At 74.6% G+C, this 43,242-nt stretch carries 39 protein-coding genes and 1 pseudogene (1 of these 40 only partly in view); 16 read left to right on the top strand and 24 right to left on the bottom strand.

Translation table 11 applies throughout. From position 1 onward, the window contains the following. Window positions 1–1,093: DUF445 domain-containing protein (locus tag AB2L28_RS08820; RefSeq protein WP_370718367.1), on the top strand; the 1,093-nt coding region annotated here is incomplete at its 5' end. Between the two features lie 94 nt (window positions 1,094–1,187). Here AB2L28_RS08820 and mnmA read toward each other — a convergent pair. Then, window positions 1,188–2,276, bottom strand: coding sequence for a tRNA 2-thiouridine(34) synthase MnmA (gene mnmA, locus AB2L28_RS08815; RefSeq protein WP_370718366.1), 1,089 nt, complete (start codon window positions 2,274–2,276; stop codon window positions 1,188–1,190). Continuing rightward, window positions 2,276–3,505 (bottom strand): cysteine desulfurase family protein, encoded by a 1,230-nt coding sequence (locus AB2L28_RS08810; protein WP_370718365.1) that lies wholly within the window; start codon window positions 3,503–3,505, stop codon window positions 2,276–2,278. The genes mnmA and AB2L28_RS08810 overlap by 1 nt, the downstream gene beginning before the upstream one ends. A 34-nt stretch (window positions 3,506–3,539) precedes the next feature. Between AB2L28_RS08810 and glgX the strand changes: the two genes are divergently transcribed. Both glgX and AB2L28_RS08800 read left to right on the top strand, forming a co-directional pair. Next, window positions 3,540–5,711: a glycogen debranching protein GlgX gene (glgX, locus tag AB2L28_RS08805; protein ID WP_370718364.1), complete on the top strand. Its 2,172-nt coding sequence runs from the start codon at window positions 3,540–3,542 to the stop codon at window positions 5,709–5,711. Window positions 5,712–5,724: 13 nt separating this feature from the next. Further along, a complete protein-coding gene (locus tag AB2L28_RS08800) occupies window positions 5,725–6,402 on the top strand; it encodes an alpha/beta fold hydrolase (RefSeq protein ID WP_370718363.1) in 678 nt (225 codons plus the stop codon). 6 nt (window positions 6,403–6,408) lie between these two features. Here AB2L28_RS08800 and glgP read toward each other — a convergent pair whose 3' ends face one another. Continuing rightward, window positions 6,409–8,973, bottom strand: coding sequence for an alpha-glucan family phosphorylase (gene glgP, locus AB2L28_RS08795; RefSeq protein ID WP_370718362.1), 2,565 nt, complete (start codon window positions 8,971–8,973; stop codon window positions 6,409–6,411). A gap of 113 nt (window positions 8,974–9,086) precedes the next feature. On the opposite strand from glgP, the gene AB2L28_RS08790 reads away from it, so the two are divergent. From AB2L28_RS08790 to glgB, 4 genes are read left to right on the top strand one after another with little or no spacing between them, the layout of a single operon-like run. Beyond that, entirely contained in the window at window positions 9,087–11,162 is a 2,076-nt protein-coding gene (locus AB2L28_RS08790; protein ID WP_370718361.1) for an alpha-1,4-glucan--maltose-1-phosphate maltosyltransferase, read from the top strand. Window positions 11,163–11,185: 23 nt separating this feature from the next. Next, window positions 11,186–12,880 (top strand): maltose alpha-D-glucosyltransferase, encoded by a 1,695-nt coding sequence (gene treS / locus AB2L28_RS08785; RefSeq protein ID WP_370718360.1) that lies wholly within the window; start codon window positions 11,186–11,188, stop codon window positions 12,878–12,880. Then, window positions 12,880–14,274, top strand: a complete 1,395-nt coding sequence (locus AB2L28_RS08780) for a maltokinase N-terminal cap-like domain-containing protein (protein WP_370718359.1) — start codon at window positions 12,880–12,882, stop codon at window positions 14,272–14,274. The genes treS and AB2L28_RS08780 overlap by 1 nt, the downstream gene beginning before the upstream one ends. Window positions 14,275–14,311: 37 nt before the next feature. Then, window positions 14,312–16,498: a 1,4-alpha-glucan branching protein GlgB gene (gene glgB, locus AB2L28_RS08775; protein ID WP_370718358.1), complete on the top strand. Its 2,187-nt coding sequence runs from the start codon at window positions 14,312–14,314 to the stop codon at window positions 16,496–16,498. A 253-nt stretch (window positions 16,499–16,751) separates the two neighbouring features. Here glgB and AB2L28_RS08770 read toward each other — a convergent pair whose 3' ends face one another. From AB2L28_RS08770 to AB2L28_RS08755, 4 genes are all read right to left on the bottom strand, one after another. Then, complete coding sequence (locus AB2L28_RS08770) at window positions 16,752–17,690, bottom strand: ABC transporter substrate-binding protein (RefSeq protein WP_370718357.1); 939 nt, start codon at window positions 17,688–17,690, stop codon at window positions 16,752–16,754. Window positions 17,691–17,765: 75 nt separating this feature from the next. Continuing rightward, complete coding sequence (locus AB2L28_RS08765; protein ID WP_370718356.1) at window positions 17,766–18,500, bottom strand: ABC transporter permease; 735 nt, start codon at window positions 18,498–18,500, stop codon at window positions 17,766–17,768. 1 nt (window position 18,501) lies between these two features. Next, window positions 18,502–19,158: an ABC transporter permease gene (locus tag AB2L28_RS08760; protein WP_370718355.1), complete on the bottom strand. Its 657-nt coding sequence runs from the start codon at window positions 19,156–19,158 to the stop codon at window positions 18,502–18,504. After that, a complete protein-coding gene (locus tag AB2L28_RS08755; protein WP_370718354.1) occupies window positions 19,155–20,123 on the bottom strand; it encodes an ABC transporter ATP-binding protein in 969 nt (322 codons plus the stop codon). Before AB2L28_RS08755 ends, AB2L28_RS08760 begins: the two co-directional genes overlap by 4 nt. A 136-nt stretch (window positions 20,124–20,259) precedes the next feature. On the opposite strand from AB2L28_RS08755, the gene AB2L28_RS08750 reads away from it, so the two are divergent. Then, window positions 20,260–21,765 carry an aromatic amino acid lyase gene (locus AB2L28_RS08750; RefSeq protein ID WP_370718353.1) on the top strand — a complete coding sequence of 502 codons (1,506 nt, stop codon included), beginning with the start codon at window positions 20,260–20,262 and terminating at the stop codon, window positions 21,763–21,765. Here AB2L28_RS08750 and AB2L28_RS08745 read toward each other — a convergent pair. Together AB2L28_RS08745 and AB2L28_RS08740 are read right to left on the bottom strand one after the other, a co-directional pair. Further along, a complete protein-coding gene (locus AB2L28_RS08745) occupies window positions 21,745–22,269 on the bottom strand; it encodes a cysteine dioxygenase (protein ID WP_370718352.1) in 525 nt (174 codons plus the stop codon). The two genes, AB2L28_RS08750 and AB2L28_RS08745, sit on opposite strands and share 21 nt — an antisense overlap. Continuing rightward, the gene (locus AB2L28_RS08740) at window positions 22,266–23,171 is read right to left on the bottom strand and encodes an amidohydrolase family protein (protein ID WP_370718351.1); all 906 of its coding nucleotides are present in this window, start codon (window positions 23,169–23,171) and stop codon (window positions 22,266–22,268) included. Before AB2L28_RS08740 ends, AB2L28_RS08745 begins: the two co-directional genes overlap by 4 nt. A gap of 166 nt (window positions 23,172–23,337) precedes the next feature. Between AB2L28_RS08740 and AB2L28_RS08735 the strand changes: the two genes are divergently transcribed. Next, window positions 23,338–24,009 (top strand): GNAT family N-acetyltransferase, encoded by a 672-nt coding sequence (locus tag AB2L28_RS08735; protein ID WP_370718350.1) that lies wholly within the window; start codon window positions 23,338–23,340, stop codon window positions 24,007–24,009. A 66-nt stretch (window positions 24,010–24,075) separates the two neighbouring features. After that, window positions 24,076–25,065, top strand: coding sequence for a LacI family DNA-binding transcriptional regulator (locus tag AB2L28_RS08730; RefSeq protein WP_370718349.1), 990 nt, complete (start codon window positions 24,076–24,078; stop codon window positions 25,063–25,065). A gap of 21 nt (window positions 25,066–25,086) precedes the next feature. Here the strand turns inward: AB2L28_RS08730 and AB2L28_RS08725 are convergent, their stop codons facing one another. Next, the gene (locus tag AB2L28_RS08725) at window positions 25,087–26,529 is read right to left on the bottom strand and encodes an aromatic amino acid lyase (RefSeq protein WP_370718348.1); all 1,443 of its coding nucleotides are present in this window, start codon (window positions 26,527–26,529) and stop codon (window positions 25,087–25,089) included. Between the two features lie 10 nt (window positions 26,530–26,539). Next, on the bottom strand, window positions 26,540–27,925 hold the full coding sequence (locus AB2L28_RS08720) for a serine hydrolase domain-containing protein (protein WP_370718347.1): 1,386 nt from the start codon (window positions 27,923–27,925) through the stop codon (window positions 26,540–26,542). Between the two features lie 279 nt (window positions 27,926–28,204). On the opposite strand from AB2L28_RS08720, the gene AB2L28_RS08715 reads away from it, so the two are divergent. Both AB2L28_RS08715 and AB2L28_RS08710 read left to right on the top strand, forming a co-directional pair. Then, window positions 28,205–29,791 (top strand): ABC-F family ATP-binding cassette domain-containing protein, encoded by a 1,587-nt coding sequence (locus AB2L28_RS08715; RefSeq protein WP_370718395.1) that lies wholly within the window; start codon window positions 28,205–28,207, stop codon window positions 29,789–29,791. Between the two features lie 89 nt (window positions 29,792–29,880). Continuing rightward, window positions 29,881–30,018: a hypothetical protein gene (locus tag AB2L28_RS08710; protein ID WP_370718346.1), complete on the top strand. Its 138-nt coding sequence runs from the start codon at window positions 29,881–29,883 to the stop codon at window positions 30,016–30,018. On the opposite strand, the gene AB2L28_RS08705 is transcribed toward AB2L28_RS08710, so the two are convergent. Genes AB2L28_RS08705 through AB2L28_RS08695 form a run of 3 tightly spaced genes read right to left on the bottom strand, consistent with a single transcriptional unit; the run spans window position 29,999 to window position 32,685 of the window. Further along, a complete protein-coding gene (locus AB2L28_RS08705) occupies window positions 29,999–30,961 on the bottom strand; it encodes a co-chaperone YbbN (RefSeq protein ID WP_370718345.1) in 963 nt (320 codons plus the stop codon). The two genes, AB2L28_RS08710 and AB2L28_RS08705, sit on opposite strands and share 20 nt — an antisense overlap. Window positions 30,962–30,985: 24 nt before the next feature. Further along, window positions 30,986–32,029 (bottom strand): DUF8094 domain-containing protein, encoded by a 1,044-nt coding sequence (locus AB2L28_RS08700; protein WP_370718344.1) that lies wholly within the window; start codon window positions 32,027–32,029, stop codon window positions 30,986–30,988. Further along, window positions 32,026–32,685, bottom strand: coding sequence for a hypothetical protein (locus tag AB2L28_RS08695; protein ID WP_370718343.1), 660 nt, complete (start codon window positions 32,683–32,685; stop codon window positions 32,026–32,028). The genes AB2L28_RS08700 and AB2L28_RS08695 overlap by 4 nt, the downstream gene beginning before the upstream one ends. A 303-nt stretch (window positions 32,686–32,988) precedes the next feature. On the opposite strand from AB2L28_RS08695, the gene AB2L28_RS08690 reads away from it, so the two are divergent. Beyond that, a complete protein-coding gene (locus AB2L28_RS08690; RefSeq protein ID WP_370718342.1) occupies window positions 32,989–33,444 on the top strand; it encodes a DoxX family protein in 456 nt (151 codons plus the stop codon). A gap of 34 nt (window positions 33,445–33,478) precedes the next feature. Here the strand turns inward: AB2L28_RS08690 and AB2L28_RS08685 are convergent, their stop codons facing one another. Then, window positions 33,479–33,820, bottom strand: coding sequence for a thiamine-binding protein (locus tag AB2L28_RS08685; protein ID WP_370718341.1), 342 nt, complete (start codon window positions 33,818–33,820; stop codon window positions 33,479–33,481). Between the two features lie 109 nt (window positions 33,821–33,929). Between AB2L28_RS08685 and AB2L28_RS08680 the strand changes: the two genes are divergently transcribed. Continuing rightward, complete coding sequence (locus AB2L28_RS08680; RefSeq protein WP_370718340.1) at window positions 33,930–35,057, top strand: coiled-coil domain-containing protein; 1,128 nt, start codon at window positions 33,930–33,932, stop codon at window positions 35,055–35,057. A gap of 5 nt (window positions 35,058–35,062) precedes the next feature. On the opposite strand, the gene AB2L28_RS08675 is transcribed toward AB2L28_RS08680, so the two are convergent. Genes AB2L28_RS08675 through AB2L28_RS08665 form a run of 3 tightly spaced genes read right to left on the bottom strand, consistent with a single transcriptional unit; the run spans window position 35,063 to window position 37,182 of the window. Beyond that, the gene (locus AB2L28_RS08675) at window positions 35,063–35,782 is read right to left on the bottom strand and encodes an alpha/beta hydrolase (RefSeq protein WP_370718339.1); all 720 of its coding nucleotides are present in this window, start codon (window positions 35,780–35,782) and stop codon (window positions 35,063–35,065) included. Further along, the gene (locus AB2L28_RS08670) at window positions 35,775–36,872 is read right to left on the bottom strand and encodes a threonine aldolase family protein (RefSeq protein ID WP_370718338.1); all 1,098 of its coding nucleotides are present in this window, start codon (window positions 36,870–36,872) and stop codon (window positions 35,775–35,777) included. Before AB2L28_RS08670 ends, AB2L28_RS08675 begins: the two co-directional genes overlap by 8 nt. 22 nt (window positions 36,873–36,894) lie before the next feature. After that, the gene (locus AB2L28_RS08665) at window positions 36,895–37,182 is read right to left on the bottom strand and encodes an Rv1322 family protein (protein WP_370718337.1); all 288 of its coding nucleotides are present in this window, start codon (window positions 37,180–37,182) and stop codon (window positions 36,895–36,897) included. Between the two features lie 184 nt (window positions 37,183–37,366). Here AB2L28_RS08665 and nucS point away from each other — a divergent pair, with 184 nt between their 5' ends. Continuing rightward, a complete protein-coding gene (gene nucS / locus AB2L28_RS08660; RefSeq protein ID WP_370718336.1) occupies window positions 37,367–38,062 on the top strand; it encodes an endonuclease NucS in 696 nt (231 codons plus the stop codon). Between the two features lie 71 nt (window positions 38,063–38,133). Here nucS and AB2L28_RS08655 read toward each other — a convergent pair. After that, window positions 38,134–38,439: pseudogene (locus tag AB2L28_RS08655) on the bottom strand (STAS domain-containing protein); the annotation flags it as partial. Window positions 38,440–38,803: 364 nt separating this feature from the next. Between AB2L28_RS08655 and AB2L28_RS08650 the strand changes: the two are divergent. Beyond that, the gene (locus AB2L28_RS08650) at window positions 38,804–39,133 is read left to right on the top strand and encodes a hypothetical protein (protein WP_370718335.1); all 330 of its coding nucleotides are present in this window, start codon (window positions 38,804–38,806) and stop codon (window positions 39,131–39,133) included. Here AB2L28_RS08650 and AB2L28_RS08645 read toward each other — a convergent pair. From AB2L28_RS08645 to atpA, 5 genes are all read right to left on the bottom strand, one after another. After that, window positions 39,130–39,582 (bottom strand): DUF2550 domain-containing protein, encoded by a 453-nt coding sequence (locus tag AB2L28_RS08645; protein WP_370718334.1) that lies wholly within the window; start codon window positions 39,580–39,582, stop codon window positions 39,130–39,132. The genes AB2L28_RS08650 and AB2L28_RS08645 overlap by 4 nt on opposite strands. A gap of 15 nt (window positions 39,583–39,597) precedes the next feature. After that, on the bottom strand, window positions 39,598–39,873 hold the full coding sequence (locus AB2L28_RS08640; RefSeq protein WP_370718333.1) for a F0F1 ATP synthase subunit epsilon: 276 nt from the start codon (window positions 39,871–39,873) through the stop codon (window positions 39,598–39,600). After that, on the bottom strand, window positions 39,873–41,333 hold the full coding sequence (gene atpD, locus AB2L28_RS08635; protein ID WP_370718332.1) for a F0F1 ATP synthase subunit beta: 1,461 nt from the start codon (window positions 41,331–41,333) through the stop codon (window positions 39,873–39,875). The genes AB2L28_RS08640 and atpD overlap by 1 nt, the downstream gene beginning before the upstream one ends. 65 nt (window positions 41,334–41,398) lie before the next feature. Then, window positions 41,399–42,307 carry a F0F1 ATP synthase subunit gamma gene (locus AB2L28_RS08630; protein WP_370718331.1) on the bottom strand — a complete coding sequence of 303 codons (909 nt, stop codon included), beginning with the start codon at window positions 42,305–42,307 and terminating at the stop codon, window positions 41,399–41,401. A gap of 49 nt (window positions 42,308–42,356) precedes the next feature. Beyond that, window positions 42,357–43,242 carry the 3' portion of a F0F1 ATP synthase subunit alpha gene (gene atpA / locus AB2L28_RS08625; RefSeq protein WP_370718330.1) on the bottom strand. The gene runs 752 nt beyond the window's last position, so 886 of the gene's 1,638 nt are visible here — the last part of the coding sequence; the start codon falls outside the window, past its right edge; it ends in the stop codon at window positions 42,357–42,359.

Below are 43,242 nucleotides of genomic sequence, written 5' to 3'. Positions count from 1 at the left end.
GGCCGCCATGGTCGGCGCCGTCGCGGACTGGTTCGCCGTGACGGCGATCTTCCGCCACCCGCTGCGGCTGCCCATCCCGCACACCGCGCTCATCCCGCGCCGCAAGGAGGCGCTCGGCAAGAGCCTGGAGCAGTTCGTCGCCGAGAACTTCCTCGCCGAGGACGTCGTGCGCGACAAGGTGCAGCGGGCCGGCATCCCCCGGCGCGCGGGGTCGTGGTTGTGCGACCGGGGCGGTTCGCGGCGCGTGGTGGAGGAGGCCTCGACGATCCTCACCGGCGCGCTCGGGATCCTGCGCGACGAGGAGGTCACCGCCGTCATCGACCAGGTGCTCGTCCGGCGCCTGGCCGCGCAGCCGTGGAGCCCGACCCTGGGCCGGCTGCTCGAGGAGGTCGTGCGCGACGGGACCCACCACCCCGTCGTGGACCTCACCCTCGTCGAGGTGCAGACGTGGCTGCGCCGCAACGAGACCCTCGTGCGCCGCCTGGTCACCGACCGGGCCCCGCTGTGGGTGCCGGACTGGCTCAACGACCGGCTCGGCAAGCGGGTCCACACCGAGGCGCAGCGGTGGGTCGACGAGATGGTCGACGACCGCGGGCACGCCGGCCGCAAGGCCGTCGACGACCTGCTGGCCCGGTACGCCGACGCCCTGCAGCACGACCCGGACACCCGCGCCAAGGCCGACGAGTTCCAGCAGCGGCTCCTCAGCTCCCCCGGTCTGGCGGACACGGTGGCCGGTCTGTGGTCCAGCGTGCGGGGTTTCCTGGCCGACGCCCTGGCCGACCCGGGCAGTTCGCTGCGCACCCGCAGCGAGGAGGCCCTGGTCGACGTGGGGCACCGGCTCGTCGAGGACGCCGCCTTCGCGACCCGCGTCGAGGGTCACCTCACCGACGCCGCCGGGCACGTCGTGCGCCGCTTCGCCCCCGAGCTCGCGACCGTCATCTCCGACACCGTGGCGCGCTGGGACGGCGACGACGCCGCCCGCCGCATCGAACTGCACGTCGGCCGGGACCTGCAGTTCATCCGGATCAACGGGACCGTCGTCGGCGGGCTCGTGGGGTTGTCCATCCACACCGTGACGGTGCTGGTGAGCTGAGCCGGACCCACCTCACCGACGGTCGCCGCCCCGCGCTGCACGGACCCAGCAGCACCCGTGCCCGGGGGCACCTCCGGACCGGGCCGCCGCCGGCTCAGGAGGTCTCGGCGGTCGTCCCCGCGATCGTCGCCGAACCCAGCACCCTCGTCCCGCGGTAGACCGCGACCGTCTGGCCGGGGGCGACCCCGGTCAGCGACGTCCGCAGGGTGATGCCGAGCCCGTCGGCGCGGGGTTCGACGACGGCCGGCACGGCCTCGCCGTGCGCGCGCACCTGCACGTGCACCTCGACCGGACCCTGCGGCGCCGGGCCGTTCCAGACCGGGTCGACGGCGTGCACCCCCGTCACGGCGAGCCGTTCGGCGGGGCCGACGGTCACGGTGCGGCGGACGGGTTCGATGCTCAGCACGTACCGGGGCCGGCCGTCGGGCGCGGGTCGGGCGATCCCCAGGCCCTTGCGCTGCCCCACCGTGAACCCGTACGTGCCGGTGTGGGCGCCGAGGACCTCCCCGGACTCGTCGACGATCTCGCCCGGCACCTCCCCCAGCTTGTCGGCCAGGAACCCGCGGGTGTCGCCGTCGGGGATGAAGCAGATGTCGTGGCTGTCCGGCTTGTCCGCGACGGGGAGCCCGCGGCGGCGCGCCTCCTCGCGGACCTGCGCCTTCGTCGGGGCGTCGCCGAGGGGGAACATCGCGTGCGCGACCTGGTCGGCGTCGAGGACGGCGAGCACGTAGGACTGGTCCTTCGCCTCGTCGGCGGCGCGGTGCAGCTCGGCGGCACCGTCCGGGCCCGGGCGCACCTGCGCGTAGTGGCCGGTGGCGACGGCGTCGAAGCCGAGCGCGATGCCCTTGTCCAGCAGCGCGGCGAACTTGATGCGCTCGTTGCAGCGCACGCAGGGGTTCGGGGTGCGGCCCGCGGCGTACTCGGCGACGAAATCCTCCACGACGTCCTCGACGAAGTCCCCGGACAGGTCCCACACGTAGAACGGGATGCCCAGCAGGTCCGCGGCGCGGCGCGCGTCGAGGGAGTCCTCGATGGTGCAGCACCCGCGCGACCCCGTGCGCAGCGTGCCGGGGTCGCGGTTCAGGGCCATGTGGACGCCGACGACCTCGTGGCCGGCCTCGACGGCTCGCGCCGCGGCCACGGCCGAGTCCACGCCCCCGCTCATCGCGGCAAGGACGCGCATCACCGACCCCCCGCCAGGACGGGACGGCGCCGGTGGGCCCGGCCCGCCCGGGACCCGCTGGCCCGGCGGGCCCGCTCGACAGCCGGCCCGAGGGCGGCCACGGCGGCGTCCACGTCGGCGGCGGTGGACGTCCAGCCCAGGGAGAAGCGCAACGCGCCGGCGGCCTCGGCCGGTGTCAGGCCCAGGGCCAGGAGCACGTGGCTGGGCTGCGGCACGCCGGCCTGGCAGGCCGACCCCGTGGAGCACTCGACCCCGGCCGCGTCGAGCAGGTAGGTGAGGGAGTCGCCCTCGCACCCCTGGACCGTCACGTGGGCGTTCCCGGGCAACCGGCCCGGCCCGGGCGCGGCGCCGCGCACGACGGCGCCGGGCACCTGCGACACCCCGGCGAGCAGGCGGTCCCGCAGCGCCGCCAGCCGCGCGGCCTCCTCCGGCAGCGCCGCCACGGCCGCCCGCAGCGCCGCGGCGCTCGCGCGGACCCCGGGCGCGTCCAGGGTGCCCGAGCGCACCCCCAGTTCCTGCCCACCGCCCTGCTGCAGCGGCACGAGGGTCGTGCCGCGCCGGACGAGCAGCGCACCGGTGCCGACCGGCCCCCCGAACTTGTGCGCCGACAGCGACAGCAGGTCCGCGCCGGAGGCGGCGAAGTCCACGGGCAGGTGGCCGACGGCCTGGACGGCGTCGGTGTGCAGCGGCACCCCCACCGCGTGCGCGACCTCGGCGGCCACCGCGACCGGCTGGACCGTCCCGACCTCGTTGTTGGCCCACATGAGCGAGACCAGCGCGACGTCCTCGCCCCCGCCCAGCACCTCGGCGAGGGCGGCCGGCTCGACCAGCCCGGTCCCGTCGACGGGGACCCAGCTCAGGAGGGCGCCCTCGCGCGCCTGCAGCCACTCGACGCAGTCCAGGACGGCGTGGTGCTCGGTGGCGGCCAGGACGATGCGCCGCCGCCGGGGGTCGGCGTCGCGCCGCGCCCGGTACAGCCCCGTCAGGGCCAGGTTGTCGCTCTCGGTGCCGCCGGAGGTCCAGACGACCTCGCCGGGGCGGGCGCCCAGGAGCTCGGCGAGCGTCTCGCGGCTCTCCTCCACGCTCACCCGCGCGCGCCGGCCGGCCGAGTGCAGCGACGACGGGTTGCCCGCGCCGCGCGCGGTCTCGGCCACGTACGCCTCGAGGGCCTCGGGCCGCAGGGCGGTCGTCGAGGCGTGGTCCAGGTAGGCCCGCTGGTCCGCCGTCACGGCGTCCAGTGTAAGGAACTGGCAGACTGCGCCGGTGCCCGTCCCGATCCGCCCCGCCCCACCCGCGCCTCCCGGCACCGGCAGCCGGAGCCACCCGCTGGGGGTGACCCTGCGCGAGGACGGCCGGGGCGCCGACGTGGCGGTGTTCGCCGGGCACGCCGACGCCGTCGACGTGTGCGTGGTCGCCGCCGACGGCTCCGAGACCCGCACGCGCCTGCCCGAGGTCGACCAGGGGGTCTGGCACGGTCACGTCCCCGACCTCGTGGCCGGGGCCCGGTACGGCCTGCGCGTCCACGGCCGCTGGGACCCCGAGCGCGGGCTGCGGCACAACCCGGCCAAGCTCCTGCTCGACCCGTACGCCCGCGGGGTCGAGGGCGAGGTGGCGCTGACCCCGGAGGTCTTCGGGCACACCGTCGACGAGGCGCTGCGCGGCGACCTCGCCGTGGCCGACCCCCGCGACAGCGCCCCGCACGTGCCGCTCGGCGTCGTCCTGGACGCGGTGCCGCAGGAGCTGCGGGTCCGCGCCGACGAACGGCCCCGCGTCCCGTGGGCGGACACCGTCGTCTACGAGGCGCACGTGCGCGGTCTGACGAAGCGGCACCCCGACGTCCCGGCGGACCTGCGCGGGACGTACGCGGCGCTGGGGCACCCCGCCGTCGTCGAGCACCTGCGCTCCCTCGGCGTCACGACCCTGGAACTGCTGCCGGTGCACGCCAGCACGTCCGAGGTCGCCCTGCGCCGGCGCGGGCTCGTGAACTACTGGGGTTACAACACCCTGGCGTTCAACGCCCCCCACCCCGGGTACGCGACGGCCGCGGCCCGGGCCGCCGGGCCCGGTGCCGTGCGCGAGGAGTTCCGCCGCGCGGTGCAGGAGCTGCACGCCGCCGGCATCGAGGTGCTGCTCGACGTCGTCTACAACCACTCCTGCGAGGAGGGGCCGGACGGCCCCCACCTGTCGCTGCGCGGGCTGGACGACGCGACCTACTACCTGCGCGACGCGGGCGGGCGGCCCGTGGACGTGACCGGTTGCGGGAACTCCCTGGACTTCACCGAGCGCCGCGTCGTGCAGTTCGCGCTGGACTCGCTGCGGTACTGGGTCAGCGAGTACGGCGTCGACGGGTTCCGCTTCGACCTCATGACGACGCTGGCCCGCGGCCGCGAGGGGTTCTCCCCCGACCACCCGTTCCTCGTGGCGCTCGGCACCGACCCCGTGCTGGCGGGGACGAAGCTCGTCGCCGAACCCTGGGACGTCGGGCCCTTCGGCTGGCGCACGGGCCAGTTCCCGGCGCCGCTGCACGAGTGGAACGACCGCTACCGCGACGGGGTGCGGCGGTTCTGGCTCACCGACGCCCGCGAGATGGCCCTCGGCCACTCCGCGCCCGACGCCGCCGGCCGCGGTCTGCGCGAGCTCGCGACGCGGTTCGCCGGGTCGGCCGACACCTTCGACGTCCAGCGCGGCCGGCTGACGAGCGTGAACTTCGTGACGGCCCACGACGGGTTCACCCTCGCCGACCTCGTCGCCCACGACCGCAAGCACAACGAGGACAACGGCGAGGGCAACCGCGACGGCAGCGACTCCGACACCAGCTGGAACCACGGGGTCGAGGGCGTCACGACGGACGAGCGGGTCCTGGACCTGCGTCGTCGCGGCATCCGCAACCTGCTCGCCACGCTCGTCCTGTCCTCGGGGGTGCCGATGCTGACGGCCGGGGACGAGTTCGGCCGCAGCCAGGGCGGGAACAACAACGCCTACTGCCAGGACAACGAGGTCAGCTGGATCGACTGGGACCTGCAGGGCTGGCAGTCCGAGCTGCTGGGGGACGTCCGGGAACTGCTGGCGCTGCGGCAGCGCTACCCCGTGCTGCGCGAGGCCGGGGTCCGTCGGGGTTCCCCGGTGCGCGACCAGCGCCAGGACCTGCACTGGTTCGCCGAGGACGGCGGGGAGATGACGGTCGAGGACTGGCACCAGTCCGACCGGCGGATCCTGCAGGTCCTCCTCGACGGCCGCGACCGCGGGCACGACTCCGTGCTCGTCGTGGTCAACGGCGGCCCGCGCCAGCTCGACGTGACGCTGCCCGCCCTGGAGGGGATCGGGACGTTCGCGCCGCGGTGGTCCTCCACGGGCGACCGCCACCGGCGGACCGTCCGGGCTGGCCAGGCGCTCCGCGTGGCGCCGTGGTCGGTGCGGGTCCTCGCCACCCCGTGACCACCGCTGTCGCGTGAGCGTCGTCCTCGTCCCCGGCATCGGGTGCGCCCCCTGGCAGTTCCGCCGCCTCGCGCCGGGGTTCGCCCCCGAACCGGTGCTCGCGCTGGACCTGCCCGGGCACGGCGGGGAACCCCCCGTGGCACCGGTGACGCTGGAGTCGGTCGCGGACCGGCTCGCCGGCCGGGTGCCGGCGGGGTCGGTCCTCGTCGGGCACAGCACCGGCGGGGTCGCCGGACTCGTCCTGGCCGTCCGGCACCCGGGGCTGCTGCGCCGGCTCGTGCTCCTGGACGCGAACCTGCCGGTCACGCCGGAGGCGCTGGCGCGCAAGACGTCCCGCGCGGACGCGGTGCTGCGGGCGGACTGGCGCCGGACGCTGGAGGAGTCGATGCGCTCGTCCTGGGGCGCGCACGACCCGGGCCTGGGCGAGGAGGTCGTCGCCGGGATCCTCGCCACCGACGCCGGCGCCGTCCGCCCGCTGTGGTACGCCGTGCTGGCCCTGGACCCGCGGCCGCTGCTGGCCGCGCTGACCGTGCCGACCCTCTACGTCCGCTCCAGCCGCGACGTCGACCTGGGCGTCCTGCGCACCCTCAACCCGCGGATCGGCACGGTCGACCTCGGGGACCTCGGTGCGGGCCACTGGCCGCACCTGACGGTCCCCGGGGCCGTCCTCGCCGCGCTGGGCGAGGGGTGAGCCCGCTCAGGCGTTGACCACGAGCCCCAGCTCCGCCGCCGTGGCGAGCCCGGCGTGGCGGGGCAGGACCCGGACGGTGTACCCGAAGGGACCGGTCTGGCGCAGGGTGAACTGCCCCTCGAACCGGTGCCGGCCGTTCCCGAAGGACTCCGCCGGTGCCAGGCGCACCGTGCCGGAGGGGCGCAGCTCGTCGGACTCGCTGACGCGGCCGTGGACCACCTGCACCTCGACGTCCTCGACGTCCAGGTCGCCCAGGGAGACGAAACCGCGCACGTGGACGACGTCCCCGATCTGGGCGGAGTCGCCCACCCCGGAGGACTCGACGTGGTCCACGCGCACACCGGACCAGGCGTCCCGGACCGAGGCCTTCCACCGGGCCAGCTCGCGCGCGCCCGCGGCCGAGGACGCCAGCGCCGACCGGCCCGCGCGGGCGGCCGGCAGGTAGAGCTGCTCGACGTAGTCGGTGACCATCCGGCTCGCGAGGACCTTCGGGCCGAGGGAGGCGAGCGTGTGCCGCACCATCTCCAGCCAGCGCGCCGGCAGGCCCCGTTCGTCGCGGTCGTAGAACCGCGCCGCCACGGAGTTCTCCACCAGGTCGTACAGGGCAGCCGCCTCCAGGTCGTCGCGGTGGTCGGGGTCGTCGACGCCGTCGGCGGTGGGGATGGCCCACCCGTTGCCGCCGTCGAACCACTCGTCCCACCAGCCGTCGAGGATCGACAGGTTCAGACCACCGTTGAGGGCCGCCTTCATCCCCGACGTCCCGCACGCCTCGAAGGGGCGCAGCGGGTTGTTCAGCCACACGTCGCAGCCGGGGTACAGCGACAGCGCCATCGTGATGTCGTAGTTCGGCAGGAACACGATGCGGTGCCGCACGGCCGGGTCGTCGGCGAAGCGCACCATCTGCTGGATGAGCCGCTTGCCCGTCTCGTCGGCCGGGTGCGACTTGCCGGCGATGACGAGCTGGACGGGCCGCTGCGGGTGCAGCAGCAGCGACTTCAGCCGCTCGGGGTCGCGCAGCATGAGGGTGAGGCGCTTGTACGTCGGGACGCGGCGGGCGAACCCGATCGTCAGGACGTCGGGGTCCAGGACGTCCTTCGTCCAGGCGAGCTCGGCCTCGGACGCGCCGCGCTGCAACCAGGACAGCTTCAGGCGGCGCCGCGCGTCGTCCACGAGCCGGCCGCGCAGGACCCGCCGGGTGCGCCAGATCTCCTCGTCGGGGACCTGGCCGACCTTCTCGAACCCCAGACCCTCGCGCGGCAGTTCCGGTCCGATGTACTGCTTGCCCATCGCGAACACCTCGGGCGCCACCCACGTCGGTGCGTGCACCCCGTTGGTGATCGAGGAGATCGGGACCTCCGGGTCGTCGAACCCGGGCCACAGGCCGTCGAACATGCCGCGGCTGACGGCGCCGTGCAGCTGGGAGACGCCGTTCGCGCGCTGGGCCAGGCGCAACCCCATGACCGCCATGTTGAACACGTTCGGGTCCCCGCCGGGGTAGTCCTCCGCGCCGAGGGCGAGGATGCGCTCGACCGGGACGCCGGGCAGCGGGTTGTCGCCGCCGAAGTACAGACCGATCTGGTCGCGCCCGAAGCGGTCGATGCCGGCGGGCACGGGCGTGTGCGTCGTGAACACCGTCGCGGCGCGGACGGCCTCGAGGGCCTCCTCGAAGGTCAGGCCGCGCTCGACCTGCTCGCGGATGCGCTCCACGGACAGGAACCCGGCGTGCCCCTCGTTGGTGTGGTAGACCTCCGGCTCCGGTGCCCCGGTCAGGCGCGACCACAGCCGCAGGGCCCGGACCCCGCCGATGCCGCACAGGAGCTCCTGCTGGAGGCGGTGCTCCCCGCCGCCGCCGTAGAGGCGGTCGGTGACCCCGCGGGCGGCCTCGTCGTTGTCCTCCACGTCGGAGTCGAGCAGCAGCAGGGGCACCCGGCCGACCTGCGCCTTCCACACCTGCGCGTGCAGTCGGCGGCCCCCGGGCAGGTCCACCGACACCTTCGCCGGGCTGCCGTCGCCCTCGCGCAGCAGCGACAGCGGGAGGCCGTCGGGGTCCAGGACCGGGTACGTCTCCTGCTGCCAGCCGTCGCGCGAGAGGGACTGCGTGAAGTACCCCGTCGCGTAGAACAGACCGACCCCGACGACGGGGACGGCGAGGTCGCTGGCCGACTTCAGGTGGTCCCCCGCGAGGATCCCCAGGCCGCCGGAGTACTGCGGCAGCGCGCCGGTGATCCCGAACTCCATGGAGAAGTACGCGATCGCCGCGGGTGCCTCCGCGCCGAGGCCGGCGTACCAGCCGGGGCGCGAGAGGTAGGCCTGCAGGTCGGCGGCCGCGGCGCGGACCCGTTCGACGAAGCGGGCGTCCTGCGCGAGCGCGTCGAGCCGCTCGGTGCTCAGGGCCCCCAGCAGCGCCCCGGGTTCGCGGTGGACCGCGACCCAGGCCGCGGGGTCCATCGACTCGAACAGGTCGCGGGTGGGCTTGTGCCACGACCACCTCAGGTTGCTCGCCAGGTCACCCAGCGGCGCCAGGGGCGCGGGCAGCACGGTGCGGACGGTGAAGCGCCTGATTGCTCTCACGGCGCCGACCCTAGACCGGTGATCACCCCACCGCGACGGGTTCCTCGCCACTTCCCGCGCCTTCCCCGCGACTTCCCCGCGACGGGCGCCCGCTGTCTCGGTAGGTTCGCCCCGTGACGATCGACCAGGACCGTGACCAGGACGCGCCGACGGTGCGGACGAGCCCCGCTGCGGGGTCCCCGACGGCCTCGCCGGGCCCCGTCGTCGGCCCCGTCGTCGGCCGCATACCGGTGCTCGACGTCCAGCCCGCCGTCGACGGCGGCCGCTGGCCCTCGCAGGCCGTGCCCGGCGAGCTCATCCCCGTCAGCGCCACCGTCTTCCGCGAGGGCCACGACGCCGTCGCGGCGACCGCGGTCCTCGTCCGGCCCGACGGCACCGACGGGCCCACGACCCGGATGACCTGCGTCAACCCGGGCAAGGACGCCTACGTCGCCACCCTGTCCCCCGACGCCGAGGGCCTGTGGGGCCTGCGCGTGGAGGGCTGGTCGGACCCGTACGGCACGTGGGACCACGACGCCACGATCAAGGTCGAGGCCGGGGTCGACGTCGCCCTCATGCTCGAGGAGGGCGCGCGCCTGCTCGAACGCGCCGCCGAGCAGGAGGGGCGACCCTCCCGGGACGCGACGGTGCTGCACGAGGCGGCGACCGCGCTGCGCGACACCTCCCGCGGTGACCACGAGCGCCTGGACGCCGGCCGCACCGAGGAGGTCCGCGCGGTCCTGGACCGGCTGCCGGTGCGCGAGCTGCTGAGCCCGTCGGCGACCTACCCCGTGCGGGTGGAGCGCGAGCTGGCCGCGTTCAGCGCCTGGTACGAGTTCTTCCCCCGCTCGGAGGGGGCCAGCTGGGACGAGGAGTCCGGCTGCTGGACGTCCGGGACGTTCCGGACCGCGGCCGAGCGCCTGCCGGCGATCAAGGCGATGGGCTTCGACATCGCCTACCTCACGCCGATCCACCCGATCGGACGGGTCAACCGCAAGGGCCCGAACAACACCCTGACCGCCGGCCCGCTGGACCCGGGGTCGCCGTACGCCATCGGTGCGGCCGAGGGCGGGCACGACGCGCTGCACCCGGACCTGGGGACGTTCGAGGACTTCGACTTCTTCGTCGGCCGGGCCAAGGAGCTCGGCCTCGAGGTGGCGATGGACATCGCGCTGCAGTGCGCCCCGGACCACCCGTGGGTCACCGAGCACCCCGAGTGGTTCACCACCCGCGCCGACGGGTCCATCGCCTTCGCGGAGAACCCGCCGAAGAAGTACCAGGACATCTACCCGCTGAACTTCGACAACGACCCGGCCGGCATCTACGCCGAGGTCAAGCGCATGGTCCTGCTCTGGGTCGAGCACGGCGTCACGCTGTTCCGCGTCGACAACCCGCACACCAAGCCCGTGGAGTTCTGGGAGTGGCTCATCGCGGAGGTGAACGCGGAGCACCCCGAGGTGATCTGGCTGGCGGAGGCGTTCACCAAGCCGGCCATGATGCACGCGCTGGCCAAGGTCGGGTTCCAGCAGTCCTACTCCTACTTCGCCTGGCGCAACCAGGCGTGGGAGTTGCGGGAGTACCTCGAGCAGCTGACGACCGAGTCGGCGCACTACATGATCCCGAACTTCTGGCCCACCACCCACGACATCCTGACCCCGACCATGCAGTACGGCGGGCCACCGGTGTTCAAGCTGCGCGCGGTGCTGGCCGCCCTGCTGTCGCCGTCCTGGGGGATCTACACCGGCTACGAGCTCATCGAGCACGCGGCCCGCCCGGGGGCCGAGGAGCAGCTGGACAACGAGAAGTACCAGTACCGCCCGCGCGACTTCGCCGCGGCCGAGCGCGAGGGCTGGTCCCTCGCCCCGTACCTGGCGCAGCTGAACCGGGTGCGCCACCAGCACCCGGCGCTGCAGCAGCTGCGCGGCACCGTGTTCCACGCCACCGACGACGAGAACGTGCTGTGCTTCTCGCGCCGGCGCGTGGACGCCGACGGCACCGAGGACCTCGTGCTCGTCGTGGTGAACCTCGACCCGCACGCGTCCCGGGAGACGACCGTGCACCTGGACATGGCCGCCCTCGGGCGGCAGTGGTGGGACCGGTTCACCGTGCGCGACGAGATCACGGGCGCGGAGTTCGAGTGGGGCGAGCACGACTACGTGCGGCTCGACCCCTACGTCGAGCCCGCCCACGTGTTCCACGTCACGGGCTGACGGCGGCCTGCGGTGGCGCGGCGGTGACCGGTCTGCGCGAGGACCCCGAGTGGTACAAGACGGCGGTCTTCTACGAGGTGCTGGTCCGTGCGTTCGCGGACTCCAACGCCTCCGGCACGGGTGACTTCACCGGGCTGACGGGCAAGCTGGACTACCTGCAGTGGCTCGGCGTGGACTGCCTGTGGTTGCCGCCGTTCTACGCCTCACCCCTGCGCGACGGCGGGTACGACATCTCCGACTACAACGCCGTGCTGCCCGAGTTCGGCACGCTCGCCGACTTCCAGCACCTCGTCGCGCAGGCCCACGAGCGCGGGATCCGCGTCGTCGTCGACCTCGTCATGAACCACACCAGCGACCAGCACCCGTGGTTCCAGGCCAGCCGCTCCGACCCCGAGGGCCCCTACGGCGACTTCTACGTCTGGAGCGAGACCGGCGAGGAATACCCCGACGCGCGCATCATCTTCGTCGACACCGAGACCTCGAACTGGACGTTCGACCCGGTGCGGCGGCAGTACTTCTGGCACCGCTTCTTCTCCCACCAGCCCGACCTCAACTTCGACAACCCCGACGTCGAGGAGGCGATGTTCGACACCGTCCGGTTCTGGATGGACATGGGCATCGACGGGTTCCGCCTCGACGCGGTGCCCTACCTCTACGTGGCCGAGGGGACGAACGGCGAGAACCTGCCCGCGACGCACGCCTACCTGCACCGGCTGCGGCGCATGGTCGACGAGGAGTACCCCGGCCGGGTCCTGCTGGCCGAGGCGAACCAGTGGCCGTTCGACGTCGTGGAGTACTTCGGCACCGAGGAGGAGCCGGAGTGCCACATGTGCTTCCACTTCCCCGTCATGCCGCGGCTGTACTACGCGCTGCGGGAGGGGCGGGCCACGCCCATCACCGACATCCTCTCGGCCACCCCGCGCATCCCCACCTCCAGCGGGCAGTGGGGCACGTTCCTGCGCAACCACGACGAGCTGACCCTGGAGATGGTCACCACCGAGGAACGCGCCTCGATGTACGGCTGGTACGCGCCGGACCCGCGGATGCGCGCCAACGTCGGCATCCGGCGCCGGCTGGCCCCGTTGCTGGACGACTCCCGCCCCGAGCTGCAGCTCATCCACGCCCTCGTCCTGTCGCTGCCGGGCAGCCCGTGCCTGTACTACGGCGACGAGATCGGCATGGGCGACAACATCTGGCTCGACGACCGCGACGCGGTGCGCACGCCGATGCAGTGGACCCCCGACCGCAACGCCGGGTTCTCCACCGCCGATCCCGGCAAGCTGTACCTGCCGACGGTGCAGTCGCTGGTCTACCACTACCAGTCCGTCAACGTGGAGGCCCAGCTCGCCACGGGTTCCTCGCTGCTGCACTGGATCAGGGCCCTGCTGGCGGTGCGCCGCGAGCACCCGGTCTTCGGGCGCGGGGACTACCTGCAGCTCACCTCCCGCGACGAGGACGCGCACTGCGACAACGACGCCGTGCTGGCGTTCCTGCGCGTGCTCGAGAGGTCGGACGGGGCCGAGGGTGAGACGGTGCTCTGCGTGAACAACCTCTCCGACCACCCCCAGGCCGCCTCCCTCCGCCTGCCCGGGCACGCCGGCGCGCGACTGCGCGACGTGTTCGGCGGCGCCCCGTTCGGGACGGTGGACGGCGACGGCCGGTTCGAGGTGACCTGCGGGTCCCGCGGCTTCTACTGGCTCACCGTGGAGGGATCCTGATGGGCGTCCCCGTGAAGACCTCCCGGGCCTCCGACGAGGCCGTCGCCGAACTGCTGCGCACCTGGGCCCCGGCCCAGCGGTGGTTCGCGCACAAGGGTGTCGCGGTCCACGTGCAGCGCATCGAGCGCACCCCCCTCGACGAGGGCGGGGTCGCCCAGCTCGTCGCGCTGACCGTCCGCGCCGGTGAGGGGGACGACGCCCCGCGCACGGTCTACTCGGTGCCGATCTCGGTCCGCTCCTCCCCCGACCCCGACCTGGCCGCCGCCCTCGTCGGGGAGCTGCCCGACGTCGACGGCGCCCCGGCGTGGGTCTACGACGGCCCGCACGACCCGACGTGGACGCGCGCCCTGCTGACGCTGCTGGCCAGCGAGGAGGGCGCCGGCTCGCGCACGTTCGGCGTCAACGGCCACAGCGCCGAGGGCGGTCTGCCCGTCCCGGCCGGGGCGCGCACCAAGGTCCTGACCGGGGAGCAGTCGAACACGTCCATCGTCGTCTCGGCCGCCGAGGGCGAGACCCCGCTCATCGCCAAGGTCTTCCGCGTCCTGTCCGGCGGCGACAACCCCGACGTCGTCGTGCAGACCGCGCTGGCCGACGCCGGGTGCGCCCGGGTCCCCCGACCGGCCGGCTGGGTGGACGGGCGCTGGACCGGCCCCGACGGCTCGCCGACGACCGGGCACCTGGCGCACGTGACGGAGTTCCTCGCCGGGTCCCAGGACGCCTGGCGGGTGGCGACGGCCGCCGTCGGCGCGGGTGAGGACTTCACGGCGCAGGCGCGCGAGCTGGGCCGGGCGACGGCCGAGGTCCACGCCGTCCTCGCCGCCGAGCTGGCCACCGAACCCGCCACGCCGGAACGCCTGGCCGCCGTGGCCGACGGTCTGCTCGAACGCGTCGCGTGGGCCTGCACCGCCGTCCCGCAGCTGCACGAGGTCGCCACCGCGGCCCGCGAGCGGGTCGACGCCGTCCGGCACGTCCAGGACGCGCCGCCGTTGCAGCGGGTGCACGGCGACTACCACCTGGGGCAGGTGCTGCACTCGCAGGCCCGGGGCTGGGTGCTGCTGGACTTCGAGGGCGAGCCGCTGCGGCCGCTGGCCGAGCGCAGCGTCCCCGACCTGGCCCTGCGCGACGTGGCGGGAATGCTGCGCTCCTTCGACTACGCGGCCTCGACCGCGGCCGAGCCCGGCAGCTGGGGCCCGGACTGCCGTGCGGCGTTCCTCGAGGGCTACACCGCGGTGGTCGGCACCGACCCGCGCGCGGGCGGACAGGCGGTCCTGCTGGCCGCCCTCGAACTCGACAAGGCCCTCTACGAAGTGGTCTACGAAGCGCGCAACCGGCCGGACTGGCTGCGCATCCCCCTGGAGGCCGTGCACCGGCTCCTGGGTTCCGACCCGTCCTGAGAGGCGGCCCGACGATGATCACGGGAGACTGCGACGCATGACCGGTGAAGCCCCCACCCCCCGACCTCTCGACGCCGACGACCTCGCCCGCGCCGCCGCCGGGGCGCACTGGTCACCGCACTCGGTGCTCGGTGCGCACACCCACGACGGCGGGGTGACCTACCGCGTCCTCAAACCCTTCGCCTCCTCCGTCACGGTCACGTGCGAGGACGGGACCCGCGTCGGCCTCGTGCACGAGCACGACGGCGTCTGGGTCGGTGTCCGGCCCGACAGCGCGGTGGGCGACTACCGCGTCGAGGTCGTCTACGACGACGGCGAGCCCCGGCTCGTGGACGACCCGTACCGCTTCCTGCCGACCGTCGGCGAGGTCGACCTGCACCTCATCGGCGAGGGCCGGCACGAGGAGCTGTGGAACGTCCTCGGCAGCCACGTGCAGCGGTGGAGCGGTCCGCTCGGCCCCGTCGAGGGCACCTCGTTCGCCGTGTGGGCACCCAACGCCCGCGCCGTGCGCGTCGTCGGCGACCACAACCACTGGGACGGGCGCACCGCGGGCATGCGCTCGCTCGGGTCCTCCGGCGTGTGGGAGCTGTTCCTGCCGGGCGTGGCCGCGGGGTCGCGCTACAAGTACGAGATCCTGGGTCCGGACGGGCAGTGGCGGCAGAAGGCCGACCCGATGGCCCGCTTCAGCGAGGTCCCGCCGGCCACGGCGTCGGTGGTCACCGAGACGTCGTACGCGTGGGGCGACGAGGCGTGGATGAGCGAGCGGGCCTCGAAGAACGCCCAGGACGGGCCGGTCTCGATCTACGAGGTCCACCTGGGCTCGTGGCGGCAGGGCCTGTCCTACACCGAGCTGGCGACCGAGCTCGTCGACTACGTCCGCGAGGCCGGGTTCACCCACGTCGAGTTCCTCCCCGTCATGGAGCACCCCTTCGGCGGCTCCTGGGGCTACCAGGTGACCGGGTACTTCGCCCCGACCTCCCGCTTCGGGACGCCGGACGAGCTGCGCCACCTCATCGACGCGCTCCACCAGGCCGGCATCGGCGTCATCATCGACTGGGTCCCCGGGCACTTCCCCAAGGACGAGTTCGCCCTCGCCCGCTTCGACGGCACCCCGCTGTACGAGCACCCGGACCCCCGCCGCGGCGAGCACATGGACTGGGGCACCTACATCCCCGACTTCGGCCGCTCCGAGGTGCGCAACTTCCTCGTCGCGTCCGGGTTGTACTGGCTCGAGGAGTTCCACGCCGACGGCCTGCGGGTCGACGCGGTCGCCTCGATGCTCTACCTCGACTACTCCCGCGACGAGGGTGGGTGGGAGCCGAACCAGTACGGCGGCCGGGAGAACCTGGAGGCGATCAGCTTCCTGCAGGAGGCCAACGCCACCGCCTACAAGCGCACGCCCGGCATCATGATGATCGCCGAGGAGTCCACGGCGTTCCCGGGTGTCACGGCCCCGACGAGCGGTGGCGGCCTCGGGTTCGGCCTGAAGTGGAACATGGGCTGGATGCACGACTCGCTGCAGTACACCAGCCAGGACCCGGTCAACCGGCAGTACCACCACGGCGAACTGACGTTCAGCCTCGTGTACGCGTTCAGCGAGAACTTCTGCCTGCCCATCTCGCACGACGAGGTCGTGCACGGCAAGGGCTCCCTGCTGCGCAAGATGCCCGGCGACCGCTGGCAGCAGCTCGCGAACGTGCGGGCCTACCTGGCGTACATGTGGTCCCACCCGGGCAAGCAGCTGCTGTTCATGGGGTCCGAGTTCGGCCAGGAGGCCGAGTGGTCCGAGGCCCGCTCGCTGGACTGGTGGCTGCTGGACACCCCGTGGCACGCCGGTCTGCAGCGGCTCGTGTCCCGGATGAACGCCGTCTACAAGGAGCACCCCGAGCTCTGGTCGGACGACTTCACGTCCGAGGGCTTCGGGTGGATCGACGGTGGCGACAACCAGCGCAACCTGCTGTCGTTCGTCCGCTGGTCGACCGACGGGAAGCCGCTGGTCGCCGTCTGCAACTTCTCCGGCAGCGCGTACGAGGACTTCCGCGTCGGGCTGCCCCAGCCGGGGGGCTGGCGCGAGGTGCTCAACACCGACGCCGAGGAGTTCGCCGGGTCCGGGGTCGTGAACACTGGTTCCCTCACGGCCGAGGACGTGGCCTGGAACGGCCAGCGGTTCTCGGCGCAGCTGCGCGTGCCGCCGCTGGGCGTCACCTGGCTCGTCCCGGCCTGACGCACCCACCGCAGGGTTTCGGCGGGGGGCCACGCGCAGGCGTGGCCCCCCGTCAGTTCCGCGGACAACGTCGACGGGTGCTCACCCGGTCGTGGACGCGGACGAGCGGCCGGTCAGGTCGAGGTCACGAAGACCCTGAGCGCCGTCGAGTTGCGAGCGCACCGGACCCGACGGGGCCTGCGGGGTGCGGGACTCCGCGCGGTCGCTCACGCGACCGACGCGACGCCCCGTCCCCGGTCGTGCCGGGGTCCGGTCAGACCAGACCGTTGGCGGACAGGAACTCCTGCGCGACGGCCGCCGACTGCTGCTTGTCGACCTGCACCTTGGCCAGGGCCTCGGTGAGGTTCTCGGTCGTCAGCTCGGCCGAGAACGCGTTGAGGGCGTCGGTGATCGTCTCGTCGTTCTTCGACGACCGGATGAGCGGCAGGATGTTCTGGGCGAGGAAGAGGTTCTTCGGGTCCTCCAGCGTCACGAAGTCGTTCGTCTCGATCGCGGAGTCCGTCGTGAACAGGTTCGCGACCTGGATGGACCCGTCGGCGAGGGCGTTGACGGTCAGCGGGCCACCCGCGTCCAGCGGCCTGTACTGCCCGAACTCCACGTCGTACAGCTCCTCGAGCCCCACGAGGCCCTGGTAGCGCTCCTGGAACTCCGGTCCCCCACCGGCGGTGAGTTCGCCGGCGACGGGGGCGAGGTCGGCGATCGAGGTGAGGTCGTACCTGGCCTGCGTCTCGGACGTCACCGTGAGGGAGTCCTTGTCCTCCGCGGAGGACTGCTCGAGCACCTCGGTGCCCTCGGGGAGCACCTCCTTCAGCGCCTCGAGGACCTGGTCCGGGGTGGACACGCCCTCGGGCGCACCCCCGGAGGACAGCGCGGCGAGCAGAGCGCCGTTGTACTCCGGCAGCAGGTCGATGGACCCGTCCTGCAGCGCCTTGAGGTAGAGCTCGCGGGCGCCGATGTTGAACCTGCGCTGGACGGTGACGCCCTTGGCCTCGAGGACCTGGCTGTACATCTCGGCGAGCAGTTCGCTCTCGGGGAAGTTGGCCGACCCGACGATGACGGTCGAGGCGTCGGCGGAGCCGCCCTCGGCGGGGGTGGTGTCGGTGGCCAGCGGGTCCTCACCGCTGCCGCACGCGGCCAGCGTCGCCGTGAGGGAGCCCACGAGGGCGAGGCCGAGCAGGTTCCTGCGGTTCATGACGTGCCTTTCGACGGACTGCGACGGACTGCGTTGACGGTTCGGTCAGCGGTGCGCTGACCGCTCGGGAACGGGTCAGCTGACGAGTTCTCGCTCCGGTTTCGCCCCGGACTCTGCCACGGATCGCGGGCCGCGCGCTCGCGCGAGCCCCCGCCCGGTGATCCCGGGCGAGACGCTGTAGCGCTGGACGAGGCCCAGCAACAGGTCCAGGACGACCGCGAGGACGGCCACGACGACGGCGCCGGCGACCATCCGGCCGTAGTCGTTGAGGGCCAGGCCGTCCACGAGCAGGCGGCCCAGGCCGGACAACCCGACGTAGGCCGCGACGGTGGCGGTGGCCACCACCTGCAGGACGGCGGCCCGGACCCCGCCGAAGACGACGGGCAGCGCCATCGGCAGTTCGACGCGGAACAGCACCTGCGCCGAGCTCATGCCCATCCCCCGCGCCGCGTCGACGGCGTCGGGGTCGACCGACCGCAGCCCGGCGTAGGTGGAGGTGAGGATCGGCGGGATGACGAGGACGACGAGGGCGATGAGCACGGGCAGGAACCCCTGGCTGCTCAGGTAGACCACCAGCAGGCTCAGCAGCCCCAGGGTGGGCAGCGATCGGCCGGCGTTGCCGGCGTTGATGGCCAGGAACGACCCCTTGCCGGTGTGCCCGATGAGCAGCCCGACGGGGAAGGCGATGAGGAAACCCACGAGGACGGACAGCCCGGTGTACCCCAGGTGCGCCAGCAGCAGGTGCGGGATCGTGCCCGGGGAGGACCAGGCCCAGTTCGCCCCGTCGAGCAGGTACGGCGTCTCGTCCACGTCAGGCCCCCTTCACGGCGCGGGTCCACGGGGTGACGGCCCGCTGGAACAGGACGATCAGCAGGTCCGCGACCGCCGCCAGCGCGATCGACAGGACGATCCCGACGATGATCGGGGCCGTGTAGAACAGCTGGAACCCGCGCGTGAACAACGCCCCCAGCCCCCCCACGCCCAGCAGCGCGCCGACGCTGACGAGGGAGATGTTCGAGACGGCCGCGACCCGGACCCCGGCGAGGATGACGGGTGCGGCCAACGGCAGCTCGACCTCCACGAGTCGTCGGGTGCGTCGGTACCCCATGGCCGTGGCCGCCTCGGTGAGCGTCGGGTCCACCGACCGCAACCCGTCGGCGACCGTGCGGGCCATGAGGGCGACCGTGTAGAGCGCGAGCGCCACGACGATGTTCACGGGCGAGAGGATCTGCGTCCCGAGCACGTAGGGCAGGGCCACGAAGACCGCGAGGGAGGGGATGGAGTAGATCAGCCCGGAGACGTTGAGGATCGGGTGGTAGAGCCAGCCGAACCGCACCCCGAGGTACCCCACGGGCAGGGCCACGACGACCCCGATGAGCAGGGGCAGCACGGCGAGCAGGACGTGCTGCTGCAGCGCGTCCAGCACGGTGGACCGGTTCTGCGAGAGGTACGTCCAGATGTCGTTCACCGGCGCTTCTCCAGCAGGTCGACGACGTCGTGGTGGTGCACGAGCCCGGTGGCCCGGCCGTCGGCGTCGACCTGCACGGCCGTCCCCGTCGGTGAGGTGAGGGTCAGGTCGATGACCACGCGCAGGGAGTCCCCGGCGCGGAACGTGCCGTCGACGTCGAGCGGGCGGCCCGCCTCGTCGAGGCGGACCCCGTCGAGGGGCCGCAGCGGGAGGTCCTCGCTGGTCTGGAAGCTGAGCCCGCGGTACCCGCGGTCGCGGCCGACGAAGTCGCGGACGAAGTCGTCGGCGGGTTCGGTCAGCAGTTCGCGCGGCGACCCGACCTGGGCGAGGTGGCCGCCCTCGCGGAACACCGCGATGCGGTCGCCGAGCACGACGGCCTCGTCGATGTCGTGGGTGACGAGGGCGATCGTCTTGCCGAGCTCACCCTGCAACCGCAGGAACTCCTCCTGCAGCTGGTGCCGGACGATGGGGTCGACGGCGCTGAACGGTTCGTCCATGAGCATGACCGGCGGGTCGGCCGCGAGGGCGCGGGCGACGCCGACGCGCTGCTGCTGGCCGCCGGACAGCTGGGCCGGGTAGCGGTCGGCGAAGGCCGTGGGCAGGCCGACGCGTTCGAGGAGGTCCAGGGCCCGGGAGCGTTCGCGGCCCTTGCCGACGAGCTTGGGGACGGTGAGCACGTTGTCGAGCACGGTCTTGTGCGGGAAGAGCCCGGCGTGCTGGATGACGTAGCCGATGCCGCGGCGCAGCTCGGCCGGCGGTTTGCTGCGGATGTCGTCGCCGTCGATGCGGACGGTGCCGCCGCTGGGCTCGACCATCCGGTTGATCATGCGCAGCGAGGTCGTCTTGCCGCAGCCGGAGGGTCCGACGAAGACCGTGATCCGACCGGTCGGGAGCTCCAGGTCGAGGTCGTCGACCGCGACGGTCCCGTCGGGGAACTGCTTGCGCACGGCCTCGAAGGTGATCACTGGGGCGGCTCCGATGTTCGACCGGGTGGCTGGTACATGCTGGGCACAGGACGAGGACCGGTCAACGAGGCTCGAACGGCCGTCACCCGATCGTGACCTGCGCCCAGACGGACCAGCGGGAGTGGTGGAGGACCTAGTGGATCAGCAGCACGGCCCGTCCGCGACCGCGGGGGTCCCGCGGGCGGTGCTGGTGGACGGCCGGGCGATCGCCCTGGACGACCTGGACGCGCTGGCCCGCGGACGGGCGCGGGCCGTCGTGGACCGCGCGGTGCTGGCCTCGCTCGGCGCGCTGCACGCGGCGATGGAGGCGGCCCGCGCCGAGGGCACCGTCTACGGCGCGACGACCGGGGTGGGGGCGAACAAGGACGTCGACGTCGACGAGGAGCAGGGCGAGCACCCCCGCGCGCACGGGCTGCGGTTGCTGCGCTCGCACGCCGCCTCGCTGGGGCCGGTGGAGGACGAGGCGACGACGCGGGCGGCGCTGGTGCTGCGGTTGAACCAGCTGCTCGCCGGGGCGCACGTCGGGGCGGGCGCGGGGGTGAGCCCGGCGGTGCTGGGCGCCCTGGCGGAGGCCGTGGAGACGGGGGCGCTGCCGACCCTGCACCGCTTCGGCGGGATCGGGACCTCGGACCTGGCCCCCCTCGCCGAGCTGGGGCTGACGCTGGTCGGCGAGCGGCCCTGGCGCACCGGGGCGGTGGCGCCGGTGGCGCTGGGGGCGGCGGACGCGCTGCCGCTCATCTCCTCGCACGCCCTGACCCTGGCGACGGCCTCGTTGGCCCTGGTGCGCCTGCGGCAGGTGCTGGTGGCGGGGCTGGGGATCTCGGCGCTGTCGTTCCTGGCGCTGCGGGGCAACACCCAGGCGTGGGCGCCTGCCGTGCACGCGGCCCGGCCGCACCCCCGGCAGGAGGCGGTGGCCGCGGCCCTGCACGCGCTCGTGGAGGGGGGTCCGGAGCCGGTCCGGCTGCAGGACCCGTTCGCCCTGCGGACGGCGCCGCAGGTGCTGGCCCCGGCGTTCGCGGCCGCCGACGCGCTGGCGGACGTCCTGCTGCTGGAGGCCTCCACGCCCGGGGAGAACCCGCTCGTCTCGCCCGAGGGGGTGTTCCACCACGGCCAGTTCCACGCCGCGTCCCTGGCCACGGCGCTGGACACGTTGCGCGCCACCACCTACGGCGTCCTGACGTTGTCCGCGGCGCGGCTGGCGCTGCTGCTGCGGCCCGAGCACACGGGGTTGCGGGCGTTCCTGGCGGCCGGCGCGCGCGGGAGCTCGGGGCTGATGATCGGCGAGTACGTCGTGCAGGACGCCCTGGCGGAGCTGCGGCCGGCGACGGTGCCCATGACGGCGGGGACGGTCTCGATCTCGCTGGGGTTGGAGGAGCACGCCAGCTTCGCGACGCAGGGGGCGCGGGCGCTGCGCCAGAGCGCGGACCTGGCCCCGCTGGTGCTGGCCGTCGAGGCGCTGGCCGCGGTCCGGGCGCTGCGGGCCGCCCCGGACCGCCTGTCCCCCGGTGCCGTCGCGCTGTTCGGCGTCTTCGACGAGGTGCTGGACCGGGACGCGCGCGATGCGCCCATCGGTCCCGACGTCGAGGCGGTGGTCGCGCGCGTGCCGGACCTGGCGCTGCTGCTACGCCTCGAGGGGCCGTAGCTCGTCGGCGTAGCTGACCGACGTCCGGCGCAGGACGCCGGCCGGGGAGATGGAGTACTGACCCATCCGCCACAGCGGCGGGGAGTAGGCGTGGATCGAGACCGCACCGTCGACGGCGCCGCTCATGCGGTGGATGTGGTCGGGGCCGAAGCCGAACGAGCGCCCGGCCGGGACCGTGCGGACGACGGGTTCGCCGCCCATCCGCGGCGTCGCCTCCACGACCGCCCCGCGCGTCACGGCGACGGCGCCGGAGGAGGTGTCGTGGTCGTGCCAGCCGGTGTCGTCGACGGTGTTCCAGCACAGCAGCCACACGTCGAGGTCCCCGTCGCGGTGCAGCGAGGCGAAGTGCCGGCCGCCGGTGTCGTGCCGGACGAGGTGCTCCCACGCGCGGGGGCGGCGGGCGGCCTCCTCCACCCACGCCTTGAGCTCGGCGGGGGTCAGGACCCGTCCGGGGGCGGGCGGCAGGTCGAGGGTGGTGCTGGTGGCGGTGGCGCTGGTGGTCACGGTCGGCTCCCTTCGAGCAGGTGGGCGGGGTTGGTCACGGTGAGGGCGCGGGCGAAGGCCGGGCCGAAGCCGGGCAGGTCGGCGGGGGCGAAGGGGGCGGCGTAGGGGCGGTCGCTGCCGAGGACGACGGGGTCGACGCCCACGACGCGCACGAGGGCGTCGACCGCGCGGGGGCCGTAGGAGCTCGTCTCGTAGTGCACGAGGGGGTCGAGCGCGCCGAGCGCGCCGCCGCGGGCGGTGAGCCGCTCGTGGTGCAGGGGGGCCAGGCCCGCGAGCGCGACGAAGGCGACCCGCAGGGTCGGGTGGCTCGCCCGCCCGGCGACGTGCCACGTGCACCAGGCCGCGTGCAGCTGCTGGACGTACGGGACGACCGCGGGCCACCAGCCGGGGGCGTCGGCCGGTGCGCTCGCGGGCCCGGGGTGCACGAGCAGCGGCCGGCCGGCGCGTTCGCAGACCTCCAGCAGCGGGCCGACGCGCTGCAGCGCGGCCGGGTCCGCGAGCGCCGTCGCCGGGAGCTGGAGGCCGACGACCCGCTCGTCCGCGAGCAGCCCGGCCAGGGGGCGGGGGTCGACCTCGTGCACCCCGGCGGCGGCCCAGACGGCGAAGGGGGCGGGCAGGGCGCGGGCGCCGTCGTGCCAGGCGGCCAGCAGCGGTTCGGCGTCCTCGGCGGGCAGGTGCTCGACGCCGAGGGGTGAGGAGAGGGAGACGAGCGCGCGACCCGTGCCGGCCTCGCGCTCGGCGGCCGCGCGCCGCGGGGCGTCGTGGGCGGCGGGGTCGACGTCGTACGGCGCCTCGCCCGCCAGGTGCAGGGTCCAGCCGTCGAGGAAGGGCGGGGTGCGGCGGGCCCGGAGAGCCTCGACGAACGGCCGGGGCCAGAGGTGCTGGTGGCAGTCGGTGCGCACGTCGATCCCTCCCCTGGCGTGTGAAGCGCTTCACTCAACAGTGAAGCGCTTCACTCCTCGCCGGTCAAGCCGTTCCGGGACACCCACGGGTGGCACCACCCCCGGTCCCGCACCCGGTCCGCCCCCCGGACCCACGCCGAGCGCCCGCGCAGGCGATGCTGACCCCGTGCAGCCGACGGTCGAGCGCGTGCTCGCGCTCTGGACGGGACTCGCCGGTCCGGGCGCGTCCTTCCGGCCCGGCCCGGCGCTGCACCCCCTCGTCACCGACGAGGCGCTGATCTGCCCACCGGGGTGGTGCGGCCTCGTGACCATCGGCGACCGGCACCTGTCCACCGCACCCGACGCCCGCCGTGCTCGTGCTCTGGCGCAGGCTCCTGCCGGCGACCGTCGCGGCGTCGCGACCGAGGCCCTCGGCCCCGCGCACCTCGCCTACCTCACCGGACCCCCGGCGACCGGGCCGAGCGAGCCGGTGCACACCGACCGACGGGTCGACGCCCTGCTGGCGGCCTGCTCCCCGGCCGACGTCGACGAGAGCGGGCTCGCGGACACGACCTCCCCCACCTTCGTGGTCCTGCGCGAGGGCGCCCCCGTCGCCGCGGCCGGCTACCAGCGCTGGACCGCAGCGGGCGGGACGGCCGTGGCCCACCTGTCCGTCCTCACCCACCCCGCGTTCCGCCGGCACGGACTGGCGCGGGTGGTCGGTGCCGCCGCCACCACGCACGCGCACTCCCACGGACTGCTCTGCCAGTGGCGTGCGCGACCCGCAGCGTCCCTGCGGGTCGCCCGGGCGCTCGGCTTCACCGTCCTGGGTTCGCAGCTCAGCCTGCTGATCCCCTGACCACCTCGGTCCTTCGACCACCGCGTCTCCCGGGCCGGTGCCCACCCGCCCGGTTACTGTGCAGCCGTGCCGAGGGAGACGCGCAGGACGCTGCAGGACGTCGCGGACGCAGCGGGTCTCTCGCTGGCGGCGACGTCCTACGCGCTGCGCGGGACCCGCGGCTCGGCGGCCACCATCGAACGCGTCCAGGCCGTGGCCAGCGAGCTCGGGTACCGCGTCGACCCCATCGCCCGGGCGCTGGCGAGCGGGCGCACCGGGACCGTCGGGATCAGCGGGTCGCTGCGGGACCTGTGGCAGCAGGACCTGTCCGTCATGCTGACCCGCGCCCTGCGCACCGTCGACCGCGACGCCTCGATCGCCGACGCCGACGCCGACCCCGACGCCGAGCGCCGCGTGCTGGAACGGTTCGCGACCCAGCGCGTCGACGGGGTGCTGGCCTCCCCCGTCGACCCCTCCGCCGAGCACTGGCGGCTCCTGGACCCCTCGACGGCCGTCGTCGCGATCGGGGACGCGCTCACCGCCCGACCCGGCAGCGGGGCGGTGCTCTTCGACAACCGGTACGGCATCGAGGCGGTCCTGGAGCACCTGCGCGCACGCGGTCACCGCCGGGTGGCCCTGCTGACGCCGTCGCTGCCGACGACGCCCGGCCGTCCCTCGGAACTGCTCGCCGTGGAGCTGGCCGCCCCCCTGGGCATCGAGCTCGTCGTCGTGCCGGCCCCGGCGGGCCCGGCCGGGGCCGCCACCGCGGCGGCCGGGGTCCTCGAGGCGCCGGACCGTCCCTCGGCCGTGTTCTGCCTCTCGGACTCCCTCGCGTTCGGCGTCTACCGCGCCGCGGCCGGACTGCGGCTGCGGGTGCCCGGGGACGTCTCGGTCGTCGGCTTCGACGACCACCAGCTCGCGGCGCTCGTCGCACCGGGGCTGACGACCGTGTCCTGGGACGAGGACGCGATCGTGGCCGCGGCCGTGGAGCAGCTCCTGGCGCTGCAGGAGCACGGCCGGGCACCGGAACCCGTCACGTTCCGCCCGCACCTCGTCGTGCGCCGGTCCACCCGCTGACCCGGTCGCCGGGCCCGCCGCTCAGAACCGCCCGTGGCGCAGGAGCTCCACGACGCGGTCGACGTCGAGGCCGTAGGGACGGTCGTCCAGGTCGGGTCCGGCCGCGGGGTCGGTCGCGTCGCCCAGCGCGGCGGCCAGCCCCTCCAGGGCTCCGGTCAGCTCGGTGGACAGCCCCCCCAGCCCACCGCGCAGCAGCCGCGCCCGGTGGACGGCGAGGAGTTCGACCGCCAGCACCTCGCGCAGCCCGTCGAGCAGCTCCCCCAGGCACTCCGCCGCCTCCAGGCCGAAGCTCTGCACGTCCTCCTGGCCCAGCGAGGTCTCGACGGCCCCGCCGAGGGCCGGCAGGGCGAAGCGCCGCAGGCGGTGCGCGACACCCACCGCCCGCTTGTGGAGCGCGACGAGACCGGCCTGGACACCCGGCTGCGGCGACAGCTGCGCCGTCAGACCCGTCAGCCGCGGGTCCAGCGCGCGGTGGGTGCGCGCCACCGACGTCTCCGCCACGTGCAGCAGCGCGGCCCCCAGGGCGTCGGAGGCGGCCGCGAGCTCGGTGCCGGCGAACCCGGCCGTCCCGACGGGCGACCCGTCGCCGAGGAGGGCCGGTGAGTCCGTGACCCCGTCGAGCGCCCGGTCCGCGGCGTCCCCGAGGGCCTGGACCCGGCGCAGCGCCACCGCCAGCGCCGCCGGCGCCACCCGCACCGACAGCGGCGCCTGCAACCCGGCGACGGTCGGGGCGGGGCGCAGCTCCCGCAGGCGCGAGTGCACCCCCGCCAGCACGTCGTCGGCGCGGGCCAGACCCGGCCGGAGGGGGTCGGCGTTGGCGCGCAGCACCTCCGCCGTCGCGGCCAGGACGCGCACGGACCCCTCCAGCAACCGGCCGGCCGCCGCGACCTGCAGGACCGCGAGCGCCGTGGCCACCGGTACGCCCTCCAGGACGGCGACGCCCTCCTTGGCGCCGAAGCCGAACGCCCCGGCGCTGCGGCCGTCGAGGGTCCGGCCGGCACCGAGGACGACGGCGCCGACGTGGGCGAGGGGGATGATCTCCCCCGCGGCCCCGTTGCCCCGGGCCGGGATGCACGGCAGCACGTCGCGCTGGAGCAGCTCGGTCAACCGCACGCACAGCTCCGGGGACACCGCGGCCTCGGGGTGCAGGAACGTGCGCAGGCGGACGGCGAGCACCGCCCGGGCCTGCACCGCGTCCAGCCAGGGCGCCGACCCCACGGCCCTGCCCACGACGAGGTTCTCCTGGTGCCGGGCGCGGGCGGCCTCGTCGAGCACCACCCCCGCCAGGGCACCCATGCCCGTCGTGACGCCGTAGACCGGGCCCGAGGACTCCAGGACGTCCAGGAGTTCCCCGCGGCGCCGGCGCAGGTCCGCCAGCAGCCCCGGGGCCAGCTCCACGGGGGCGCCGGCGGCCACGCGCCGCACGGCGTCGGCGTCGAGGTCGGCGCCGCGGCGGACGATCACGCGGTGGCGATCACGCGGGCCTGCGCATCCGCGACAGCGCCGGGGAGTGCAGCGGGGCGGTCTCCCACCGGCCGTGGAACTGCCCCCCGGAGAAGCGCAGGTGCAGCTCGTGAGGGGTCTCGGCGAACCGGACGTCGAGGCGGTCACCGGCTCCGGAGACCGACAGCGGGCCGGTGTCCGCCCAGCCGGTGCGACCGACCGCCGCGCGCAACTGGTCACCGGAGTCGGTGAGGACCAGTTCGCCGTCGCGGACGGTCACGGCGGTCAGCGACGCCGGTTCGCTGCCGGGCGCGGCCGTGAACTCGCCCTCGACGACGTCGGCCCCCTCCAGCGGCGGCAGCGCCAGCGACGCCGTCCGGCGCGCCAGCGCCTCGTCGTGGGCGGCCGCGTCGGCGGGCAGGTCCGGGTCGGAGACGGCGGGCAGCAGGTGCTCCCAGGCGGCGTCGAGCACGGCCTGCATGTCCGTGCTCTGGGAGGTGATGGCCACGACGACGTCCTGCTCGGGCAGGACGACGCAGAACTGCCCGTACGCGCCGTCGCCGCGGTACCCGTGGCGGGCGATCCAGAACTGGTAGCCGTACCCCTGACCCCAGTCGGGGTTCGCGTTGAACGTCGCGTTGTCGATGTGGGAGGTCGTGGCCTCCTCCACCCAGCTCTCGGGCAGCAGCCGCTCCCCCTCCCACACCCCGCGCTGCAGGTACAGCTGGCCGAGCTTGGCGACGAGCTCGGTGGGGGCGTGGAAACCCGAGAAACCCAGTTCCCGACCCTGGCCGTCCGTCAGCCAGCCGAGGTTCGCGGTGTCCACCCCGAGGGGGTCCAACAGCCTGGGGCGCAGGAACTCCAGCAGTCCCTGGCCGGAGGTGCGCTGGACGATCGCGGACACCGAGAACGTGCAGGGCTGGTTGTAGCAGAACAGGGTGCCCGGTTCGGCGTCCGGCGGGATCCGCAGGAAACCCCGCACGATGTCGCCGGTCGGGTCGGCCGAGGCCTGGGCGATCGTCTCCTCGCGGTGGCCGCTGGCCATGTTCGCGACGTGCCGGACGAGGATGCGCCGGGAACGCTCGTCGGTGACGTCGGCGTCGAACTCGGGGAAGTACGACAGCACGGTGGCGTCGAGGTCGACGAGCCCCTCGGCCACGGCGAACCCGAGGGCCGTCGAGGTGAAGCTCTTCGACAACGAGTACAGCAGGTGCGGCCGGTCGGGGGCGAACGGCGCCCACCAGCCCTGCGCCACGACGTGGCCGTGGCGCAGGACCAGCAGGCTGTGCGGTTCGACCCCGGCCGTCCCCTCGAGGGCGTCGACGAAGGCGGCGAGGCCGCGGGCGTCCACCCCCTGGGCCGACGGGGTGCTGCGCGGGAGGGGCCGCGAGGACACGTGGGTGGCTTCGGTGCTCACGCGGTCGACTCTAGGACGGGCCGGCGGGAAACGTGGTTGCGGGGTCCCGGTGCCCGGGCGCACGATCGTCGGGTCCTGGTCCCGACCCGAGGAGCCGCTGCGGTGCTCAGCTGACGTGCCCCGATCCCCCGGACCCGCCGACCGCACCGGTCGCGCGGGCCCTGCCGGAACACGTCGCGAGGAGATCGCGTGCCCACCACCGGAACGACCAGCACCACGCCCACCACACCCCCCGCACCCACCACACCCGGCACCACGACGAGCCTGTCCCTGCGCGGGGTGACCAAGGGCTACGACCACGTCCCCGTGCTGCAGGACGTCTCCCTGGCGTTCGCACCGGGCCGGACGACCGGCGTCATCGGCGAGAACGGCTGCGGCAAGTCGACGCTGCTGCGCCTGCTCGCCGGCATCGAGACCCCCGAGGACGGCCGCGTCGTCGCGACGGCCGCGGGTGGGACGGGGTACCTGCCGCAGGACGCCGGAGCCCCGTCGGAGACCACCGTCGGAGCGGTCCTCGACGGGGCCTTCGCCGAGCTCACGGCCCTGCGGAGGCGGATGCGGGAGCTCGAGGAGGTCATGGCGGACGGCCCCGCCGACCTCGAGGCCGTCCTGGCCGAGTACGGCGACGTCCAGACGCGGTTCGAGCTGCGGCACGGCTACGACGCGGACACCCGGCTCGAGCAGTCCCTGACCGGCCTGGGGCTGCCCCGGCTCGACCGCGCCCGCCCCGTCCGCACCCTGTCCGGCGGCCAGCGCTCGCGCCTGCACCTGGCGGCGCTGCTCGCCGCCGGTCCGGAGGTGCTGCTGCTGGACGAACCCACCAACCACCTCGACGCCGACGCCGCGCAGTGGCTGGAGCAGCACCTGAGGACCCGCTCCGGCACGACGGTCGTCGTCTCCCACGACCGGGAGTTCCTGGACGCGGTGGCCGGCGAGCTCGTCGAGGTCGACCCGCACCGCGACCGGGGCGTCGCCCGCTACCCCGGCGGGTACGCGGACTACCTGCTGGCCACCGCGGCCGAGCGGCGCCGCTGGGAACAGGCCCGCGCGCAGTGGGAGTCGGCGGTCGAGCGGCTGTCCACCACCGGCGACACCACGGCCCGCGCCGTGGCCCACGCCCGGCCCCCGCGGGACGGGGCGAAGATGCAGTACGACTTCAAGGGCGGCCGGGTGCAGGAGGCGCTCGCGGCCCGGGTGCGGGCCAACGCCGAGAAGCTGCGCCGGCTGCAGGAGGCGGAGGTCCCGCGCCCACCCGACCCGTTGCGGTTCACACCCCCGGCGGGGGCCTCGAGCCGGCGCGGGTCCGTGCACGCCGAGGGCGTGTCCGTGACCGGCCGGCTGGCCCCGGTCGACGTACACGTGGGCCCCGGGGACCGGCTGCTCGTCACCGGCCCCAACGGCAGCGGGAAGTCGACCCTGTTCGACGTGCTGACGGGGACGCTGACGCCGGGCACCGGCACGGTGCGGCGGCGAGGGCGGACCGGTCTGCTGCGCCAGGACCCGGCGACCGACGGGCCGGACCGGACCGTCCTGGCCGCCTTCGCCGCCGGCCGCCCCGGCAGCGCCGACGAGCACGCCCACCGGCTGCTGGGCACGGGCCTGTTCGACCGCGAGCGCCTCGGCGTCCCGGTGCGCTCGCTGTCCACGGGCGGGCGGCGGCGCCTCGACCTCGCGCGGCTGCTCGCCGACCGCCACGACGTCCTGCTGCTCGACGAACCGACGAACCACCTCGCCCCGCAGCTCGTGGAGGAGCTGGAGGCCGCGATCGACGCGTTCACCGGGGCCGTGGTCGTCGTCAGCCACGACCGGCGGTTCCGCCGCTCCTTCCGGGGCGACGTGCTGGAGCTGGCGTGCTGCTCCTCGTGACCGGGGCCGGCGGGCGGGCGGGCCGCGACTGACCGACGAGGGCGTCGAGCCCTGCGACCTCGTCGAGATCCCCGCCGACCCCCGGCGAGGTGGTCGGCGCACCCGCGGGCCCGGCGCCGGGGGTCCTCGACGTCCTGCTGCTGGACGCCGGCGAACCGGCGCACCACGTGGCCCTCGCGACGTGGCGGCGTGGTCCCCCGCCGCGCCTCAGAAGAGCGCGCGGGTGAGCGCCTGCCGGGCCTTCACGACGCGCGGGTCGCCCACCCCGACCACGGCGAAGAGGTCGACGAGGTGGGTGCGGGCCGCGTCCCGGTCCTCCCCGGCCGTGCGCTGGACGATCCCGAGCAGCCGGGTGAAGGCGTCCTCCACGTGGCCCCCGACGAGGTCGAGGTCGGCCACGACGATCTGGGCCTGCACGTCGTCCGGGGCGTCGGCCGCGGCGGCGCGCGCCCCGGCGGGGTCCACCCCGGCGACCCGGCGCAGGACGCCGACCCGGGCCAGCCCCTCGGTCGCCTCGGCGTCGCGGGGGTCCTGGGCCAGGGCCTTGGTCCACGCGGCGGTCGCGGTGTCGAAGTCGCCGGCCTCGACGGCGGCGAACGCCTCGGCGTGCAGGGGCGGGACCGGCGGCGCGGCGGGTTCGGCCTCGCCCTGCACGGCACCCTCGACGCGGCCGGTGACGCCGTTGGCCTCGGCCACGCGCAGGACCTCCTCCAGGACCGGGCGGATCTCCTCCACCGAGGGGTAGGACCCGGTGAACAGCGGGATCGGCTGCCCCTTGACGATGGCCGCCACGAGCGGGATCGCCTTGGCCTGCAACGACTGCACGAGCGACTGGGCCAGACCCGGCTCGGCCTGCGCGTCGACGCGGCCCAGGAGGAACGCCCCGGCGTACTCCTCGGCGAGCGCCTGCAGGGCCTCGGCCCCGGTGTCGTAGCCCTCGGCCCACAGGTCCAGGACCAGGGGGACCTGCACGGACCCCTGGACGATCTCGGCGAACGTCTCCTCGGTGACGTCGACGACGAAGGGGGACGCTGCGCCCACCGCGTCGGGGTCGGCCGCCGCGCGCCGGGCGACCTCCTCACGACGGGTGTTGCGGGCCGCGAGGGCACCGAGGTCCACCGCTCCGCGCAGGTTGAGCTTGTCGCTCGGGGGCGTCGGCTGGGTCGTCATGCGGCTCACCTTCTCACGGGGCGCTCAGCCGGTCGTCACCTGGACGGGGCCGCTCTCGGCCGCCACGACCTGCACCTGCCCCCCGCCGGCCCCCGCGCCCGGCGGGACGGAGAACACGACCACCTCGCGCCGCGTGACGGTGGCCCGCAGCGCCTCCTCGGTGCCCGCGAGCGCCGCCAGCGCCGGGTCCAGCTGCCCGGGGCGGCCGTCGGCGGGACCGGCCGACGTCGCCGACCAGGAGAAGGCGGCCACCACGAGCGCGCCCCCGTCGCGCGCGCGGACGGCCAGGACCCCGTCGGGCAGCACCGAGCGCTCCTGGGTGAACGTCCCCCCGGCCGCCCGCAGGGAGGCGGCCTCCGCGGCGGTGGCCGCCTCCACGCCCGACCGGTAGGCGTCCGCGGCGAACTCCCCGGCGTGCTCGCTGTCCGCGCCCTCGGTCAGCACGTCGGCGTAGTGCGCGGCGACGGCGGCCGGGGACGCGGGCAGGTTGGTGTCCTCCTCGGGCGCGACGACGGCGACGCCGTCGGCGGGCGCGGCCAGCGTCGGCAGCGAGGCGCCCGGCAGCAGGGTGGGGGTCGCCCACACCGCGAAGGGGCTGCGGGCGCCGGCCGAGCGCAGCACCACCAGGGACGGTGCCTGGTCGCTCCCGGGGGCGGTGACGGTCGCGAACCAACGCGGGAAGGCGGCCTGGCGCGGCAGGATCGACGTGATGGCCTCGAGGTCGTCGGCGCCCCCCGTGGGCGCGGGGCTCGCCCCGGCGGCGGCGATCGTGTGCGCCGCCGTGCGCAGGTCCAGCTCGGGGCCGCTGACCCGCGCGGCGAGGGCGGGGTCGGCGGTGGCCGGGTCGGCCCCGGCCTGCAGGACGGCGGTGGCCTGCGCCACGACGCGGCTGGCCTGGGCCGGCGGGAGCGCGAGGGGTTCGCGCCCGGTGCCGGCGGGGGCCGGTGCCGCCGGCAGCTGCGCGCACCCGGCGAGGACGGTGGCGCCGGCCAGCACCGCGAGGGCGACCGGCCGGCGCGCGCGACGGGGGCCGGGACGGTGGCCGGCACGGGGGGCGGGGTGGTTCACGCGCGCCTCCGGGCGTCGGGTCGGCGGGGTCGGCGGGCGGGCAGCAGGACACCGACGGCGCCGAGCACGACCAGGACCGCACCCGCGACGACGAGCGGGACGGCGGCGGGGTGGCGGGCGGCGCGGCCCTCGGCCCGCCAGCTGAGCCGGACGGTGCCCGGTGCGTCGGCGACGCCGTCGGTCGCGGTGAACAGGACGACGCCACCGGCGTCGCGGTGGTCGCCGTCCGCTGCGGTGGGCCAGGTCAGCGTCGCCGAGCCGCGGCCGGTGGTGCTCGCGAGCCAGACGTCGGCGACGCGGGGGTCGGCGGCGGTGCCCGAGCCGGTCGTGCTGGTGCGGGCCCGCGGGTCGGACACGTCGCCCGTGACACCGGTGACCTCGGTGCGCCGGGCCTGCCCCAGCCACGCCGTCGCGTCGTCGGCGCGGGCCACTGCGAGGAAGACGTCGGCGCCGTCGGCCGCCTCGACCGAGATGCGGGCGTCCGGGCCGGACAGGTCAGCCAGGCCGGGGGCGGTCACGACGGCGATCCCCGGGTCGTCGGTGCGCTCGACGACGTCGATGGTCGAGGGCGGGGCCAGGACCGTCAGGAGAGCGGCACCGGTGAGCCCGGCCACCAGCCCGCAGGCGAGCAGGGTCCAGGCGAGGAGTCGTCGCACCGTGCGCAGGTCCTTCCCGTGGCGGGCCGTGGGTGCCGGAGGGGCGTTCGACGGGTCACCCTAGGCCCACCGGGTGAGGATCCCTCCCCGCCGCTCACTCCCCGTGATCGACGGGCGCACCCGAGGTGGCGGATGTGGCGCACCCCACGTCCGTCCGGGTGAACCCCCCGCCCAGGGGCCTCGTGACCTCGCCGTGGGACGGGCGCCACGCGCCCGTGCGACGCCGTGCGGGGCCCCCGTCCCGAGCGGCCCCCTGCCCGCCCGAAGAGCCACCCGGCTCCCTCCCGACGCAGAGGACGACGAATGAGCACCTCCACCCAGGACCGCACCGGCGCACCGCGGCCGGTGCACGCCCCGACCCCGCTCGCCTCGGCGGGCCTGCTCGCGCTGCGCCTGGTCGCGGGCGCGCTGCTGCTCGTGCACGGCCTCCCCAAGCTGCAGGACCCCGCGACGGCCACGGGCTACGCGGCCTCGCTCGGCGTCCCGGCCCCCACGTCGCTGGGCTGGCTGGTGATCCTCGGCGAGCTGGGCCTGGGGACGCTGCTGGTCCTCGGGCTCGCCACCCGCGTCGCGGGCACGCTCCTGCTGGTGCAGATGACGGCCGTGTGGGTCCTGGCCCACGCACCCCGGGGGTTCCTCGTGGACGGCCAGGTCAACGGCGAGAACGCCCTGCTCTACGCCGTCCTGGGCCTGACCGTGGCCCTCACCGGGCCGGGCCGGTTCAGCGCCGACGGGCTGCTGGTCCGGCGCCGCCGCTGAGGCCGCCGGTCCTGCACCGCGCGCCGGCCGGGGGTCACTGCCCCCGGCCGGCCTCGCCCCGGGCGCGTTCGACGGCCGCCTCCAGCCGCTCGAGCTTGCCCGTCATCTCCCCCGTCCGGCCGGGGCGGACGTCCGCCTTCAGCACGAGGGAGACCCGGGTCCCGTGCCGGCCGACGGCCTCGGTGGCGCGCTTGACGACGTCCATGCACTCGTCCCACGTGCCCTCGATCGTCGTGAACATCGCGTCGGTGCGGTGCGCCAGCCCGCTGCCGCGGACGACGAGCACGGCGTCGGCGACGGCGGCGCTGACCGAGTCGGCGTCCTCACCCGCGGGGACGGGACCACCGGAGGGGACGAGGGAGAAGGCGACGATCACGACGGTGACGCTACGCGAGCGTCGTGCCCGTGTCCCGCCCGGTTCGCGGGGGTCGCGCGGTTACGCTGCGAAGGTCCCTTCCGCCCTCGCCCTCGCCGGAGGTCCGCCGGTGTCCACCGACTCCCACGACGCGTTCAGCATCGTCGTCCGCGGCTACGAACGCAGCCAGGTCGACGCCCGGCTCAAGCACCTCGACGACGCCCTGGCCGAGGCCCGTGCGCGGGTCGCCCAGCGCGACCACGAGCTGCGCCAGGCCGAGGAGAAGCTCGCCGACGCGCACAAGGAACTGCGCGAGCACGAGAAGCCCTCCTACGCCGGGCTCGGCGCCCGCATGGAGAAGCTGCTGCGTCTGGCCGAGGACCAGTCCTCCGAGATCCTGCGCTCGGCCCGCCGCGACGCGGACCGGCTGCGCGAGGAGGCCCGCGCCGAGGCCTCGAGCACCCGCGCGCAGGCCGACGAGGACGCGCGCCGGCGCACCGGGGAGGCCGGTCGCGACGCCGAGGAGATCGTCGCGCGCGCCAAGCACCAGGCCGACGGGACGGTCGACGCCGCCCAGCGCACGGCCGCCGAGCTCACCGCCGCCGCCCACCGGCAGGCCGACCAGCTGCTGGCCTCCGCCCAGCACGAGACGGCCGAGACGATCGCCGCGACCGAGCGCCGGGTCGCGGCGCTGCTCACCCAGACCGAGCGCGAGGTGATCGAGCTGCGCTCGTCCACCGACGCCCGCGTGCGCGAGCAGGAGCTGACCCTGGCCGCCGCCCGCGAGCAGGCGGCCGAGGAGGACCGGCTGCGCCTGGAGGTCGCCGCCGCCCGCACCGCGGCCCGCATCGCCGAGGCCGAGCAGCGGGCGGGCGAGGCCGAGGAGCGGGCGCGGGAGGCCGTGGAGGCGGCCGAGTCCATCCGGGCCGACGCCACCGCCCAGGCCGCGGTGCGCGCCGAGACCGCCCGTCGCGAGTCCGACGAGCTGCTCGCCGACGCCCGCGCGCGGGCCCAGGCGATGGTCGAGACGGCGCGGGAGCAGGCCGAGCACTCGCGCACCGGGGCGCAGTCCGAGGTCGACGAGCTGATGAGCCAGCGCGACCAGATCACCGACCAGCTCGACGACCTGCGCGGCCTGCTCGGCCTGGCCCCGAAGCTGCCCCCGCGCGAGGGCGAGCACCAGGACGTGGAGCACCAGGACGTCGAGCACCAGGACGTCGACGTCCGCCGGGGTGAGCGGGTCGAACAGCCCAGCTGAGGGGCTCAGGGGGCGGCGGGGTGCTCCGTCGGCAGGGGTGAGCGCGCGGGCACGACCCGCGCGACCACCTCGTCCAGGACGCGGCGCACCGCGCTCTCCCCCACCCACAGGTGCCGCGCACCCGCGACGGGGACGACCTCGGCCCCGGTGAGCGGGGCGAAGCGCCGCACGGCCTCGGCCGGGCGCAGGAAGTCGTCGAACTCCGGCACGAGCGCGGTCACGGGCCGCCCGAACTCCGCCCACGCCCGCAGGTCCTCCTCGGTGGACCAGCGCAACGGCGGGGACAGCAGGACCAGCCCTTCCACGAGCGGGTCCCGGCCGTGCACGAGCGCGAGGTCGGTGCCGAAGGACCAGCCCAGCAGCCACACGTGGGGCAGGTCGCGGAACTCCACGAACTCGAGCGCGGCGGCCACGTCGAACCGTTCGGCGCCACCGGCGTCGAACTCACCCCCGCTGCGACCCCGCGGCGACCCCGTCCCGCGCGTGTTGAAGCGCAGGACCGCGAGGTCGGCGAGCTCGGGCAGCCGGTTGGCCGCCTTGCGCAGCACGTGGGAGTCCATGAACCCGCCCGCGGTGGGCAGGGGGTGCAGCGTCACGAGCGTGGCGACGGGGTCCCGCTCGGCCGGCAGGGCCAGCTCGCCGACGAGCGTCACCCCGTCCGCGGTGTGCAGCTCGACGTCCTCGCGGCGGGCGGGCAGGACGGTGTCCGAGCGGATCTCACCCACGCGCCAGCTCCTCGCGCAGCACGGCGGCGAGAGCCTGCACGTCCTCGGTCGTGGTGTCGAAGCTGGCCACGAGGCGGACCTCGACGAGCCCGGGGGCCCAGCGCTCGTCCCAGACGTGGAAGGGCACGCGGGCGGCCGCGCGCTGCGCCACCGCCGGCGGCAGCGCCGCGAACACGGCGTTGGCCTGGACGGGGCGCGTCGTCGTCGCCCCGGCGGACCGCACGGCGGTGGCCAGGGCGCTCGCCGCGCCGTTGGCCGCGCTCGCCGTCCGCCGCCACAGGTCGCCGCCGAACAGCGCCAGCAGCTGGGCGGAGACGAACCGCGTCTTGGACGACTGCTGCATGGACGGCTTCACCAGGCGCCGCAACGCCTCCGCGGGGCCCTCGCCCCGCACGACCACGGCCTCGGCCAGCGCGCCGCCGTTCTTCGTGCCGCCGACGGAGACGGCGTCGACCCCGAGGGCCGTCGTCACCTCACCCAGCTCGCAGCCCAGGGAGACCGCGGCGTTGGACAACCGGGCGCCGTCGACGTGCACCCGGACGCCGAGGCCGTGGGCGACGCGGACGAGGTCGCGCAGCTGGTCGAGGGGGTACGTCGTCCCGAGCTCGGTGCTCTGGGTGAGGGTCAGCGCCCCCACGGGGGCGCGCATCGGGCTGTCGGCGTCGCGGACGGCGCGCTCGACGTCGGCGGGGTCGACGAGGCCGTCGACCGTCGGCAGGGCGGTGACCTTGACGCCGCCGACGTGCTCGAGCCCTCCGGCCTCGTCGTGCAGGACGTGGGCCTGGTCCGAGGCCAGCACCGACTCCCAGCGGGACGTGAGCGCCTGCAGCGCCACGACGTTCGCGCCGGTCCCGGTGAGCACGACGGCGCTGCTCGTGCCCGCGCCGAAGTGGGCGCGCAGCGCCTCGCTCAGCGCGCTCGTGTACGCGTCGCCGCCGTAGCTGGGGACGTGGCCGCCGTTGGCGGCGACGAGGGCCTGCAGGACCTCGGGGTGCATGCCGGCGGCGTTGTCGCTGGCGAAACCCCTCGCGGTCGGGTCGTGCAGCGGGGCGTCGTGCCGGGAGCTGCTGGGGAGGGAGACGGTGCTCACCCCGGCACGCTACCCGCGCACCTCAGAACCTCCGGCCACGGGCGGTGAAGCAGGAGCGGTGCCAGTGCCGCCGCTCGGTGACCCCCTCCCCGGGGCTGAAGGTGCCGCGCGCGGGCCAGACGACGAGGTGCGGGGTGCCCGGCGGGATGTCCTGGTGGCACCCGGGGCACCGGTAGGTCTTCTCCGAGGAGGTGCCCCGCAGCTCCCGGACGACCCAGGTCCCGTCGGGGCCGGAGACGGTGCGGTCGACCCCGCGTCCCAGCGGCGCGCGGGGCGGCGGGTCGGGGCGGCGGCGGTTGGCGCGGGGCACGGCGTCATGCTCTCAAGCACCGCGCCGCCCGGCCCGACCGGGCGCTGCCGCGGTGGTGTCCCCTCCACACCACCGTGGCCACGCCCGGTACGACCGGTAGTCGTCGCGCGGCCCGGTTTCGTTACACGTGCCCGGCCGGGTCGTGGGCGGGCACGGCGGGGGGCGTCTCGTAAGCTCGCCCCTCGTGCGTCTCGTCATCGCCCGCTGCTCCGTCGACTACGCGGGCCGGCTCACCGCCCACCTCCCGCTGGCGACCCGCCTGCTCCTGGTCAAGGCCGACGGCAGCGTCCTCGTCCACTCCGACGGGGGCAGCTACAAGCCGCTGAACTGGATGAGCCCCCCCGCCCGGCTGACGGTGGACGTGCCCGGTGAGGACGCCCGCGAGGCCGGCGTCGTGGAGACGTGGACCGTGCAGCACACCAAGACCGACGACCGCCTCGTCGTCTCCGTCCACGAGGTGCTGCACGACTCCGAGCACGAGCTCGGCCTCGACCCGGGCCTGGTCAAGGACGGGGTGGAGGCGCACCTGCAGAAGCTGCTGGCCGAGCACATCGGCACCCTCGGCGAGGGGTACACGCTGGTGCGCCGGGAGTACATGACGGCCATCGGCCCGGTCGACATCCTCGCCCGCGACGCCGGTGGTCGTGCCGTCGCCGTCGAGATCAAGCGCCGGGCCGAGATCGACGGCGTGGAGCAGCTGACGCGCTACCTCGAGCTGCTCAACCGCGACCCGCTGCTGGCCCCCGTGACCGGCGTCCTCGCCGCCCAGGAGATCAAGCCGCAGGCGAGGACGCTGGCCACCGACCGCGGGATCCGGTGCGTGCGGTTGGACTACGACGCCTTGCGCGGGATCGACGACGTGGACTCGCGGCTGTTCTGAGCACCGGCCCGGCCGGTCGCGCCGGTCCGGCGCAGCAGGGCCTCCGCGCGCGCCCTGCGCACCGCGGTGCGGTCCACGGCCGGGGTGTCCTCGACCTGCAGGACGAGGTGCAGTCGCGTGACCCGCAGCAGCCGCAGCGCCGGCAGCGGCACCTCGCGCAGCACGAGGCGCCGCCCGGTCCGCTGGGCGCGCCGGTGGGCGCCGACGAAGACCCCGAGCCCCGTCGCGTCGGCGACGACGATGCCGTCGACCCGGACGACGAGGTCACCGGTCCCCGCGTCGACGGCCGCGTGCAGGGCCGCCCGGACGTCGGGCACGGTGTGGACGTCGAGCCGGCCGCCGACGTGCACGACCTGCCCGTGGACGACGTCGTCCACGGTGGCCGCGCTGCCGGGGGTCGAGCGCGCGGCCCGGCGGGCCGCGACGTCGTCCGCGGCGCTGGGCGCCGACGGGTCCTGCTGGACGGTGTCCTGCTGGACGGTGCCGGGCACCGCCGCGAGTCCGATCGCCATCTGTTCCTCCCCCGAGGACGCCGGTCGTGATCGTGTGATCGTCACCGGTCAGACGCAGCGGACCGCTGGTCGGTTGCACCCCGTTCCCCGCCCGTGGCGGGTGGGGAGATCGAGACCAGCGGTCACACTGTGGTCACACTCTGCCATCGGCCGGTGCCGCCGATCCCGCGAAGACCCCAGCCGTTGCCCAACGGTGACCTGACGGGTCCACGGGAGGAGGATGGGTGGCGTGCAGATCAGCTGGGGCAGCTACTCCTACGCCTTCGGACCCGCCGTGGCCCTCGTCGCGGTCCTGGTCCTGGTCCTGCTGCTGCGTTGGACGTTCTCGCACGGCAGGTCCGTGGTGGAGCGCCGGCCCCAGCGCGGGTCGAGCGAGGAGTACGGCCTGCTGGAGGTGGTGTCCGCACCCCCCACCTTCGTCGAGGCCGAGGTGCAGCGGCGCACGCTCGTCGACGCGGGGATCCGGGCGACGCTGGCCCCCACGACGGAGGGACCGCGGGTCATGGTGTTCCCCGCCGAGGCGGGGCTGGCCCGGCAGATCCTGGAGCAGGGGCGTTAGGCGACGTTGACGCCCTGCCCGGGCGGGGCGGACTCCAGCCAGCTCGCGAAACCCGTGTAGGTGTCCCGGCCCATCGCGAACTCGATCTCCTCACCCGCAGCGCCGACCTCCAGGCGGCACTCCACGATCATCGCGCCGGGCTGGACGGCCACGAGCTCGGGCCCCTCGGCGTCGCGGAAGACGGTGACGGCCAGCGCCCGCCGTGCGTAGCTGCACGACGGGCGCGGGGAGAGCGAGAAGGTCCGGTACCAGTCCAGGCGGTCGCGCTCGTACTGCGCGACCCCCAGGGCCCACCGTCGGCGGCCACCACGGGCCTGCCGCACGGAACAGTCGAAGGTGCCGAGGCGGGCCAGGAGGCGGCGGCGCCGCAGCACCACCAGAACCAGCACCACGACGAGGACGACGGCGCACGCACCTGCGATCTCCAGGGAGAGCAGGACCTCGTGCACCGTCGCCCCGCCGTCTCAGCGCGTGCCGGAACCCGCGGTGACCTCGACCTGCTCGGCGACGATCGTCACCTTGTCGTGGTCCACCGAGAAGAACCCGCCGCTGACGGTCGCGGTCACACCGTCGGACCCGGATCCGGAGATCGCCACGTCGCCGGGGGCGAGGACGGCCAGCAGCGGCTCGTGCCCGGCCATGATGCCGATCTCACCCTCCGCGGTGCGCGCGCGCACCAGCGACGCCTCGCCGGACCACACGGAGCGGTCCGCCGCGACGAGCTCGACCTGCAGAGCCATCAGGCGGTTTCCTTCTGGATGCGCGACCAGTTGCGCTCGACGTCCTCGAGGCCACCGACGTTGAAGAACGCCTGCTCGGCGACGTGGTCGAGCTCGCCGTCGGCGATCTTCGAGAAGCCCTCGATCGTCTCCTTCAGCGGGACGGTCGAGCCGACGACGCCGGTGAACTTCTCGGCCATGTAGGTGTTCTGGGAGAGGAACTGCTGGATGCGGCGAGCGCGGCTCACCGTCAGCTTGTCCTCCTCCGACAGCTCGTCGACACCGAGGATGGCGATGATGTCCTGCAGCTCCTTGTTGCGCTGCAGGATCTGCTTCACGCGGACCGCCGTGGAGTAGTGGTCCTGGGAGATGTACAGCGGGTCGAGGATGCGCGACGTCGAGGTCAGCGGGTCCACGGCCGGGTACAGACCGCGCGAGGCGATCTCGCGGGACAGCTCCGTCGTCGCGTCGAGGTGCGCGAACGTCGTGGCCGGCGCCGGGTCGGTGTAGTCGTCCGCGGGGACGTAGATCGCCTGCAGCGAGGTGATCGAGTGACCGCGGGTCGAGGTGATGCGCTCCTGGAGCACACCCATCTCGTCGGCCAGCGTGGGCTGGTAGCCGACGGCCGACGGCATGCGGCCGAGCAGCGTCGAGACCTCGGAACCGGCCTGGGTGAACCGGAAGATGTTGTCGATGAACAGCAGCACGTCCTGCTTCTGCACGTCGCGGAAGTACTCCGCCATCGTCAGGGCGGACAGGGCCACGCGCAGGCGCGTCCCCGGCGGCTCGTCCATCTGGCCGAACACGAGGGCGGTCTTGTCGAAGACGCCGGCCTCGGCCATCTCGGCGATGAGGTCGTTGCCCTCACGGGTGCGCTCACCGACACCGGCGAACACCGACACACCACCGTGGTCCTGCGCGACGCGCTGGATCATCTCCTGGATGAGGACGGTCTTGCCGACGCCGGCACCCCCGAACAGGCCGATCTTCCCACCCTGCACGTACGGGGTGAGCAGGTCGATCACCTTGATGCCGGTCTCGAACATCTGGGTCTTGGACTCGAGCTGGTCGAAGCTCGGGGCCTTGCGGTGGATCGGCCAGCGCTCGGTCACCTCGAGGCGCTCGCCCTCCTCGAGGTTCAGGGCCTCGCCGATGGCGTTGAAGACCTTGCCGAGGGTCACGTTGCCGACGGGCACCGAGATCGGCGCGCCGGTGTCGACGACGGCCGCCCCGCGGACCATGCCGTCGGTCGGCTTGAGGGAGATGGCGCGGACCATGTTGTCGCCGAGGTGGGAGGCCACCTCGAGCGTCACGGTCGCGGTCTGGCCGCCCATGCTCACCTCGGTGGTGAGGGCGTTGTTCTGGTCGGGCATCGCGTCGGCGGAGAACTCGACGTCGACGACGGGCCCGATGACTCGGGCGATGCGGCCGGTCGCACCCTTGCTGGTGCTGGTCGGCGCTTCGTTGACGGTGGCGGTCATGTCGCTCCTCGGGCTTCCTTCGTCGAGTGAGTTCGTGCAGAAGTGTGGGGTGGGCCCGGGTGCCGTCAGGCGCGCGAGCCGGAGGAGGCGAGGGCGTCGGCACCGCCGACGATCTCGCTGATCTCCTGGGTGATGTCGGCCTGACGGGCGTTGTTGGCCAGTCGGGTCAGCTTCTTGATGAGCTCGTCCGCGTTGTCGGTCGCGCTCTTCATGGCCCGCTGGCGCGCCGCGAGCTCGGAGGCCGCCGCCTGCAGGAGGCAGTTGAAGATCCGGCTGTTGACGTACTGCGGCAGCAGGGCGTCCAGCACCGCGTCGGCGCTCGGCTCGAACTCGTACAGCGGCTGCAGGTCGCCGTCCGAGGGCGCCTCGACGCCCTCGACGACCTCCAGCGGCAGCAGCCGGATGACCCGGGGCTCCTGCGTCACCATGCTGACGAAGTGGGTGTAGACGACGTGGATCTCGTCGATCCCGCCCTGGGCGAAGTCCTGCGCGAAGTCGGCCAGCAGCCGGTCACCGATCGTCTTCGCGTCCTCGTACGACGGGGAGTCGGTGAACCCGACCCAGGAGTCGACGACCGAGCGGCGGCGGAAGCCGTAGAAGGCCACCGCCTTGCGGCCCACCAGGTACGGCGCGACCTCCTTGCCCTCCTCGCGCAGGGCCGCGGTCAGCCGCTCCCCCTCGCGCAGGACGCTGGAGGAGTAGGCCCCCGCCAGCCCGCGGTCGGACGACAGCAGCAGGACCGCCGCGCGCTTGACCTCGGTCTTCTCCGTGATCAACGGGTGGTCGAGCGAGGAGTTCGACGCCGCCGCCGACACCGCGCGGGTCAGCGCCCGCGCGTACGGGGTCGACGCGCGCACGTTCGCCTGCGCCTTGATGATCCGCGACGCGGCGATGAGCTCCATCGCACGGGTGATCTTCTTGGTCGCCTGGACCGAGCGGATCTGCCGCCGGTAGGCCCTCAGCTGGCCTGCCATGTCCTGCTCCTCTTCCTTGCTCCGCTCGGTCCTGCGTCTGCCGCGCCGCTCAGCGCTTGGTGGTGGTGATCTGCTCCTGCGAGATGTCGTCCTCGTCGGTCCGGCCGTGGTCCTCGTCGGCCGGGACGGCCGAGTCGGTCGAGCCCGCCGAGAACTGCGGCTTGAAGGCGTCGATGGCCTGCTTCAGCTCGTCCTTGGCGCCGTCGGAGAACTGCTTGGTCTCGCGGATCCCCTGCATGAGCTCGCCGTGGTTGCGCTTGACGTGCTCGAGGAACTCGCGCTCGAAGCGGGAGATGTCCGAGACCTCGACGGAGTCGAGCTGGCCGGTGGTGCCGGCCCAGATCGAGACGACCTGCTCCTCGAGGGAGAACGGCGTGTACTGCGGCTGCTTGAGCAGCTCGACGAGGCGCGCACCCCGGGCGAGCTGGTTGCGGGAGGCCTGGTCCAGGTCGGAGGCGAACATCGCGAACGCCTCCATGGCCCGGAACTGCGCCAGGTCCAGCTTCAGCGTCCCGGAGATGCCCTTGATGGCCTTCGTCTGGGCCGCACCACCGACGCGGGACACCGAGATGCCGACGTCGATCGCGGGACGCTGGTTGGCGTTGAACAGGTCCGACTGCAGGAAGATCTGGCCGTCGGTGATGGAGATGACGTTGGTCGGGATGTACGCCGAGACGTCGTTGCCCTTGGTCTCGATGAACGGCAGACCCGTCATCGACCCGGCGCCGAGCTCGTCGGACAGCTTCGCGCAGCGCTCCAGCAGGCGGGAGTGCAGGTAGAAGACGTCACCGGGGTACGCCTCGCGGCCCGGCGGGCGGCGCAGCAGCAGCGACACGGCGCGGTAGGCCTCGGCCTGCTTGGACAGGTCGTCGAACACGATGAGGACGTGCTTGCCGGCGTACATCCAGTGCTGGCCGATGGCCGAACCGGTGTAC

Source organism: Kineococcus mangrovi, assembly GCF_041320705.1.
Classification (GTDB): Bacteria; Actinomycetota; Actinomycetes; order Actinomycetales; family Kineococcaceae; genus Kineococcus; species Kineococcus mangrovi.
The sequence above is the reverse complement of the archived record's forward strand: the minus strand, read 5'-3'. Positions and strand labels throughout refer to the sequence as shown.

What these genes read in the sequence shown, in the direction of transcription:
- mnmA (WP_370718366.1), bottom strand. Translation starts at nt 2,276, where the DNA reads ATGCGCGTCCTTGCCGCGATGAGCGGGGGCGTGGACTCGGCCGTGGCC.
- AB2L28_RS08780 (WP_370718359.1), top strand. Translation starts at nt 12,880, where the DNA reads ATGGGCGTCCCCGTGAAGACCTCCCGGGCCTCCGACGAGGCCGTCGCC.
- glgB (WP_370718358.1), top strand. Translation starts at nt 14,312, where the DNA reads ATGACCGGTGAAGCCCCCACCCCCCGACCTCTCGACGCCGACGACCTC.
- AB2L28_RS08770 (WP_370718357.1), bottom strand. Translation starts at nt 17,690, where the DNA reads ATGAACCGCAGGAACCTGCTCGGCCTCGCCCTCGTGGGCTCCCTCACG.
- AB2L28_RS08705 (WP_370718345.1), bottom strand. Translation starts at nt 30,961, where the DNA reads ATGACGACCCAGCCGACGCCCCCGAGCGACAAGCTCAACCTGCGCGGA.
- AB2L28_RS08690 (WP_370718342.1), top strand. Translation starts at nt 32,989, where the DNA reads ATGAGCACCTCCACCCAGGACCGCACCGGCGCACCGCGGCCGGTGCAC.
- AB2L28_RS08640 (WP_370718333.1), bottom strand. Translation starts at nt 39,873, where the DNA reads ATGGCTCTGCAGGTCGAGCTCGTCGCGGCGGACCGCTCCGTGTGGTCC.
- atpD (WP_370718332.1), bottom strand. Translation starts at nt 41,333, where the DNA reads ATGACCGCCACCGTCAACGAAGCGCCGACCAGCACCAGCAAGGGTGCG.
- AB2L28_RS08630 (WP_370718331.1), bottom strand. Translation starts at nt 42,307, where the DNA reads ATGGCAGGCCAGCTGAGGGCCTACCGGCGGCAGATCCGCTCGGTCCAG.